The 57,671-nt window shown below is 44.4% G+C and carries 47 protein-coding genes, 4 tRNA genes and 1 other annotated feature (1 of these 52 only partly in view); of the genes, 22 read left to right on the forward strand and 29 right to left on the reverse strand.

Translation table 11 applies throughout. The features are described 5' to 3' along the window. The 10 genes from IJ23_RS05485 to nrfB form a co-directional block, all read right to left on the reverse strand. Window positions 1-740, reverse strand: partial view of a di-heme oxidoreductase family protein gene (locus tag IJ23_RS05485; protein ID WP_033905648.1) — the 5' portion only. Its footprint begins 643 nt before the window's first position; 740 of the gene's 1,383 nt are visible here — the first part of the coding sequence; the start codon lies at window positions 738-740; its stop codon lies off the left edge, out of view. Window positions 741-832: 92 nt separating this feature from the next. Next, window positions 833-2,095 carry an imelysin family protein gene (locus IJ23_RS05490; RefSeq protein WP_033905649.1) on the reverse strand — a complete coding sequence of 421 codons (1,263 nt, stop codon included), beginning with the start codon at window positions 2,093-2,095 and terminating at the stop codon, window positions 833-835. A 175-nt stretch (window positions 2,096-2,270) separates the two neighbouring features. Further along, entirely contained in the window at window positions 2,271-2,867 is a 597-nt protein-coding gene (locus IJ23_RS05495; protein WP_025767283.1) for a GTP cyclohydrolase II, read from the reverse strand. A gap of 271 nt (window positions 2,868-3,138) precedes the next feature. After that, the gene (locus tag IJ23_RS25395) at window positions 3,139-3,315 is read right to left on the reverse strand and encodes a hypothetical protein (protein WP_033905773.1); all 177 of its coding nucleotides are present in this window, start codon (window positions 3,313-3,315) and stop codon (window positions 3,139-3,141) included. Window positions 3,316-3,460: 145 nt separating this feature from the next. After that, on the reverse strand, window positions 3,461-3,871 hold the full coding sequence (gene nrfF / locus IJ23_RS05505) for a heme lyase NrfEFG subunit NrfF (RefSeq protein ID WP_033905650.1): 411 nt from the start codon (window positions 3,869-3,871) through the stop codon (window positions 3,461-3,463). Beyond that, a complete protein-coding gene (locus IJ23_RS05510) occupies window positions 3,858-4,391 on the reverse strand; it encodes a DsbE family thiol:disulfide interchange protein (RefSeq protein ID WP_033905651.1) in 534 nt (177 codons plus the stop codon). The genes nrfF and IJ23_RS05510 overlap by 14 nt, the downstream gene beginning before the upstream one ends. After that, complete coding sequence (locus tag IJ23_RS05515; protein ID WP_033905652.1) at window positions 4,369-6,276, reverse strand: heme lyase CcmF/NrfE family subunit; 1,908 nt, start codon at window positions 6,274-6,276, stop codon at window positions 4,369-4,371. Before IJ23_RS05515 ends, IJ23_RS05510 begins: the two co-directional genes overlap by 23 nt. Before the next feature lie 9 nt (window positions 6,277-6,285). Next, the gene (gene nrfD, locus IJ23_RS05520; RefSeq protein WP_033905653.1) at window positions 6,286-7,257 is read right to left on the reverse strand and encodes a cytochrome c nitrite reductase subunit NrfD; all 972 of its coding nucleotides are present in this window, start codon (window positions 7,255-7,257) and stop codon (window positions 6,286-6,288) included. After that, the gene (gene nrfC, locus IJ23_RS05525; RefSeq protein WP_033905654.1) at window positions 7,254-7,940 is read right to left on the reverse strand and encodes a cytochrome c nitrite reductase Fe-S protein; all 687 of its coding nucleotides are present in this window, start codon (window positions 7,938-7,940) and stop codon (window positions 7,254-7,256) included. The genes nrfD and nrfC overlap by 4 nt, the downstream gene beginning before the upstream one ends. 1 nt (window position 7,941) lies before the next feature. Further along, complete coding sequence (gene nrfB, locus IJ23_RS05530; RefSeq protein WP_033905656.1) at window positions 7,942-8,544, reverse strand: cytochrome c nitrite reductase pentaheme subunit; 603 nt, start codon at window positions 8,542-8,544, stop codon at window positions 7,942-7,944. Window positions 8,545-8,994: 450 nt separating this feature from the next. On the opposite strand from nrfB, the gene nrfA reads away from it, so the two are divergent. Then, entirely contained in the window at window positions 8,995-10,422 is a 1,428-nt protein-coding gene (nrfA, locus tag IJ23_RS05535; protein ID WP_081886398.1) for an ammonia-forming nitrite reductase cytochrome c552 subunit, read from the forward strand. Window positions 10,423-10,551: 129 nt separating this feature from the next. Here the strand turns inward: nrfA and IJ23_RS05540 are convergent, their stop codons facing one another. The 3 genes from IJ23_RS05540 to gyrA form a co-directional block, all read right to left on the reverse strand. Further along, window positions 10,552-11,106, reverse strand: coding sequence for a hypothetical protein (locus IJ23_RS05540; protein ID WP_033905659.1), 555 nt, complete (start codon window positions 11,104-11,106; stop codon window positions 10,552-10,554). A 42-nt stretch (window positions 11,107-11,148) separates the two neighbouring features. Continuing rightward, complete coding sequence (locus tag IJ23_RS05545) at window positions 11,149-11,772, reverse strand: TPR domain-containing protein (RefSeq protein WP_025767276.1); 624 nt, start codon at window positions 11,770-11,772, stop codon at window positions 11,149-11,151. Window positions 11,773-11,897: 125 nt separating this feature from the next. After that, window positions 11,898-14,609, reverse strand: a complete 2,712-nt coding sequence (gyrA, locus tag IJ23_RS05550; RefSeq protein WP_017636128.1) for a DNA topoisomerase (ATP-hydrolyzing) subunit A — start codon at window positions 14,607-14,609, stop codon at window positions 11,898-11,900. Between the two features lie 475 nt (window positions 14,610-15,084). Here gyrA and ubiG point away from each other — a divergent pair, with 475 nt between their 5' ends. The 4 genes from ubiG to yfaE all read left to right on the forward strand — a co-directional run bounded on the left by ubiG (window position 15,085) and on the right by yfaE (window position 20,074). Beyond that, entirely contained in the window at window positions 15,085-15,792 is a 708-nt protein-coding gene (ubiG, locus tag IJ23_RS05555) for a bifunctional 2-polyprenyl-6-hydroxyphenol methylase/3-demethylubiquinol 3-O-methyltransferase UbiG (RefSeq protein WP_017636129.1), read from the forward strand. A gap of 501 nt (window positions 15,793-16,293) precedes the next feature. Beyond that, a complete protein-coding gene (nrdA, locus tag IJ23_RS05560; RefSeq protein WP_005376819.1) occupies window positions 16,294-18,576 on the forward strand; it encodes a class 1a ribonucleoside-diphosphate reductase subunit alpha in 2,283 nt (760 codons plus the stop codon). 83 nt (window positions 18,577-18,659) lie between these two features. Beyond that, complete coding sequence (nrdB, locus tag IJ23_RS05565; protein ID WP_005376818.1) at window positions 18,660-19,793, forward strand: class Ia ribonucleoside-diphosphate reductase subunit beta; 1,134 nt, start codon at window positions 18,660-18,662, stop codon at window positions 19,791-19,793. Beyond that, window positions 19,793-20,074, forward strand: a complete 282-nt coding sequence (gene yfaE, locus IJ23_RS05570) for a class I ribonucleotide reductase maintenance protein YfaE (protein ID WP_005376817.1) — start codon at window positions 19,793-19,795, stop codon at window positions 20,072-20,074. The genes nrdB and yfaE overlap by 1 nt, the downstream gene beginning before the upstream one ends. A gap of 96 nt (window positions 20,075-20,170) precedes the next feature. Here the strand turns inward: yfaE and IJ23_RS05575 are convergent, their stop codons facing one another. Continuing rightward, the gene (locus tag IJ23_RS05575; protein ID WP_033905660.1) at window positions 20,171-21,403 is read right to left on the reverse strand and encodes a CinA family nicotinamide mononucleotide deamidase-related protein; all 1,233 of its coding nucleotides are present in this window, start codon (window positions 21,401-21,403) and stop codon (window positions 20,171-20,173) included. A gap of 191 nt (window positions 21,404-21,594) precedes the next feature. Here IJ23_RS05575 and IJ23_RS05580 point away from each other — a divergent pair, with 191 nt between their 5' ends. Together IJ23_RS05580 and IJ23_RS05585 are read left to right on the forward strand one after the other, a co-directional pair. After that, complete coding sequence (locus IJ23_RS05580) at window positions 21,595-22,497, forward strand: DUF3943 domain-containing protein (RefSeq protein ID WP_033905662.1); 903 nt, start codon at window positions 21,595-21,597, stop codon at window positions 22,495-22,497. A 221-nt stretch (window positions 22,498-22,718) separates the two neighbouring features. Beyond that, window positions 22,719-23,231 carry a glycine cleavage system protein R gene (locus IJ23_RS05585; RefSeq protein ID WP_005376814.1) on the forward strand — a complete coding sequence of 171 codons (513 nt, stop codon included), beginning with the start codon at window positions 22,719-22,721 and terminating at the stop codon, window positions 23,229-23,231. A 77-nt stretch (window positions 23,232-23,308) separates the two neighbouring features. Here IJ23_RS05585 and nspC read toward each other — a convergent pair whose 3' ends face one another. From nspC to uvrY, 10 genes are all read right to left on the reverse strand, one after another. Then, on the reverse strand, window positions 23,309-24,442 hold the full coding sequence (nspC, locus tag IJ23_RS05590; protein ID WP_005386789.1) for a carboxynorspermidine decarboxylase: 1,134 nt from the start codon (window positions 24,440-24,442) through the stop codon (window positions 23,309-23,311). Between the two features lie 103 nt (window positions 24,443-24,545). Beyond that, entirely contained in the window at window positions 24,546-25,790 is a 1,245-nt protein-coding gene (locus IJ23_RS05595) for a carboxynorspermidine synthase (RefSeq protein ID WP_033905664.1), read from the reverse strand. Between the two features lie 18 nt (window positions 25,791-25,808). Continuing rightward, a complete protein-coding gene (locus tag IJ23_RS05600; protein WP_033905666.1) occupies window positions 25,809-28,685 on the reverse strand; it encodes a pyridoxal phosphate-dependent class III aminotransferase in 2,877 nt (958 codons plus the stop codon). Window positions 28,686-29,584: 899 nt separating this feature from the next. Then, window positions 29,585-29,660, reverse strand: a tRNA-Gly gene (locus tag IJ23_RS05605). A gap of 13 nt (window positions 29,661-29,673) precedes the next feature. Beyond that, window positions 29,674-29,760, reverse strand: a tRNA-Leu gene (locus IJ23_RS05610). 78 nt (window positions 29,761-29,838) lie between these two features. Then, window positions 29,839-29,914 (reverse strand) — tRNA-Gly (locus IJ23_RS05615). A gap of 37 nt (window positions 29,915-29,951) precedes the next feature. Beyond that, a tRNA-Cys gene (locus IJ23_RS05620) sits at window positions 29,952-30,025 on the reverse strand. A gap of 461 nt (window positions 30,026-30,486) precedes the next feature. Next, the gene (gene pgsA, locus IJ23_RS05625; protein ID WP_005394805.1) at window positions 30,487-31,044 is read right to left on the reverse strand and encodes a CDP-diacylglycerol--glycerol-3-phosphate 3-phosphatidyltransferase; all 558 of its coding nucleotides are present in this window, start codon (window positions 31,042-31,044) and stop codon (window positions 30,487-30,489) included. A 46-nt stretch (window positions 31,045-31,090) separates the two neighbouring features. Beyond that, window positions 31,091-32,923, reverse strand: a complete 1,833-nt coding sequence (gene uvrC, locus IJ23_RS05630; protein WP_017820475.1) for an excinuclease ABC subunit UvrC — start codon at window positions 32,921-32,923, stop codon at window positions 31,091-31,093. 1 nt (window position 32,924) lies between these two features. Further along, complete coding sequence (gene uvrY, locus IJ23_RS05635; protein WP_005386783.1) at window positions 32,925-33,569, reverse strand: UvrY/SirA/GacA family response regulator transcription factor; 645 nt, start codon at window positions 33,567-33,569, stop codon at window positions 32,925-32,927. A 427-nt stretch (window positions 33,570-33,996) separates the two neighbouring features. Here uvrY and IJ23_RS05640 point away from each other — a divergent pair, with 427 nt between their 5' ends. Then, window positions 33,997-36,360 (forward strand): DNA polymerase II, encoded by a 2,364-nt coding sequence (locus tag IJ23_RS05640; RefSeq protein ID WP_033905667.1) that lies wholly within the window; start codon window positions 33,997-33,999, stop codon window positions 36,358-36,360. Here the strand turns inward: IJ23_RS05640 and IJ23_RS05645 are convergent. Further along, window positions 36,357-37,124, reverse strand: coding sequence for a nucleotidyltransferase (locus tag IJ23_RS05645; RefSeq protein ID WP_033905668.1), 768 nt, complete (start codon window positions 37,122-37,124; stop codon window positions 36,357-36,359). The genes IJ23_RS05640 and IJ23_RS05645 overlap by 4 nt on opposite strands. A gap of 194 nt (window positions 37,125-37,318) precedes the next feature. On the opposite strand from IJ23_RS05645, the gene efpL reads away from it, so the two are divergent. Beyond that, window positions 37,319-37,885 (forward strand): elongation factor P-like protein EfpL, encoded by a 567-nt coding sequence (gene efpL / locus IJ23_RS05650; RefSeq protein WP_005376801.1) that lies wholly within the window; start codon window positions 37,319-37,321, stop codon window positions 37,883-37,885. Between the two features lie 2 nt (window positions 37,886-37,887). Then, on the forward strand, window positions 37,888-38,208 hold the full coding sequence (locus tag IJ23_RS05655; protein ID WP_005376800.1) for an HI1450 family dsDNA-mimic protein: 321 nt from the start codon (window positions 37,888-37,890) through the stop codon (window positions 38,206-38,208). Window positions 38,209-38,395: 187 nt separating this feature from the next. Here IJ23_RS05655 and rluB read toward each other — a convergent pair whose 3' ends face one another. Then, window positions 38,396-39,334, reverse strand: a complete 939-nt coding sequence (rluB, locus tag IJ23_RS05660; protein WP_005376798.1) for a 23S rRNA pseudouridine(2605) synthase RluB — start codon at window positions 39,332-39,334, stop codon at window positions 38,396-38,398. A gap of 565 nt (window positions 39,335-39,899) precedes the next feature. On the opposite strand from rluB, the gene IJ23_RS05665 reads away from it, so the two are divergent. Next, window positions 39,900-40,610, forward strand: a complete 711-nt coding sequence (locus IJ23_RS05665) for a calcium-binding protein (protein WP_005376796.1) — start codon at window positions 39,900-39,902, stop codon at window positions 40,608-40,610. A 91-nt stretch (window positions 40,611-40,701) separates the two neighbouring features. On the opposite strand, the gene IJ23_RS05670 is transcribed toward IJ23_RS05665, so the two are convergent. Together IJ23_RS05670 and rnm are read right to left on the reverse strand one after the other, a co-directional pair. Further along, window positions 40,702-41,322 carry an L-threonylcarbamoyladenylate synthase gene (locus IJ23_RS05670; RefSeq protein WP_005376791.1) on the reverse strand — a complete coding sequence of 207 codons (621 nt, stop codon included), beginning with the start codon at window positions 41,320-41,322 and terminating at the stop codon, window positions 40,702-40,704. 59 nt (window positions 41,323-41,381) lie between these two features. After that, window positions 41,382-42,239, reverse strand: a complete 858-nt coding sequence (gene rnm, locus IJ23_RS05675) for an RNase RNM (protein ID WP_005386777.1) — start codon at window positions 42,237-42,239, stop codon at window positions 41,382-41,384. Window positions 42,240-42,334: 95 nt separating this feature from the next. Between rnm and IJ23_RS05680 the strand changes: the two genes are divergently transcribed. From IJ23_RS05680 to IJ23_RS05715, 8 genes are all read left to right on the forward strand, one after another. Continuing rightward, window positions 42,335-42,460, forward strand: a complete 126-nt coding sequence (locus IJ23_RS05680; RefSeq protein ID WP_005376787.1) for a trp operon leader peptide — start codon at window positions 42,335-42,337, stop codon at window positions 42,458-42,460. Continuing rightward, window positions 42,407-42,510: a sequence feature (Trp leader region), on the forward strand. Its footprint overlaps the gene before it by 54 nt. Before the next feature lie 126 nt (window positions 42,511-42,636). After that, window positions 42,637-44,202, forward strand: a complete 1,566-nt coding sequence (locus tag IJ23_RS05685) for an anthranilate synthase component 1 (protein ID WP_033905669.1) — start codon at window positions 42,637-42,639, stop codon at window positions 44,200-44,202. A 16-nt stretch (window positions 44,203-44,218) separates the two neighbouring features. After that, window positions 44,219-44,827, forward strand: a complete 609-nt coding sequence (locus tag IJ23_RS05690; RefSeq protein WP_033905670.1) for an aminodeoxychorismate/anthranilate synthase component II — start codon at window positions 44,219-44,221, stop codon at window positions 44,825-44,827. A gap of 37 nt (window positions 44,828-44,864) precedes the next feature. After that, window positions 44,865-45,875: an anthranilate phosphoribosyltransferase gene (gene trpD / locus IJ23_RS05695; protein WP_033905671.1), complete on the forward strand. Its 1,011-nt coding sequence runs from the start codon at window positions 44,865-44,867 to the stop codon at window positions 45,873-45,875. A gap of 13 nt (window positions 45,876-45,888) precedes the next feature. Continuing rightward, window positions 45,889-47,328 (forward strand): bifunctional indole-3-glycerol-phosphate synthase TrpC/phosphoribosylanthranilate isomerase TrpF, encoded by a 1,440-nt coding sequence (trpCF, locus tag IJ23_RS05700; RefSeq protein ID WP_033905672.1) that lies wholly within the window; start codon window positions 45,889-45,891, stop codon window positions 47,326-47,328. A gap of 64 nt (window positions 47,329-47,392) precedes the next feature. After that, a complete protein-coding gene (gene trpB / locus IJ23_RS05705) occupies window positions 47,393-48,583 on the forward strand; it encodes a tryptophan synthase subunit beta (RefSeq protein ID WP_033905673.1) in 1,191 nt (396 codons plus the stop codon). Beyond that, window positions 48,583-49,389: a tryptophan synthase subunit alpha gene (gene trpA, locus IJ23_RS05710; protein WP_033905674.1), complete on the forward strand. Its 807-nt coding sequence runs from the start codon at window positions 48,583-48,585 to the stop codon at window positions 49,387-49,389. The genes trpB and trpA overlap by 1 nt, the downstream gene beginning before the upstream one ends. 196 nt (window positions 49,390-49,585) lie before the next feature. Continuing rightward, window positions 49,586-50,281: a Crp/Fnr family transcriptional regulator gene (locus IJ23_RS05715; RefSeq protein WP_033905676.1), complete on the forward strand. Its 696-nt coding sequence runs from the start codon at window positions 49,586-49,588 to the stop codon at window positions 50,279-50,281. A 126-nt stretch (window positions 50,282-50,407) separates the two neighbouring features. On the opposite strand, the gene IJ23_RS05720 is transcribed toward IJ23_RS05715, so the two are convergent. Next, the gene (locus IJ23_RS05720) at window positions 50,408-51,949 is read right to left on the reverse strand and encodes a long-chain-fatty-acid--CoA ligase (RefSeq protein WP_033905678.1); all 1,542 of its coding nucleotides are present in this window, start codon (window positions 51,947-51,949) and stop codon (window positions 50,408-50,410) included. 543 nt (window positions 51,950-52,492) lie between these two features. On the opposite strand from IJ23_RS05720, the gene IJ23_RS05730 reads away from it, so the two are divergent. From IJ23_RS05730 to luxN, 3 genes are all read left to right on the forward strand, one after another. After that, window positions 52,493-53,752 (forward strand): dicarboxylate/amino acid:cation symporter, encoded by a 1,260-nt coding sequence (locus IJ23_RS05730; RefSeq protein WP_033905682.1) that lies wholly within the window; start codon window positions 52,493-52,495, stop codon window positions 53,750-53,752. A 156-nt stretch (window positions 53,753-53,908) separates the two neighbouring features. Continuing rightward, window positions 53,909-55,093, forward strand: a complete 1,185-nt coding sequence (locus IJ23_RS05735; protein ID WP_033905683.1) for an acyl-homoserine-lactone synthase — start codon at window positions 53,909-53,911, stop codon at window positions 55,091-55,093. Further along, a complete protein-coding gene (gene luxN, locus IJ23_RS05740; RefSeq protein WP_033905685.1) occupies window positions 55,086-57,626 on the forward strand; it encodes a quorum-sensing autoinducer 1 sensor kinase/phosphatase LuxN in 2,541 nt (846 codons plus the stop codon). The genes IJ23_RS05735 and luxN overlap by 8 nt, the downstream gene beginning before the upstream one ends. Window positions 57,627-57,671: the final 45 nt, after the last annotated feature.

The following is a 57,671-nucleotide window of genomic DNA, read 5'->3' on the forward strand; positions in this document are numbered from 1 at the left end:
GAGAAATTGTCCCTCTCAATATCCCACACTTTATTTACTTTGCCTGAGATACCGTCTTTGTCGGCATCTTGTTCATCAGCCCAAGCAAGTAGCGTTTCGTCGGGAATACTCTCTAACAAACCAAGGCCGATCATTGGCGGTGCCACGCGTGCTGAGAACTCGGTATCAGGGTGCATATCGCCGTAACCCAGATCGGTAATGTTCAAATGAGGTTTTCTTAGCGTCACCGTCGTACCGTCTTTAAATTTCACTGGGACATCGGTGTAAGTGATTTCGATTTTGCCTTCTGGCGTTTGATCTTGCAGAGCGAAATCTTGAAGCTGACCACCATAAGTCGGCTCAGGTATGCCACCGTCTTTGATGTAGGCTTTCTTTTGTTCTGGCGTCATCGCAGGAATGCTTAAGCGCACTAACATAGACACGGCATGTAAATCATCTTTCTCTGGCGGATGACCACGACCGTCTTTGATGTGACAGTTCTGACAACCATTGGTGTTAAAAAGCGGACCTAGGCCATCACGAGCGTCTGTTGACGCTGGCGCTTGTACCCAAGGGTTGCGGAAAAAGCTGTTACCCACACTAAAATCTAGGCGTTTGCTCATCGGCAGGTTGGCAGCAGGAAGAGAATAGGCATTCGCGCCATCTTTTTTAACACTGGTTTTGCCACCAGACTTAACATCGTAAGCCATGGCAGAAGAAGAAAGGATCGCGGCTAGCGCAGAAATTAGGTATGGCTTCATATCATTGCTCTACATAGACAACAAGGGTGATAACAACGAGCTCAAACGGCAAAAGGGCTCAAAAAGAGCCCTTATTTATTATGGTTTTCTTATTAAAACTCGTGGTCAGCAGTATCAGGGCTTAGGCTGTCGATGCCGACAATGTTTGCCGCTCGCTCAATCGCACCAGTTTGCGCTACCAACGACATGATGGTGTCGTTTACCAGCGCGTTGCCTTGTGCGTTACCCGCCGCAATAAGTTGGTCAAAATGCTGGTTATTCTTCTCTGCAGAAGTCACTAGCTCACCAACTTGGCTAAGTGTTGTATCAAACTGCTTTTGAATGTCGGTCGCGGCTTTCTTATCTTTTTGAGCAACAAGATCAGCAATACTTGGACCAGATAGCTCTTTGCCGTTTACACCTTTGTATGTACCTGTGTAAACGTTGTAGATGCCTTGCTCGTTGTAGTAGTGAGAATTATGCGTGTTGTCTGAGAAACAATCGTGCTCGTCTTCAGTTGAGTTCGCTTCTAGTGCCACTTTCATACGCTCACCCGCTAGCTCACCTAGAGAAAGAGAACCCATGCCGAATAGCATCTTACGTAGACCATTGTCCGCTGAGTCGTTCAGTAGCTCTTCACGGTAGTTACCTTTTACTTCAGCAGACCACTGCTTTTCCATCCACTCAAGGTCTTGAACCAGTAGATCAGCGGCTGCTTTTAGGTACTCTCCACGACGCTCACAATGGCCATTCGTACACTCAGAACCGACAACGAAATCAGTGTAAGCACGTTGACCTGCACCCGCGTTAGTGCCGTTTAGGTCTTGACCCCAAAGCAAGAATTCAATCGCGTGGTAACCTGATGCAACGTTTGCCTCAGAACCGCCTACTTCGTTTAGATCCGCTAGCAATTCTGGAGTGATTTTTGAAACGTCCAGTTTAGAAGCACCGATCTGTAGGCTAGTGTTCGCGATGATGTTGGCAGCCGCGCCCTCGTTACCCAATTCGTATTGGTAATCAGCTGCTACGTAGTCAATCAGACCTTCATCAAGTGGCCATGCGTTCAGCTGACCTTCCCAATCGTCAACAATCGCGTTACCAAAACGGAAAACTTCAGACTGTTGGTAAGGCACGCGAGAATCTAGCCAAGCTTGTTTTACTTCTTCAAGCTTTTTCGCTGATGGTGATTTTAGAAATTCGTCGATTTTTACATCAAGCGCTTTCGCTGTTGTTACTGAATCAACAAACACAGCATGGGCAACGTCCGCGTAATGTTCGACTACTTGTTGTTTAGTTACTGTGGCAGCAACGGTAGAACCACTGGCAATGAGGAGTGATGCAGCAATAGATTGGACTAAAACTTTTTTTGCATTCATCTGAAGGATCCTTGTTGAGCTTTTCAATTATCGTATTGGTAGTGCTAATTATTCTTATTTGCACTTTAGTCTCGAGATAATACAAATTTACAATTTATTTGCAACTCCAGATACAAAAAAACCTCATAAAAATGAGGTTTTTTCACAGACTTTATTATCAGTTTTATCTTTAGGATTAAACCTTTAGGTCATGTTTTCCGTGAGAGACTTTTGCCTTCAGATAATTTTCGTTGCCATCTTTGATATGTGCAGAGGTATTGACAACCTCGCCAATTTCAATTCCGTACTCAGATAACTCACGAATTTTCTTAGGATTGTTCGTCACGAGGCGGATCTTATTCACGCCTAAAGCTTCTAGCATTTGTGCTGCTTCTGTGAAATCACGCAGGTCATCATCAAAGCCCAAATGGTTGTTAGCTTCGTACGTGTTCATGCCCTGGCTTTGTAAGCGGTATGCATCGATCTTATTGTACAAACCAATACCACGACCTTCCTGACGGAGATACAAGATGATACCACCGGACTCGCCCATGCGATTGATCGTCTCTTCTAGTTGCTCACCACAGTCACAGCGTGAAGAGTGGAACACATCGCCTGTCAAACACTCAGAGTGCATACGAACTAAAGGCATGTCCTGAGTTTGGTCCGCTTGTTTAAAGATAATAGCAACATGCTCTTTGTCTGTCTTCAGACCATGGAAAGACAGAATTTCGGCATCAATGTTACTTTTTGCCCCGACTTTAAAATCTACTCTGGCACGTACTTCCGCCATATCTATACTCACTCGATTTATTGCTTGATGCGCTTGATGCGTTTTCGTTATTGCATTCATGGGATTTACTCGTTGCTCTTCAACTATGGGGACTGATACCGCATTTTGCAATATAGAGATCACAATTGAGGGCAGTTATCCACTCAAGATAGCAAAAGAGAAACACTCTCCAACTGAACAATTGTTATATTATAACAATTTAAAAAAACTACAATAAAAAACCCCAGACAAATTTTGTCTGGGGTTTCAAGAAGGTCGTTTGGTCTATCTTTTAATGGGTCTGACTGCGCTTCCAAACGGCGAGTTCAATCCAAACTGCTGCGAGTTCTTGGATTTCCTCGTCGGTCAACACGGCGAGCGTTGAAGTAACTTGAGGCAGGTTCGGTGATTGCAATGCACGAATCTGCGAATAGAAGTCTTTTTTAAGTTGTAATATAACTGAATCCACTGCGTGCACCTATTCGTTCTTTTATTACTTATCCAGCTCAAAATTTTTATTTTCTTTATACTGGAAACTTCATAAATTCGGAAAAATGATAACATTCTGCTTGTTAAGTGCACAATTTATTTTTAATAGTGGAATAACGGTCACATTAATTACGCTTCACCATTCGGATCGAATATAAGACAAAAAAGATCAAAAATAGCACAGGAAAGATCCACAACAGCGCCGTGGAATAATTTAATGGTGGTTGATACAGAACAATATTCCCATAACGAGCAACTAGATAGTCCTTTATTTCTTGATCTGAGCTGCCTTCATTGGCCATCGTATACACTTTCAACCTCAGGTCTTTAGCCGCTTGTGCATTAGACTCGACAAGGTTTTGGTTTTGACACTGCGGGCAGCGTAATGTCTTGGCTAACGAGGTTGCGCGCTGTTGCACTTCAACAGAATGAAACTCAAACAGATCAACATTCTGCTCTAAATCCGCACTTCTCGTGAAAGGGGAAAATAGTGTAAATAGGATTAATGTGAGGAGAAGATTATTAAATCGAAACATTCAAATATCCTGAAAATATATCGTTCCATTTATCTGCCGTTAACTCTCCACGATATTTGATCAATATACGACTATTTTGATCAATCAAGTAAGTTTCTGGTGTTCCTATAACGCCTAGCTCCACAGCGAGCTTTCCATTAGGGTCACTTATTACTTCAATATATGGGTTTCGTTTAGAGCTCAAATATTCACGAGCGGCTTGTTTTTGATCTCTATAATTCAGCCCAATAATAGGCACACCGAGTTCTGCTAACTGCAATAATTCTTCATGCTCTCGTTTGCATACTCCGCACCAAGATGCCCAAACATTCAATAATTTATATCCGTCGCCTTTGAACAACTGCTCAGAAACCATGTCATCAGAGATCAGAGAAGTAGAGCGAAAATTAGGTGTCTCTAAATTTCGTTGTGGGGACAATTCAACATGCGGTCGCTCAGACAAAGCCACCGCAGTTACTACTGCAAACACGGCAACAGCCACAACGAGACCTGCGAGTTTAAGCGTATTTCTCGATCGCATTGATAGCCTCTCTCCTTTTCTTTAGGCCTGTTAATAGCGCACCAAACACAGCTAGTAGCCCGCCAGACCATATCCACCAAATACCTGCGCGGTACTGAACTTTAATCGCATAAGCATGAGTATCGACTTTATCACCCAATGTCACGTAATAATCGCCATGCCATAGTGAACGAATCGCAGGCTCGGTCATATTCATCACTCGCACAGGGTAATGACGCTTTTGCGGGTTGAAATTGAGCATGCGGCCATCTTCCAAGTGTAAGGTGATCTGTCCTTGTTCCGCAGTGTAGTTTGGCCCCACCAGCCATTCGATACCATGATAATCGATAGTGATCCCCGCCCTTTGCTGAGAACTGCCGGATTCGACACGTAAATTGTGTTCATATGAGTAGTGACTGTTGAATACAGCTCCACTCACCGCCAGCGCAAAACCGATATGTGCCATCACGATTGGCATGAGTTTGCGCTTATTGGAACAACGAAACAGCATAACGAGATGCGCCGCAATCACCCAAGTAGCCAACGTTATGGTTAGCAATACTTCGAAATGCAGTGCGTGCACTAAGAAGATAAACCCGATCCCAGAGACAAGAGATAACGCAATACTGATCGCAATATCAGCGCTTACACTCGGCACTGTGCCTTTTGTCCATTTCAGCAGCGGCATGAAAGCTAAGGCAATCAGAGCCAGTATGCTTAATGGAAAGGTCAAACTATTAAAGTAAGGTGCGCCAACCGAAATGTTCCCTAAGCCGAGCAGTTGATAAACCATCGGATAAAAAGTGCCAAGAAAAACGATGGCAGTCGCAATAACCAGCAGACCTTTGGCGATATAAGCAGTGTAAGCTCGGCTCGCTAGAGATTGAAGTTTGAAGCGAGGGAGTTGTTCTCCTCGCAAAATCAGTACGCCAAAAGTGATGATGACAAGCAAGCTCAATACACCAAGCAGCACCAAACCTTTAGTTGGGTCCACCGCAAAAGCGTGCACTGAAGTCAGCACGCCAGAGCGCACCACGAATGTCCCTAAAATGCTTAGGCAGAACGTGGTAAACGCCAGTGCATAGGAGCTCCAAATTGCGCCTCTGATACGTGTTGCGACAACACCGCTGTGCAACAAAGCAGTACCCGTAAGCCAAGGCAGTAAAGAAGCGTTCTCCACAGGGTCCCAAAACCACCAGCCGCCCCACCCTAGCTCATTGTACGCCCACCATGATCCCACCAAGATACCTAATGTAAGCGTTCCCCATGCAAAAAACGCTGCGCTACGAGCGACCACATACCAATCGCTCATCGGTTGTTTACCCAATAGCGCCGCTAATGCAAAAGCTAATATTGCTGCGTAACCGACATAACCGAGATAAAGCAATGGTGGATGAATGATAAGCCCAACATCTTGCAGCATTGGATTTAGATCTCGCCCTTCCGACGCCAATACTTGGGCATATTCGAACGGGTTAGAGGTCATTAACGTGAACCAAGCAAATGTTGCAATAAGAACGTTCATGATTCCTAAACAGTCACAAGTATATTGGGCGTTGAGCGGTGACTTAAATGCAATAAACGACGCCCATAAACTCAGGGTGACGACCCAAAACAACATGGAGCCTTGGTGCCCGCCCCAAGCGGCAGCAATCTTGAATGCTACGGGAAGTTGACTGTTGGAATGCGTAACAACATATTCCAACGCGAAGTTGTCTTGCACGAAGCAGACGATCAGAAGTGCTAAACAAATGAAGGAAGCTAAGCTAATGATGTGGGACATCGCGACTTGATGCGGCAATGTCGCCTTCTTACTCATAGCACGACGTAGCCAATGCAGCAACGATGCACAAGTCGATGTTACAGCCACCAATATCAGTAAGAAGAACCCTAGCTCAGCTTCCATTTATCCCCCTTACACTACGGTCATTTGACCGGCATAGAGAATGAAAGTACGCAGCATAAGTACGCCAACCAAGCTCAACATCGTGACCACAAAAACGTAACTGCCTTTGTGGCGCACTTCAGAAGGCGTCAACCAATTGAGAGTCAAAGGCGTAATCATGCCGATGAACACTACCCCAACCCAGAACCATTGAGCCCAGAATCCACTCGAAATTGCATTCCAAGCCGCGACTTCGTTCTGACCACCGCTGAAGATCAATCCAGTAAAGAAGGTCACTAAGACAAACAACTCAAACAACACTACTGGGCGTTCAAATCCGTGCACCCAAGATACACTTGGGCTGCTGGTCGACTCTTTAAACACCAAGATGCCGAACATCAAGCATGCCGCTGCGCCCGAGGACAAACTAGAGAACAGGAACAAGATTGGCAGTACTGGATTGTTTAGCATTGGATAAGTCTTCAACGCAGACAATAGAAAGCCAGTGTACGCTGCAAGTACGATGGCTAAGAAGCCCAAGAACAATTCAATGGCGTTGTTGGCTTTCCCCGCCTTAATCAAAATGCCATCGGCAAAATCCAGCAGTTTGCTTGGTAACTTCCCTTCACAGAAGCTGATGATTTGATGGCGGAAGATAACGCCAATCCAAACAAACAACACGATCATGTACACTTGGAACAAGATCACGCCCATCGACATCACAGACGTTGGGTTGTAGTAGATCATGATCTTCCAAAACTCTAAAGGCTTGGTTAAATGGAAAATCAAAATTACCAACCCAGCAATGATGCCAAATGGTGCGAGCCAAGCCATCGCTTTCATGATGCCGTTTTTTGCGGGATCACCTTCAATCACTTTGCGTTTTAAATAGATTGAAATCATCACCGTACCCGCTGACATCCCAGCAAGGAATAAGTAAATCGCGATGATCCAATCCCAGACTAACGAGTCAAAGTGGAATGCACTTTCGAAGCCGTTCATGATGACACCTCCCCTTTGCTATGCGGAATTTTGTACAGTTTAGGTTGCGTACCTAAATGCGATTTATCGCGATAGACAACATGGCTTTCGATAGCTTTGCTCACCTCGCTAGTTGGGTCATTCAAATCACCAAAGATGAGTGCTTTTGTTGGGCAAGATTCCACGCAAGCTGGCTGCTTACCTTGCGCTAGGTTGGTATCACGGCAGAAGTTACATTTATCCGCAGAGTGATCGGCTGGATTAAAGAAGCGCACTTGGTAAGGGCAAGCAGCAAGGCAATAACCACATCCGACACATTTCTCTTTGTGTACATCCACGATGCCTGTCGCTTCATCTTTGTATGCAGCGCCTGTTGGACAAACGTACACACATGGTGGGTTATCACAGTGCTGACAGGATTCGCGAGTAAACTGGTATTCCACATCTGGAAATTCGCCAATCGGTTCACTGCGATGAATTTTAAGTCGCGTTACGCCTTCAGGGACTTTATTTACTTCGCGACAAGCATCGGTACAAGCGGTACAGCCAATACAGGCATTTTCATCGTGAACCATACCCATGCGTTTCGCTTGTTCACTGTTGCTGGCATAAAGAGAGGAGCTAACAACGGAAGTGCCTGCAACGCCTGTAGTTAAAATCAACGCGCCGCTGCCGGCTAAAAAGTTTCTTCTCGAACATTTCATGCTATCTATCCTCTTCTTTGGCAAGTTCAGGTTCGACGGCAAATTCAGAGTGACAATCCACACACTGCTTGATCAGTTGTTTTCTGTCGTACGACAACGCTTTGGTTTTCGCTGCGTGTACATCGTGGCAATTTGAACAAGTGAGGTTTTTGGCGTGCACATCGTGCGTCCAGTGGCTTTCTCTCAGCTGTGTCGGTGCGTGGCAATCCACACATTGGCTGTTAGCTTTAAGAATCATGCTTGGATCAAGTAACACTTTGTCGTGTACCTCTTTCGATTGCGCGGCAGAAAACTTAATCACATCAGGCGCGCCTTCACGATGGTCGGGACCAATGTTGCTATGGCAATTGGTGCAATTAAGTTGCTTCCCTTGGCTGAGTAGAGCTTGCGGGTCATGCGAAAGGTTCAGAGTCTCTTTTGCATCCTTATGACATTGCAGACACTTGTAGTCACGGTCACGGATCAACTCGACTTGATGACGCTCAGCTTGAGCACCTTCAATCGGCTCTGAAGAAGTCGCATGGGCGGCGATGGAGAAACCATAGATGGCAAAGACGAAGAGAAGTTTCAGCATTGTCTCTATGGTCAATTTTATACTGCCCATATTGTTCTTTCCTTAGCTCGATAATAATTGATAACTATTCTCAATTATTTATTTGAGCGACAATTAATTTCCTCTGAAGATATTTTTTAGATCTTCAAATGACATCAATTCTTATTTCGGAAAGCCACAACGCTAAACCTATATTTATAATACCTCTATTATTCATAAGGGGTAGAAACGCCTGCTCAAAAAGCGAACTGAATCACCCTATTTTTAAAAAGGTTAAAAACCCAAAGCATTGCAGAACAATGACTTAACAACTACCACTTTAGAGGTATATAAATTCAAACATGACTGAGATCACTGGTGTAAATTGATCTAAAACAAGACAAGATTCACTCACTATTTCATCTATCCAATTAAGCAATATTATTAATCGTAGATCTCCAGTTCTTATTTGGAATAGCTCCTCACAACGCTGCTAATAAAAACGAATATGGAGATAACACTGTGAGCATAAAACACTGGATGAGCGCACCTATTGCGGTTGCGACCTTATTCGCCAGCCAATTATTTTTGGTTGACGCTCCGTTAGCGGCAGAAGAGAAGGATTTTATCGATCCTCGTAACGATGTCTTTGAACAGAACCACCCTGATCAATACCATTCTTGGAAAGCAACATCCGAAAGTGAGCACATTGAAGATGCTCTAAGTGAAGACCCAAACATGGTTATCCTGTGGGCAGGTTATGGCTTCGCGAAAGACTACAACAAAGCGCGCGGTCACTTTTACGCACTTGATGATGTTCGCCAAACCTTACGTACCGGCGCACCAACCGACGAGAAGTCCGGGCCTATGCCGATGGCGTGCTGGAGCTGTAAAAGCCCAGACGTTGCTCGCGTGATTGATGAACGTGGTGAAGACGGTTATTTCGAAGGTAAATGGGCACGCTTAGGCTCAGAAATCGTCAACCCTATCGGTTGTTCCGATTGCCACAACACAGGCTCTGAAGCCTTCAAGAAAGGCGAACCTGCGCTAGCACTGACTCGCCCATACGTCGAGCGTGCTTTTGATACTATTGGTAAAAACTTTGATGAACAGTCTCGCCTAGATAAGCAAGCATCGGTCTGCGCTCAATGTCACGTTGAATACTACTTCACCGGCCCAACTAAAGCGGTTAAATTCCCATGGGATATGGGCACCACCGTTAATGACATGGAGAAATACTACGACGCGTTGAATTTCAAAGATTGGACGCATGCCGTATCTAAAGCGCCGATGCTAAAAGCGCAACATCCAGGTTTCGAAACTTGGAGAGCGGGTATTCATGGTAAAAACAAAGTGGTGTGTGTGGACTGCCACATGCCTAAAGTGACCAAAGAAGACGGTACAGTCTACACAGACCACAAAGTGGGTAACCCGTTTGATCGTTTTGAAGACACCTGTGCGCAATGCCATACCCAAACTAAAGAGCAGCTACAAGGCATCGTCTCGACTCGCAAAGCGCAAGTACTGAACATGAAGCTAACCGCCGAGAAGCAAATCGTAGCGGCACACTTTGAAGCAGGCGCAGCGTGGAAAGCAGGTGCAACAGAAGCAGAGATGGAACCTATCCTACAAGATATTCGCCATGCACAATGGCGTTGGGACTACGCGATTGCTTCTCACGGTGTCCACATGCATGCTCCTGAGATAGCACTTGAAGTACTAGGTAGTGCAGTTGATCGCGCTGCTGACGCCCGTACCAAATTGGTTCGTTTACTGGCAACCAAAGGCATTACTGACTCTGTTCAAATTCCAGATATCTCGACCAAAGCGAAAGCACAACAAGCACTGGGCATGGATATGGAGAAAATGAACGCAGACAAGAAACACTTCCTAGAAACAGTAGCGCCAGACTGGGATAAAGCAGCGGCTGAACGCGAAGCCACGTATTAGTCTAACTGGCGGAGGTTAATTTATAGATACAACAAGGGGCGCACTGAACGCCCCTTTTTTTGTTTATTTGTTTCTTTGTTATCTTTATTTCTTCATCCCCGATTCTATCGAGAGACAAAATCGAATGTACTAGCGACGAGGAAGCCTAGGTCTAGGTTGAATATTTGGACGTGCTTTAGGCATCTGCACATTTGGACGAGCAACTGGGCGCTGGATCTTCGTTTCCGGTAATGCTTTTCTTTGTTGAACCTTTTCTTTCACCGCCTTGCCTTGTAAAGTCGCTGGTTCAATATGCTCCGGACGATTCTCCCATTGGGTTCGAATCTCTTGCTTTTGCTCGTCAGGCAGTGATTGCCAATGATCGTCAAGTTGGCGTTTCATGTTATCGATATTGGCGGACATATCGTCGTCTTTCCAATCTTCGACTTTGTCTTTGATGGATTGCTGTTGGTCTTCATCTAAACCATTCCACCACTCTTCCAGTTTCTCTTTGTATTCATCGTCGTTATCGCAACAGCCCGGATAGTAATAAATCCAGTAGTCGTCATGATCGTACCACCACGGATCGTAATAACCCGATGAATAATAAACCATAGAGGAAGAGCCAGAATGATCGGAAGAGCTACAACCCGCCAGCACAGAGCCGCACAGCAAAACCAATATGCTTAGTGCTTTATTTTTCATTCGTTGCCCACCTTTCTCTCTATTGCTTGTTAAATTGTACGCTTACAATAGCTCTTTTGCTTTGTTAATAGAGTTAATGATTTGCACCCTATCTAAATTTGGATCATTAGAATCTAATAATATTACCCAGGCATCAATCGCTTCCTGAAATCGGAATGACAGAAAATGATCATTTGCGATCAAAGACAAAGCGGCTTCATTGTGCGGTTCTATCTGCAAAGCTTGCTCCAAAAGCAAGCTAACTTCTTGCGTCATTGATTGCTGGTGAATGTAGTACAAGGTAGTCGCCTTTGCAGCAAGTTGCGTGGCACTGACTGGCTCAGTCAGTTGGATCGCGTAATCAAAACAAATCAACGCACCGTCAAATTCACCCTCTAGCAGGTAGCCCTGCCCGAGTTGGAACCACAATTCAGCGTTGTTCGGATCTTCACGCAACTGGTCTTGAATCTCTTTCATGATGTCACGAGCAGTCATCATTCGTGACATTTCCGCGTGTATTGGTTTAGGCGGTGTTTGATGAAGCAATAAGAAACTGGCACTCGTCACGACAAGTACTAACAGGCAAAAGCCAAACCATTGAGCAGGTTTAGCTTTTGATGCACTCAGTGATAAGAGTACGATAAACAACCCCATCAGAGTGATGGCAGCGAAAAACCAAACAGACATAACACGTCCTGTAAACAAAGATAACGTCAGTGTACGCATTTCTTAGTTTAAATGCGTTGATACAGATACAAAAAAAGCCGAGCAACTAAGGGCTCGGCTTTTCATATCAGGATAACGATGTAAGATTACTCTTCGTTACCTTCCTCTGCATCATCAGCAGCTGGAGCGTCTTGCTGCGTATTTTCATCTGTTGACTCTAACGCTTCTGCATCTTCATCAGCAGGCAGCTCTTCATCATCAACTTCTTCAATACGTTGCAAACCAACAACTGATTCATCTTCCGCAGTACGGATAAGCGTTACACCTTGTGTGTTACGACCAACTTGGCTAACTTCACCCACACGAGTGCGTACTAACGTGCCAGCGTCGGTGATCATCATCATTTCATCACCTTCAACAACCTGGATAGCACCAACTACCGGGCCATTTCGCTCAGAAACTTTGATAGAAACTACACCTTGAGTGCCACGACCTTTTGTCGGGTACTCGCTAAGTGCTGTACGTTTACCATAACCGTTTTCTGTAACCGTTAGGATATCGCCTTCGTGCGAAGGAACAATAAGTGATACAACTTGGTCATTTTCAGCCAGTTTCATACCACGAACACCAGAGGCGGTACGACCCATAGGACGAACACCTTTAAACTTGATCTCTGGCTGACCATTCTCATCAAGAACTGGTTTACCATTTTCATCAAGTACTGGAATCTCTTCTGCTTCTTTAAAGCGAACCACTTTACCCGCTTTAGAGAACAGCATGATTTCGTTTTCGCCGTTAGTGATATCCACACCGATTAACGAATCGTCTTCACGTAGGTTCACAGCGATTAGGCCGTTTGAACGTACGTTTGCAAACTGGTTCAACGGCGTTTTCTTAACCGTACCGTCACCTGTTGCCATGAAGATGAATTTGTCTTCAGAGAATTCATCAACACGTAGAATCGCGGTAATGCGCTCACCTTCTTCTAATGGAAGGATGTTCACAATTGGCTTACCACGCGCAGTACGGCTCGCTAGAGGCAATTGGTAAACTTTCAGGCGGTATGTCTTACCACGAGTAGAGAAACACAAGATGTTATCGTGGGTATTCGCCACTAGAAGACGCTCGATATGGTCTTCATCTTTCATCTTAGTCGCACTCTTACCTTTACCACCACGGCGCTGTGACTCGTAGTCGCTCAGTACTTGGTACTTAACGTAACCACCGTGAGATAGAGTAACCACAACGTCTTCACGTGCGATCAGCTCTTCCATGTCAATATCATGGCTCGCAGCTGTGATTTCTGTACGACGAGCGTCACCAAAGCCGTCACGAACCGCTTCAAGTTCTTCACGGATCACTTCCATCAAACGCTCAGTGCTCGCAAGGATATGCATGAGTTCAGCGATTTCTTCTAGAAGTGTTTTGTATTCGCCAAGAATCTTCTCGTGTTCTAGACCTGTTAGTTTATGTAAACGTAGATCTAGGATAGCTTGTGCTTGTTGCTCAGTCAGGAAGTACTGACCATCACGAATACCATATTCAGGCTCTAGCCATTCAGGGCGCGCAGCATCTGTACCAGCACGCTCTAGCATTGCTGAAACGTTGCCTAAATCCCAACCACGAGCGATAAGACCCGCTTTTGCTTCAGCCGGTGTAGGTGCCTTACGGATAAGCTCAATGATTTCATCAATGTTAGCAAGCGCTAGAGCTAAACCTTCAAGGATATGAGCACGTTCACGCGCTTTACGCAGTTCGAAGATAGTACGACGTGTCACAACTTCACGACGGTGATCAACGAAGCACTTCAACATATCTTTTAGGTTGAATAGCTGTGGCTGGCCATTGTTTAGAGCCACCATATTGATACCGAAAGTGGTTTGCAGCTGAGTCTGAGCGTAAAGATTGTTTAGAACTACTTCGCCCACAGCATCGCGCTTACACTCAATAACAATGCGCATACCGTCTTTATCTGACTCGTCGCGCAGTGCACTGATACCTTCTACTTTCTTATCTTTAACTAGCTCAGCGATCTTTTCGATCAAGCGAGCTTTGTTCACCTGGTAAGGAATTTCAGTGACGATAATGGTCTCTTTACCATTCTTCTCCACTTCGATGTCCGCTTTCGAACGCATGTAGATTTTGCCACGACCTGTTTTGTACGCGTCTACAATGCCTTTACGACCGCTGATAAGCGCCGCCGTTGGGAAATCAGGACCAGGAATGTAATCCATTAGTTCATCAATAGTGATTTCTTCATTATTGATGTATGCAAGACAGCCATCAATCACTTCGCCAAGGTTATGAGGCGGGATGTTGGTTGCCATACCTACTGCGATACCAGAAGCACCGTTAACCAATAGGTTTGGAATTTTAGTTGGAAGAACCGCTGGGATCTGCTCAGTACCGTCGTAGTTTGGTACGTAGTCTACGGTTTCTTTGTCTAGGTCAGCCAATAGTTCATGGGCAATTTTTGCCATTCGAACTTCGGTGTAACGCATTGCCGCAGCAGAGTCGCCATCGATCGAGCCAAAGTTACCTTGACCATCGACCAGCATGTAACGAAGCGAGAACGGCTGAGCCATACGTACGATTGTGTCGTACACAGCACTATCACCGTGTGGGTGATATTTACCGATTACGTCGCCGACAACACGGGCTGATTTTTTATATGGTTTGTTCCAATCGTTGCCTAGTACGTTCATCGCGAATAAAACGCGGCGGTGTACTGGTTTTAGGCCATCACGCACATCTGGAAGAGCACGACCCACGATGACTGACATCGCATAGTCTAGGTATGAACCTCTAAGCTCATCTTCAATGTTTACGGGCGTGATCTCTTTAGCTAAATCGCTCATAGAGCCATTATCCCTCTATTATCTGATCGTAATTACGATACGTGTAAGGTGCAAAAATATAACACACAATTCATCACTTCGGCATCACTTTCCCTCTCCTTTTATCAGGTTGTGAGCTTGGTTATGAATCAAATGTCGAGAATTTGCACACTCATCCCATATCTTTCTGATTAGTGGTTATATTTCGGTCAATATTGAGCAAAATCGGACCCTTTACGCGGAAAAGCGAGGTAAATTCCTTTAACCACACAACGCGAAAATGCAGGTTTTAGAGTTATTGTCACTGGCACCAGTTCAAGGATGAAGCAAAAACAATAGTTAGCGCTTTACAAATTACAGGCACCTGTCTCGATTGCCGCGCCAGTGAACTCTGTCATTGTCCCTTAACTAAGCACATCGAGGTTGTTTGGGTGTAAAACGTTGGAGTATACTGGCGCCCTCTAAAGGACTCAGATTGAATGCAATAAAACCAATTATGACTAAAGCACAAAACGTCGACCCAAGTGAAATTAAGAAATTCGAGGACATGGCTTCTCGATGGTGGGATTTAGAAGGCGAGTTTAAGCCGCTTCATCAAATTAACCCACTTCGTTTGAACTATGTACTTGAAAAAGCAAATGGCTTGTTTGGCAAGCGAACACTTGATGTCGGCTGTGGTGGTGGCATTCTTGCTGAAAGCATGGCAAAAGAAGGCGCTATTGTGACGGGGCTTGATATGGGTAAAGAACCATTAGAAGTCGCGCGACTACATGCATTAGAAACAGGCACTCAACTGACCTACATTCAGAGCACAATAGAAGACCACGCTATAGAAAACGCAGGAACTTACGATGTCGTGACTTGTATGGAGATGCTTGAACACGTTCCAGATCCTCTCTCCGTTATCCGCTCTTGTGCTGCGCTAGTCAAACCCGGTGGTCACGTGTTTTTCTCAACTTTGAACCGAAACATTAAGTCGTACTTATTTGCTATTGTCGGTGCTGAGAAGCTTCTTAAGATTGTTCCTGAAGGCACTCATGAGCACGATAAGTTTATCAAGCCAGCCGAAATGATGAAGATGATAGACCAAACTGACCTGACGGAAATGGGCATTACTGGGCTTCATTACAACCCTCTAAATGACAGCTACAAACTCGGTCGTAATGTAGATGTAAACTACATCGTTCATACTAAAAAATACTGAACGCTGTTGCGTTAAAAAATGTGTTTTGTGATTGACATTTTTTAAAGAAAATGAATCGGAAGCGGTAGCACAAAGTTGCCGCTTTTTTTGTCTTTTTATGGCTAAAATTCGTGCTCTAGATTCCATTTTGACCAAGCCATTTTTCGTAGATAAAAACGGCCAAAGATCAAGGAAAATATTTTTGCATGCGGTTATTTCTAAACCGATCTCGAAACCGTACTTTTAACCATTCAAGTCTGCCCTTTTCTCATCGGTTAGTGTTCACTTACTGATTTTTTTCATTTTGTCAGTTATCCACAAGTCATCCCCGTTCTGTACCTTGATAAATCAGTGTAATAGCACTATCTTGTAACCCGCAAACAAATGAACCCCTATATGTTGTGTTTAAGCGACAATATATAGATAGACTTTGATCACAAAGCCGCCGCAAGCTTTACTCATATTGCACATAAACAAACAAAAATACGGCTTTTATCAGTTTTCTTAGGGAAATAAAGCAGAATGAACCAACAACTTACCGTCACCAAGCGTGATGGCCGTAAAGAAAGTATCGATCTGGATAAAATCCACCGCGTTATCACTTGGGCTGCAGAAGGTCTAGATAATGTTTCGGTTTCTCAAGTAGAACTTCGCGCTCACATCCAGTTTTACGACGGCATCACAACGACAGATATTCACGAGACAATCATCAAGTCTGCGGCAGACCTGATCTCTGAAGAGACTCCGGATTACCAATACCTAGCTGCTCGCCTAGCGGTATTCCATCTGCGTAAAAAAGCGTATGGCCAATACGAGCCACCAACGCTTTATGATCACGTGTCTCGCCTCGTCGATATGGGTAAGTACGATCAACATATTCTAGAAGACTACACAAAAGCAGAACTCGACGAACTTGATGCGTACCTCGACCATAAACGCGACCTAAATTTCTCATACGCGGCAGTTAAGCAGCTAGAGGGTAAGTACTTCGTACAGAACCGTGTTACGGGCCAAATTTACGAAAGTGCTCAGTTCTTATACATCCTTGTAGCAGCGTGCTTATTTGCGAAATATCCAAAAGCGACACGTCTTGATTACATCAAACGTTTCTACGATGCGACATCGACATTTAAGATTTCTCTACCTACGCCAATTATGTCTGGCGTGCGTACCCCTACTCGCCAGTTCAGCTCATGTGTTCTGATCGAGTGTGGAGACAGTCTTGATTCTATTAACGCAACAGCAAGCTCAATTGTTCGTTATGTATCTCAGCGCGCTGGTATTGGTATCAACGCAGGTCGTATCCGTGCATTAGGCTCAGAGATTCGCGGTGGTGAAGCATTCCACACTGGTTGTATTCCGTTCTACAAGTACTTCCAAACCGCAGTAAAATGTTGTTCACAAGGTGGTGTACGTGGTGGCGCAGCTACTGTGTTCTACCCAATGTGGCACGGTGAAGCACGCTCACTAATGGTACTTAAGAACAACCGTGGTGTTGAAGAAAACCGTGTTCGTCACATGGACTACGGTGTTCAGTTAAACAAACTGATGTACCAACGTTTAGTTGAAGGCGGCAATATTACGCTATTCTCACCATCTGATGTACCTGGTCTGTACGACGCATTCTTCGAAAACCAAGAAGAGTTTGAGCGTCTATACGTGAAGTACGAGAACGATCCTTCAATCAAGAAAGAAACGGTTAAAGCGATTGAAATGTTCACTCTGCTAATGCAAGAGCGTGCATCAACGGGTCGTATCTACATCCAGAACGTGGACCACTGTAATACTCACAGCCCATTTGATTCTGAAGTTGCTCCAGTTCGTCAGTCGAACCTATGTTTAGAAATCGCACTACCAACGAAACCATTAACTAACGTTGAAGATGACTCAGGCGAGATCGCACTGTGTACGCTTTCTGCATTCAACTTAGGTGCTATCAAGTCTCTAGATGATTTCGAAGAGCTATCCGATCTTGTTGTTCGTGCGTTAGATGCACTGCTTGATTACCAAGATTACCCTCTACCAGCGGCATACAAATCGACTATGAACCGTCGTACGCTAGGTGTTGGTGTGATTAACTTTGCTTACTACTTAGCGAAGAATGGCGTGAAATACTCTGACGGTAGCGCGAACGGCCTAACTCACCGTACGTTCGAAGCAATGCAGTACTACCTATTGAAAGCATCTGTAGCACTGGCGAAAGAACAAGGTAAGTGTCCTTCATTCGACGAGACGAACTACGCGAAAGGCTTACTGCCGATTGATACGTATAAGAAAGATATCGACCTAATTTGTGACGAAGCACTGCACTACGACTGGGACAGCCTACGTAAAGAAATTATGGAGCACGGCCTACGTAACTCAACACTGACTGCGCTAATGCCTTCTGAGACTTCTTCTCAGATTTCAAACGCAACTAACGGTATTGAGCCACCACGTGGTTACGTTTCAGTAAAAGCTTCGAAAGACGGTATCCTGAAGCAAGTTGTACCAGAGTTCACAGAACTTAAAGACAGCTATGAACTGCTTTGGAATATCGGTTCGAACGACGGTTATCTACACCTTGTGGGTATTATGCAGAAGTTTGTTGACCAAGCTATCTCTGCTAATACTAACTACGACCCGTCACGTTACGAGACTGGCAAGGTTCCAATGAAGAAACTACTTCAAGACCTGCTAACAGCGTATAAGTTTGGTGTGAAAACGCTTTACTACCACAACACTCGTGATGGCGCGAAAGATGAACAGAAAGACGCTGTTCAACCACAAGATGACGATTGTGCTGGCGGCGGTTGTAAGATTTAATCTTCCCGTACCTAGCGAACCCGTAAAGACAGACTATCGATAACCTCCCCCTTACGGGGAGGTTTAAAAGGAATTGAGGCATTATGGCTTACAGTACTTTTAACCAAAAAAAGAATGACCAATTGAAGGAACCAATGTTCCTAGGTCAATCAGTAAACGTTGCACGTTACGACCAACAAAAGTTTGAGATTTTCGAAAAACTTATCGAGAAACAACTTTCTTTCTTCTGGCGTCCAGAAGAAGTAGACGTATCTAGCGACCGTATCGATTACAACAAACTTCCAGATCACGAGAAGCACATCTTCATCTCTAACTTGAAGTACCAAACGCTTCTTGACTCTATCCAAGGCCGCAGCCCTAACGTGGCACTGCTGCCGCTTGTGTCTCTGCCAGAACTAGAGACTTGGATTGAGACTTGGTCTTTCTCTGAAACGATTCACTCTCGTTCTTACACACACATTATTCGTAACATCGTGAACGACCCTGCTGTGGTGTTTGATGATATTGTTGAGAACGAGCACATTCTGAAGCGTGCAAAAGACATCGCGCACTACTACGACGATTTGATTCAAGCGACGAATGATTACCATCGCTACGGTGAAGGTGAGCATGTCCTTAACGGTGAAACGGTTAAGGTTAGTCTGTACGATCTTAAGAAGAAGCTGTACATCTGTCTGATGTCTGTTAACGCATTAGAAGCTATTCGTTTTTACGTAAGTTTCGCATGTTCTTTCGCTTTCGCAGAACGCGAACTAATGGAAGGTAACGCGAAAATCATCAAGCTGATCGCTCGTGACGAAGCACTTCACTTAAACGGCACGCAGCACATGATCAACCTGCTACGTAACGGTCAAGATGACTTCACTTTCATGCAAATCGCAGAAGAGGCAAAACAGGACTGTTTTGACCTATTCAAAGAAGCGGCTGAGCAAGAAAAAGAGTGGGCAGAGTATCTATTCAAAGATGGCTCTATGATCGGTCTAAACAAAGACATCCTAAGCCAATACGTTGAATACATCACAAATATTCGTATGCAAGCGGTAGGTCTACCAGCAGCGTATCCAGAAGCAACAACCAACCCAATTCCATGGATTAACGCTTGGTTGTCTTCAGATAACGTTCAAGTTGCGCCTCAAGAAGCAGAAATCTCTTCTTACCTTGTGGGTCAAATTGACAATGAAGTTCGCGCAGATGACTTCGAAGGATTCGAGCTGTAATGGCAACACTCAAAATCAACAAACTGATCAGCATTGAATCCAACCCTTCCAATACGATTTTGGAAACAATGGAGCAAGCTGGCCTATTACCAGAATACAACTGCCGTGATGGGCACTGCGGCGCCTGTCGCTGCAAATTGGAGTCTGGTGAAGTGGAGTATGTTGGTTTTGCCATGGCTTACACACAAAGTGATGAAATATTACCTTGTATCTGTAAAGCAAAATCAGATTTGTCACTTAGCGGCGTTAACTACGCGATGAAAGAAAAGCAGCGCGCATAACGTTGACTCGACGGTATAAAATGCAAAAGCCAAGGTAATCACCTTGGCTTTTTTGTCTCTGTTTTTTGTCTCTCAGACTACTGTAGAGAGCTTTGGTTATAAAGCACTGCTCGGGAGGTGCATCTCTTTAACTTTCTCTAAAAATGCATAATGCGCAAACATCGGTTTACGTTCTAGGTAGCGACGCAACAAGTCTAGTGCTGCCGTGCTGATCACTTTAACTTGATCATTGCGCTGATACTTTTTCGAGAGTTTATATAATGCTCCCCACTCGCCTGACGGTGTCGATAAAGCGACGGAAAAAACGCCCTCTTCAATATGGCCAGTGACGAGTGATAAATCCGTCCCACACTTCTCTCGCGTAGCACCAGCCAGAGCAAACGTTTCTGCTAATGGATCTCCGCTGTTGCCCATCGCCTGAGTCAGGCTCGGTAGTACCCAACCATGCCCTAGTTGCTTTTCAGCGTTTTCATCACTGTTTAGCCAGTACGTTAAGTATCCCCTGCTACTTTTTTCGGAGGTCGACACTGTTAGTCCTTTATCGACCAACAACTGGCCGACATTTTCAACCATAGGTAAATCAATACTAACGGTATTACTCTCAAGGTGTTTATTAATTATCTGTACGAGTTTCAAACGCTGTTCAAGCTGATCTGAAGGACCAAAAAGTTTCACTTCAATAAAAGGCAAGTAAGAGCGATACCCTAGCTCATAGCCTTGAGGAAGTTTTAGCTGATCTAGCTTATCTGAAATACCGGATTCAGACAGACCAAACGTGTAGATTCGGCTACAACATGAACCTTGCACATCGGGAAACACTCTTCTCAGATCGGGAAGAATTTGCGTCTCTGCCATGAGCTTAAATTCACTTGGTACACCCGGTGTAAAATAAAAAATGGCATCATTAATCAGCATTTTGAAACCGCAAGCAGTGCCTATCGGGTTGTCCAATATCTCTGCCGTTTCTGGCAGCATTGCTTGCTTTAAATTACTGTCCGGCATAGGGATGCCACGTCGAGCATACAAACTTTCTAGATGCTGCAACCACTCTTTGAATAGCACCAGTTTACAATCGGCGGCTCTCGCGGCGGCGGCAGCACTCATGTCATCCGTTGTAGGGCCTAAACCACCATTAACAATAACCACATCGTTGTTAAAGCTGAGCATTAAAAACTCTTCAACCAAACTCGATAGGCTATCACCAACCGTTGAGCGCTTTGTTAAGCCAAATCCATGTTGATAAAACAGGCTAGACAACCATGCCGCATTAGTATCAACAATATCACCGTGGAGGACTTCCTCACCAGTACTAAGCATTGCTATTTTCACAACTGACTCCTGAACGTAAGCACAATCCTATTTTCGTTATAGCGCTTATTTTTCTTTTTATTTGGACAAATCTCGCCGAGGTTTGTTGGGACTAAATAAGGGTCAAGTGTTTAAATGATTGATGTTTTGAGGGATAATTACGAGCCCGAACATACACCATTAACTCGGAGACCTTTGTGTCAAAATCATCCATGTTCAAGACGACTCTAACAGGCCTTTGCTTGGCTTCGTCAGCGCTTGCGCAAGCAAGTCACTATGACCTAAGCCGTCATACAGAGTTTTCTTACACACCTGATTGCTTGTCAGGTTACTGCGAAACGACGACTCTGTACACCTTCGAGGCTCAAAATCGCGGTGTTATGTATGAACAGAATAATGATGATTCGCTAAACCTTGACGCAGGGCTTCAGCCTAAACATCTCATCATCCCTCAAGATAAAGACTGGGATTATCTGATGGGTCAAACCTACACCATTCTAGGTCTCAGTATCGCGACCGTAGGCATGATGACTTTTCTTCCAGAAAGTATCACCAAATGGGACGAAGAAGACCGAGACATGAGTAAGTTGGGGCAAAAGTGGAAAGATAATGTCTCTGACGGCCCCGTTTGGGATCGCGATGAACATGTCCTCAACTACATCATGCACCCATATTTTGGCGGCGTTTACTACACGGCAGCACGTCACGCTGGCTATAATGAATTTCAGTCGTTTTTGTACTCCGCAACTATGTCGACGTTCTTTTGGGAGTATGGCGTGGAGGCGTTCGCAGAAGTACCATCTTGGCAGGATATTTTTATCACACCATTCTTTGGTGCTGTTGTTGGTGAAATGATGTTAACGGCTGAGCAAGACATTATTGCCAACGGCGGCGAAGTTATGGGCTCTGAAACCGCAGGTGATGTTTCGCTCTTCTTCTTAAACCCTGTTGGACATATTCATTATTGGGTAACTGATGCATGGGGCGGTAGTGCAGAACTACAATTCAATTCATCACCTTGGTTTGGAAACCAAGATGTTGCAAAATTCGCCATGGACGCAGGCGCAAACTATGACAGTCAATTTTATGGTGTCGAGTTAAAAGTAACGTTCTAATCCTAAGTTGATACTCGGTAAAAAGCAGCCTTACGATGGCTGCTTTTTTGTGCTCTGAACATTGTTTTAATTATTTGCATCACGAATTAGTATTAAAAATTGACTTTCATCAAACATTACCTGCCCTTAGCACCTACACTAAATAAAAGGATTTATTCCAATAACTTAAGTAGCACGTTTATTCGTACTGCGTCCAAACCTTGATTCCAGGAGGGGACATTATGAACACCGTATTTATTGTTAATTTTGTCGGACAAGCGTCACCCGCCACGATTAAAGAGCTCGCTGCAATCACACACGAAAACGGCGGGAAATGGCTGATCAGCAAAGTAAACTTTATCGAAGACCAAGTTGCAGGTGTCATCAAAGTAGAGCTTCCAAGAGAAAATGCCGACATCGTTAAACAGGCGTTCTCTTCTTGTCAGACTCTTGTTGTTAGGTTCGTCGACTCTGAACCTCATTCATATCGTGAAGACACTATCTTCCAACTTCGTTTAGATGCCAACGATAGAGCGGGTATTGTGAATGAAATTACTCACGTTCTCGATAATCAAGGTATCTCAATTTTAGATATGGATTGTCAGCGTGTATTCATTGCTGGAGGCGGAGGAGTAAGCTCTAGCTTATTCAGCGCTAAAATGGCGATAAAACTACCTAGCGAGCTAGAAATTGAAGACATAGCCAATGAGTTAGAATCTCTGAGTGAAGACACTCGTGTAATTGTAGAAAGCTAACTGCATACCTTTAACGCTTCCCCAATAAAAAGAGCAGCAATTCAGCTGCTCTTTGTCGTTCTAATACTCAATACGTTTTATTTCACTGACCACTGAGACAGTGAACGTTTGAAATCAGAGTAGTCAAATTCATTCAGTTTTTGAATGTCACCATTCGAGCGTTCACAGTAGACCGACGGCATACGTAGGCCGTTAAACCAGTTTAGTTTCACCATGGTGTAACCGGCACTATCTAGAATATGCAGACGCTGTCCTATCTCTAGAGGCTGTTCGAAGTTCGCCACGCAGAACTGGTCACCAGCCAAACAAGAGCACGAGCCGATCACATACTCATGTTCACCATTTTCAGATGCTTCAAGGATTGACGCTGGCTCATTGTAGATCAACGTATCTAAGCGGTGAGCTTCTGTGGCTGAATCGACAATCGCCGTCTTCTTTACGTTCTCTACAATATCAACCACTGTTACAACGAGATCAGTGGTCTTAGTAATTATCGCTTCACCCGGCTCTAAATACATTTGTACGCCGTGTTTCTCTGAGAACGCTTTAAGTGCTAACCCCAACTTCTCGATATCGTACCCCGGCCATGTGAAGAACACGCCGCCCCCCATGCTTACCCAGTCCAGCTTATCTAGGTACTCGCCAAACTGAGCTGAAATAGCATCGAGTAAACCGATAAACGCATCCACGTCTTTGTTCTCACAGTTCATGTGGAACATTACGCCATCAATACCATCAAAAATTTCCGGTTTGATGTGATCAGCCTGAACACCAAGACGAGAGAATTGACGCGCTGGGTTTGCTAAGTCTTGCCCTGCATAGCTCACACCTGGGTTCAGGCGCAAGCCAATCGATGCTTTACCTTCGACAATATGACGATAAGCCGCTAGCTGTGACTGAGAGTTAAAGATCATCTTGTCACAGATGTCCGCCACATCGCGAACGTCATCTTCGCTGTAACCCACGCTGTATGCGTGTGTCTCACCACCAAACGTTTCGTAGCCAAGCTTCACTTCAAACGGGCCAGAACTTGTTGTTCCGTCTAGGTAAGGCTTGATGATGTCGAATACACCCCATGTTGAGAAGCACTTCAGTGCTAATACAAGCTTCACACCAGAGATGTCTTTTAGCTGTTTTGCTTTCTCTAGATTCTCAATCAGCTTGTCTTCATTGATCATGAAGTATGGCGTTTTTAGTTCGTTTTGTTGCATTTTGATACCTTGCGTCCCTTTGCCTTAGCAAAGGCACTATAAAATCGAACAAAGCCGACGCAAGTGCATCGGCTTAAACGTACAAATAAGAGTCGCTAAATTCTTACTTCAATTTATGGATAACAGGTTGCCCTGGCTCCAGTTCTTGAACATGCCAATCTAGACCAATAGATGGCATGGTTTCTAGGAATGGGTCTGGATCTAGTTGTTCCATGTTGAACACGCCTTTGTCTGCCCACTTGCCACGGAAGAACTGCAAAGCCGCAGTGATCGCTGGTACGCCAGTGGTGTATGAGATAGCTTGGTGTTCAACATCTTCGTATGCGACTTCGTGATCAGCGTTGTTGTAAATAAATACACTGCGCTCTTTACCATCTTTCTTACCTTGAACCCAAGTACCGATACACGTTAGGCCAGTGTAGCCTGGCGCGAGTGATGTTGGATCTGGTAGTAGTGCTTTTAGCACGTGCAAAGGTTGAACAACCGTACCGTCGTGAAGCGTTAGTGGATCTGGGCTGAGTAGACCGATGTCGCGCATCACATTGAAGTAGTTTAGGTAACGGTCACCAAAGCCCATCCAGAATTCGATGCGTTTCGCCGGGATGAACTCTTGCATAGATCGAACTTCGTCGTGCGCCATTGAGTACACTTTGTGTGAACCACAATTCGGGAATTCAAACTCAAGCATACGTGAGTGACAAGGTACTTGTTTCCACTCGCCGTTTTCCCAGTAGAACGAATCGCCTTGAATCTCAAGCATGTTCGTTTCTGGATCAAAGTTAGTTGCGAACTTCTTGCCGTGGTCGCCTGCGTTTACATCCATTACGTCGATAGTATCGATTTCATCGAACAGATGTTTCACTGCGTATGCGGCAAACACCGATACTACGCCCGGATCGAAACCAGCACCAAGAATACCTGTAATGCCCGCTTCTTCAAACTTCTCACGGTAACCCCACTGCCAATCGTAAGCTTGAGGTACTTGTTGGCCTTCAGAGCACAAGTCAACCGCAACAGATGTATCAAGGTATGACACTTTAGCTTGGTAACATGCTTCCATAATAGACATGTTCACCCAAGGAGGACCTGCGTTGATCACTAAGTCAGGTTGTACTTCTTTAATTAAAGCAACTAAAGAATCTACGTCGTCCGCGTTTACCGCTCGCGCTTCTAATTTCTTAGTTGAATCTTTCAGATTGTTTTTCTTCTGAATCGATTCGATGATTTTCTCACACTTACCTAAGGTACGTGATGCGATTGTGATATCACCCAGAACGTCGTTGTTTTGTGCTGCTTTATGTGCAACTACCCAGCCAACGCCGCCTGCACCAATCTGTAGAATTGCCATAGTTTTCCGTTACCTTTGTTAAACTAGCTCTGCCGCTAGCGTATTGATTTTTGAGAGCAAAGATTCAAAGTCCGCCGTCGTCAGACACGGGTTCAAAATCGTAAATTTCAATGCAGTTTTATCGTCGACAATGGTTTCACCCAATACCGCAATACCGCGTGTTAACGCTTCTAAGCGCAACGTTTTGTTCAGTTCATCAAGATCCGCTGATTCATTTGTCGCGCGGAACAGAACCGTAGATAGTGATGGTTCAGCCAACAACTCAAAGTGTTTGTTATCTCGAATCATGTCCGCCACTTCAAGCGTCTGTTCAAGCAAATGATCATACATATCGCCTAGGGCTTTTGGCCCTACGCTTTGCATCGTCATAAACACTTTGAGCGCATCAAAACGCTTAGTTGTCGCAATAGACTTATCCACCAAGTTCGGTAGTTCGTCGTGTTCGCGGTTCAAATAGTCTGCATGGTGAAGCAGGAATTTAAAGTTAGACTTGTCATTTACCAATAGCGCACCACAACTGATGGTTTGGTAAAACAGCTTATGGAAGTCTACGCTGATGGAATGTGCACGCTCACAACCTTTCAGACGCGCTTTTTGGCTACTTAGAATCAGAGCTCCACCGTATGCACCGTCGACGTGCATCCACATGTCATGTTTCGCTACGATATCGGCGATAAAGTCTAAGTCATCAATAGCACCGTGGTCCGTTGTACCCGCTGTACCAACAATGGCAAATGGGATCAAACCTTCTGCTTTGGCCTGATTGAGAACTTCGTCTAACTTAGTGACATCCATCGTTCCATCGGCATTAGCATCGACGGTCATGACCGCTTTTTCACCCAATCCCATCCAAGACGCTGATTTTTGAACCGTGAAGTGGGATTTTTTCGAACATACAATACGTAGCTTGTCTGCGTATTCAGGAAGGCCAAGCTTTTGAATTGAGTGTGCACTGAGTTTGTCAGCAATCCAATCTCGCGCAAGCATCAAACCCATTTGGTTACTTTGCGTGCCGCCGCTCGTGAAGATACCGTCCGCTTTTTCACCTAACTCATATTTATCGCATAGCCAGTTCACAACTTTCTGTTCAACATAAGTCGCTGATGAAGCTTGATCCCATGAGTCCATCGACTGGTTCAAAGCCGCAATCATTGCCTCTGCCGCAATCGCTGGCATCAACGGTGGAGTATGCAGGTGAGCAATACAATCTGGATGTTGAGTAAAAATTGCGTTTTTCGCGACCAGATCAGCAGCATCGTCGATAACGGATTTAAGAGGCGCATTTCCATTATCAAGATCAACGTCGTGAATCGCTGCTTCCAATGCTTTTGGATCCACACCTGAATACGGTGCAGTCACTTGTTCAAACACTGACTTCATTGCCGTAGTAGTGTGATTCATCACCGAAGCAAATTCATTGCTGCCCATCTCTCCAGTGTGGATGAAATGCTTCTTCCATTCATCTTGTGGCTGAGTTTCGATGTGACTACCGCCAGCGGCTAAAATCGCGTCTTCAAATACACGTAAAGCAAAGTCGATTTGCTCAAACGAGATGATAAGAGGAGGAAGGAAACGAATTACTGCGCCTTCGCGTCCACCTTTCTCAACGATCAAGCCACGCTCGAGTGCTGCGCGTTGAATAGAAAGTGTGAGTTCACTATCCGCTTGAGGTTCACCAAATTTATTGAGCTCACCGTCTGGATTTTTAATCTCCACGCCTAGCATCAAACCTTTGCCACGAACCTCTGCGATACAGTTTACACGCTTTTGAATACTCTCAAGGCCGTAACGCAGGTACTGACCCGCAATATTGGCATGCTCAACAAGGTTATCACGCTGGATAATTTCTAATGCTTTCGCACCAGAGACCATAGCTAGCTGGTTACCACGAAATGTACCTGTGTGCTCGCCCGGCTTCCATGTATCATGTTGCTTGTTGATAACCAATAGCGACATTGGTAAGCCACCACCAATTGCTTTTGATAAACACAGAATATCTGGAACAATGCCCGACTCTTCGAACGCGAAATTGTAGCCAGTTTTACCAATACCACACTGGATCTCATCGAAGATCAGTAAGATACCGTGTTCATCACAAATACGACGTAACTCTCGTAGCCAGAATGCTGGCGCAGGAACAACACCACCCTCACCTTGCACTGGCTCCACGATAATCGCGGCAGGCTTCATAATGCCTGACTCATCATCGTTTAAAAGACGATCGATATAGCGAATACTTGCTTTTGCACCTTCATCACCGCCAAGCCCAAAAGGACAACGCAGGTTGTATGGGAAAGGCATAAAGTGCACATCCGACATCAAACCAGTTCGACGAGCTTTGGTGCCTAAGTTACCCATCATCCCCATCGTACCATTAGTCATACCATGGTATGCGCCACGGAAGGCAAACATAGTGTTGCGACCGGTAGTCTGTTTCGCGAGCTTGATAGCAGCTTCAACCGCATCAGCTCCAGACGGGCCACAAAATTGGATAACGCTGTTCTCGCTTAACTCTTGAGGAAGAAAAGACTTAACAGATTGAATAAACGTCGTTTTTGCTGATGTTGCAATATCTAGCGTCTGATATGGCAGTCCTGAATCTAATTGCTCTTTCAGAGCTTGGTTTATTTCAGGATGGTTATACCCCAAAGCTAGAGTGCCTGCCCCCGCAAGGCAGTCTAGAAAGATCTGTCCACGCGTATCTTCAACCAAGCACCCAAAGGCTTGTTTAATTGCGATCGGCAAACGACGTGGATAAGAACGTACTTCAGATTCATGCTCAGCCTGATCAATCAATACTTGATCTGGCGTTAAGTCATACGTTCCCTCAACGATAGGAACCTGAGACGAAAAAATGTTTGCGATATTGCTATCGACTTCAAAGGCAGTGCTCATACTACATAATCCCTTGAATTATAATAATTCTGTATCCTGTATTAATAATCATTAGAATGAAATTACAGGAGGTGTGAATACCCCTCCGCATTTGTCAGTGCATAAATGACAAATACAGATCATCCGCCACGATACTCGCGACTTTATATGTAAAAGGGATTAATCAAGGTTCTGTAATGCACCCGTTTTGTAAAACAGGACATTTCGGCAGTATGAAGCTGATTAGTGTGTGTTTATTCAAAGGTTTCAATGTTGGGTTTCCCATTAATATGCCGCGTTTACAGCATTAGTATCCCGTCTATCGACAAAAGGCTTTGCCGATACCTACCCTACGCAGTGTCACAATCAGCTTGAATGGTCACTACGCGTATCCCCCAGAGATCAAACGTTGTTAATTACGCTCCGAGATTGCGCGCGAATTTATCACAAAATAAAATCTTCTGGCAACGATTTTTCATATTAGTAACAGTGATGTAAATCACAACAAAACATACCCCATTGCAACTCACATGTTCATATTCATGAGCTATGCTTTTCTGCTTCTCTCAAATAGCTGTTATTTAAACAAATATTCTTGAGATATCATCACCTCATCTAAACAGAGGTTTAAGGTTGTGCTGCTTAATCGTAAAACATTCCTTTCTATATCCGGAACATTTAAAAAGATAGCATTCTCGTCACAGCTTTGCCTGGAGTAAGAGTGGTTATTCACCACAAGTGATGGTTTAAACATAGACTAGTAGGAATAGCTAAGATGTTTTGCAATGGCAGAATTAACAATCACTTGAGTCAATGAGACAAAGGGTTCGCTACTTAACGAAGTCTGTGACAGAAAAGAAGTTTGAGATTTTCAAAAAAATACGAAAAAGGCCTAACATTTTCATGTTAGGCCTTAAATCTGGAGCGACACACGAGGTTCGAACTCGTGACCTCAACCTTGGCAAGGTTGCGCTCTACCAACTGAGCTAGTGTCGCATTTAATATGAGATGGTGCCCCGGGCCGGACTTGAACCGGCACAACGCGAACGTCGAGGGATTTTAAATCCCTTGTGTCTACCAATTCCACCACCAGGGCACACAAATATTCTTTGTGATGCCTTTACAGAAAAGTAAAACACCATCTGATACCGCTAAATGCCATATCAATAAAATTTGGAGCGACACACGAGGTTCGAACTCGTGACCTCAACCTTGGCAAGGTTGCGCTCTACCAACTGAGCTAGTGTCGCATTTATTCTCGAAAGCCATTCACTCTCAAAAGAATAATGGAGGCGCCTCCCGGAGTCGAACCGAGGTCCACGGATTTGCAATCCGCTGCATAGCCACTCTGCCAAGGCGCCTCATTTGTGAATAAAGCTAAGCTTTTTCACCACCCTTTGAGCCGTGCTCTCCTGGGTACGGGATGCATTCTACGGATTCGAGCGATCGAGTCAACACTATTTTTATTTTTTTAAATCGTTTGACTAGAATTTGTGCGAAAGACGATGGATTGCTTAGTTTTAATACTAAAAATCGCTTAAATACACTTGTTTATCATAAAACTTTGGCTACGCCTTACACTGCTGGCCGTGCGTTGCGTGCATTGAAGTATTAATAATCAGAAGACTCGCCTCTCTAAGACTCTCCAAGGACAAAAACAAGACTTAGATCACAAATGGAACTCTATCGAAGCAAAAGCCCCAGATACAAATTGTAAGCATGGCCGTTAGCAAGCATTGAAAAGCGAGAGAAGCAAAAAATGCTGTAGATTGTCTTAGATACAAAAAAGCAGGCTATTAAGCCTGCTTTCTAACATCAGAATTTAATGGTGCTCTTCATTCAACAGATCGTCTTTCGCAGCAGCCAAATATTGAATCATTGACCAATATGTCAAGAAAGTTGCCACATACAAGGCCGCAAAGCCTAGCCAAACCATCCATTCATCGTAACGCCATATCAACACCCATAAGGCGAACATTTGCGAAACAGTTTTTACTTTGCCAACCCAAGATACCGCAACACTCGCTCGCTTACCGATTTCAGCCATCCATTCTCGCAATGCTGAGATAATGATTTCTCGCGCAATCATCGTTACCGCAGGAATGGTCACCCAAATTGAATGATAATGTTCCGTGATTAGAATCAATGCCGTTGCCACTAGCACTTTATCAGCGACAGGATCAATAAACGCGCCAAAACGAGAAGTTTGGCCAAGTTTACGGGCCAACATGCCGTCAAGCCAGTCAGTAAAACCCGCTACCCAAAACACCATTGCTGCTGCAAACGGTGCCCATGAATAAGGTAGATAAAAGACAACCACAAAAACAGGGATTAGGAACAGTCTAAGAAGAGACAGAATGTTCGGGATATTCAAACGCATTTTATTATTCTCTTACACATTGCGGCTTAATGTTGCGCGATTTTCCTTATTGTTTCAATGCTTGGAAAATAATTTCTGCTAAAGAGTGACTTATTCCCGGTACTTTGGCGATTTCTTCGACACTTGCACGTTTAAGTTCTTGTAACCCACCCATGTACTTGAGTAACGCCTGACGTCGTTTAGGGCCGATTCCCTCAATCCCTTCGAGTGCACTCGTACGTCTGGTTTTACCTCGCTTAGCACGGTGCCCCGCTATAGCATGGTTATGGCTTTCATCACGAATATGTTGGATAAGATGCAGCGCAGGAGCATCACTTGGTAAATGAAACTCGTCCCCATCGACTGTAATCAGCGTTTCTAAACCTGGTTTGCGAGTAACGCCTTTTGCAATACCAATCATGATAGGACGCTTTGGCCAATCCCCCCAGTACTGCGAAATGATGTCATGCGCACGATTTAACTGACCTTTACCGCCATCGATAAAGATGATGTCGGGAATTTTCTCTACGTCCAATTGCTTCGAATAACGGCGCTCCAACGCTTGTCCCATTGCTGCGTAATCATCACCACCGGTAATCCCAGTAATGTTGTAGCGACGATACTCTTGCTTAACGGGGCCTTCATTGTTGAACACCACACATGACGCAATCGTGCTTTCCCCCATCGTATGGGAGATATCAAAACATTCCATTCGAGCTATAGACTCCAAATTCAATGTTTCGCGAAGCGCATGAAAACGCTGATTAATCGTCATTTTGTGATTGATTTTGGTGGTAATCGCCGTTAGTGCATTAGTGTTCGAAAGCTTGAGATACCTTGCTCGAGAGCCAGTTGGCGACGTATGAAAATGAACCTTACGGCCTGCCACTTCACTTAACGCTTTCTGTATTGGCGCAATATCTTCTGCCAACTCTTGATTCAAAATAATACGAGAAGGAATTGTACGTGCTTCGTTATGGCTCAAATAGTATTGAGTCAGAAAACTATCGAACACTTCCTGCTGGCTTGTATTTTGTGGGATTTTCGGAAAATGGCTACGGCTACCAAGCACTTTGCCTTGGCGTATCATCAGGATATGGATACACGCGATACCATTCTCCTGAGCAAACCCGAGTACATCCATATCATCCATGCTGTCTTCTGAGACGTACTGCTGCTCTTGAACACGCCTAATCGCTTGGATTTGATCGCGAAATTTAGCGGCATCTTCAAAGCGCAATTGCTGACTGGCAACTTCCATTTTCTCAATCAACTGTTTGAGTACTTGCTGATCTTTGCCTTGCAAAAACATGCGCACAAAGCCAACCAACTCTGCATATTCTTCATCAGAAATGATGGTATTAACGCATGGTCCTGCACAACGACCAATTTGGTACATCAAACATGGGCGCGTTCGGTTGGAATAGACAGTGTCTTCACACTGGCGCACAGGAAATATCTTTTGCAGCAAATGCAATGTTTCTCTTACTGCACCAGAATCTGGGTAGGGGCCAAAATATTCACCTTTGCGCTTCTTGGCGCCACGGTGGATAGAAAGCCGTGGGTGCTTATGACCGCTAATAAAGATATAAGGGTAAGACTTATCATCTCGCAGCAACACATTGTATTTCGGTAAATACTGCTTGATGTAGTTATGCTCTAGGATCAGCGCTTCTGTCTCAGTGTGAGTCACCGTGACGTCTATTTTGGCGATATTACTGACAAGCGCGCGAGTTTTCTCACTGTCTACTTTTTTCCGAAAGTAGCTTGAAAGGCGCTTTTTAAGGTCTTTGGCTTTACCTACGTAGATTACAACAGCTTCGGCGTTGTACATTCTGTAAACGCCGGGCTGATGAGTTACTGTCTTGAGAAAGGAAGCCGAATCGAAAGGAGGATTCACGCTAAAGGGTCTCGGTGTCCAGCATTCCGTGGCGAATCGCTAAGTGAGTTAACTCAACGTCACCATTAATGTCCAATTTACTAAAGAGTCGGTAGCGATAGCTATTGACTGTCTTTGGACTTAAATTAAGTTGCTCAGAAATATCCGTTACCTTTTGGCCTTTGGTGATCATAAGCATGATCTGCAATTCACGTTCGGATAAGTCTTTAAAAGGGTTCTCAGAGGCTGGAGAAAATTGACTCAATGCCATCTGCTGCGCAATCTCTGGCGAGATGTAACGCTGTCCACTATTAACTACACGAATCGCATTCACCATTTCGTCAGGGCCAGCACCTTTGGTTAAATAACCAGACGCACCTGCCTGCATCACCTTGGTTGGAAACGGGTTTTCTGTATGAACGGTAAGTACGATGATTTTCACATCAGGATTCACGCGAAGAATTTTTTTAGTGGCTTCCAAGCCACCAATTCCTGGCATGTTCATGTCCATTAAAACGACGTCAGCATGATTACTGCGACACCATTTTACTGCATCTTCACCGCTGTCAGCTTCTCCTGCTACGTTCATTCCACGGACGTCTTCAATAATACGTCGTATCCCTGTGCGAACCAGCTCGTGATCATCTACAAGGAAAACATTTATCAAACTTGTATCTCCACACTTTGTATTGGTTCTGCACCCACATAACCATTATTTGTTAAATGTGGATATCAGTATGACTGCCTATATACTAACGTAATCGACAAAAAATTGCTTTCTATGAATATGTGCTGAAACGCAAACTTTAGCAAGAACTTATTCATAAACCACTCTATTATTTTAGAGCGTGATGAGCAGAACCGAAATCTAAGAAAAGACAATTAACAACATTAAGTACAATAAATCAAGTAACTAGGTTTCATATTGCCCAGAGAAACACGCAATAACTTAAAATGACACTGTCCCTCTTGCACCAAAGACTAACTTGTAATCACTAATTCCAGCAAAAATTTGAGACGCTTTCTTTACTGGTTATTTTCACAGTTCTTAGTGTTAAACTAACGTTCTTCAAGTTTTCTAAGGTTTCTCACATTTGAATATTCAACAAGGCTTCCTGCTAACTCGACAGGCACGAGACATCAAAGGTCAAACTAAAATCGAGCTGTGGCTTTCGACAGAAGCAGGTCCTACTCAGTTACTTATTAATGGTGAGAAGCCAGTATTTTTCATCGCTCAGAAACACTCAGAGCAAGCAAAGACACTCGCACGAGAAAAAAACATATTCGTCGACATCCGCCTTTTGGATCTCAAAACGTTTGAACATACGCCTCTTGCTGCCTGCTATACCAATGTAACCAGAGACGCTCTCGCACTCAAAGACACATTCGCTCAAAAAGATATCACTACGTATGAAAGTGATATTCGCCTCGCCGATCGCTACCTAATGGAGCGTTTTATCAAAGGCAGTATCGAGTTTACAGGCAATGTGACTCGCACCAATGGCTACCAACGCGTCCAGAGCGCAAAATGCCGTGCGGGGCAATATGAGCCGAAGTTAAACGTTGTCTCGTTAGATCTAGAATGCTCTGAGAAAGGCATTCTTTACTCAATCGGATTAGACAGCGTCATGGATTCCCGCGTTATCATGATCGGAGAACCAGAACCTTCGGAGACACCGATACAATGGGTTAAGGATGAAAAAGCGCTTCTAGAAGCACTCATCGATTGGTTTAAACAATTCGACCCCGATGTCATTGTCGGTTGGAACGTCATTGATTTTGACTTTCGTCTGCTACACAAACGAGCAGAATGGCACAACATGAAGCTAATGCTTGGTAGAGCAGACCAAGCCAGCTTTTTCAGAAGTTCATCTCAAAGCCAACAAGGGTTTATTTCCATTCCAGGGCGAGTTGTAATGGACGGTATCGATACGTTAAAAACGGCGACTTATCACTTTCGGTCTTGGTCATTAGAGTCTGTATCTCAAGAACTCTTAGGGGAAGGGAAAGAAATCCACAACGTTCATGACCGCATGGATGAGATCAATCGTATGTACCGCTCCGACAAACCATCGCTGGCTAAATATAACTTACAAGACTGCGTGTTGGTGAATAAGATTTTCAATCACACTCACCTGCTTGACTTTGCAATAGAGCGCTCTCGTCTCACTGGTGTCGAACTAGATCGTGTCGGCGGTTCGGTTGCAGCATTCACAAACCTATACATGCCTCAGATACACCGAGCAGGCTACGTTGCCCCAAACCTACACCCTGAAAATTGGATTGCGAGCCCCGGCGGTTACGTGATGGACTCCATCCCTAACCTATATGATTCTGTTTTAGTATTGGATTTTAAGAGTCTATATCCATCGATTATTCGCTCGTTCTTGATTGATCCTATGGGGTTAGTTGAGGGGTTATTGCTCGATATTGGAAAAGAAGAAAATCAGGCTGTACCTGGCTTTCGCGGTGGGCAGTTCCATCGTACGAAACACTTTTTACCAGAAATGATTGAAAAGCTTTGGGCAGCACGTGATGTTGCAAAGAAGAACAATGAAAAAGCTTTTTCTCAGGCAATCAAAATCATCATGAACTCCTTTTATGGCGTACTGGGCTCATCGGGATGTCGTTTCTTTGATACTCGGTTAGCTTCTAGTATTACCATGCGCGGACATGAAATCATGAAGCAAACTAAGGTGCTGATTGAGGAGCAAGGATATCAAGTGATTTACGGCGATACGGATTCCACATTCGTGTCGTTGAATCGACCATACAGTCAAGTAGAAGCTGACGCTGTTGGAAATCAAATAGTTGATTACATCAACTCTTGGTGGCAAGAACACCTGCGTTCTGAGTACAACCTAACATCTATGTTGGAAATCGAGTATGAAACCCATTATCGCAGATTCCTTATGCCAACGATTCGTGGCGCAGAAACTGGCTCGAAAAAGCGCTATGCGGGTTTAATCGGTGAAGGAGAGCAAGAACGGATTGTATTTAAAGGGTTAGAAAGTGCACGTACTGACTGGACCTCGTTAGCACAGAAATTTCAAAATACACTCTATAGCATGATTTTCCATGGTGAAGATCCAAGCGACTATGTCCGAGAGATGGTTGAGAAAACTAACAACGGTGAATTTGATGAACAGTTGGTGTATCAAAAGCGACTGCGCAGAAAACTGCATGAGTATCAGAAAAACGTCCCGCCACAAGTGCGTGCAGCTCGTTTAGCGGATGAGATAAATGCCAAGCTTGGCCGCCCATTACAGTATCAAAACAAAGGACGAATTGAATACATTATTACCGTGAACGGCCCTGAACCTTATGAGTACCTCAATAGCCCGATTGATTATCAACATTACATTGATAAACAACTCAAACCCGTTGCAGATGCGATTCTCCCTTTCATTGGGACGGACTTTGACAGGCTTTCAGCGCCACAAATGGGGTTGTTTTAGCCGATACGAAACTCTGTTTTCTGGTACTGTTTGACTAACCAATCACCAAACGCATCAATTAGCCCGATAACAGAACGCTTGGGAATCCCCCGGCCAGAAAGTAAAATTTCTAGCCGCTCGATCTCAAGCTGCTTTTCAGGATGATAAGTTAAGAATACCTTGCCACACTCTACGGGGTCATCAAACCAACGTTTATCTCGATACATCACCAAAGAGTATGACGCTCTTAGTAACTTTTTAGCAATCACGCGCTGGGCGGCCACCTGCTCTTCTATCGTCTTCGCTTGTACGATTTTTTTGCGATACACCGTAATCCAATCTTCCACATCCATATTCCAGTGCTTAGCAATTTCCCAACTTGGGACGTAATCACCGAAGCAGTCTGCTAGATCATCACCATAAACACAGACACAGCAATGCTTAAGCATAAAGCCCCAAGTAAAAATACTATCTAAATTAGCCACTTCGCTCACTAAGGCTGTACGGACCGATACACCATTAACTTGAGAGTAACTCTGCTGCGCACGCCACTTAATTGTGTTGAGCAAAGTCGCGCGATTGTGCTCAAAGGATGATTGAGTAACGACAACCAGGTCTAAGTTCGACTTCCCAACGATCGCTGTTTTACGAGCAACACTACCGTATACATAAACGCTGTGTAAGTTTTGCCCCAATCCACCTTTGAGACAAGCGGTGACTTCCCTAATTAAAGGCGCAAACTCTGGTTGAAATGGTTGTTTAGGATCGATAACAGGCAGAGACATGACTTAAAACGTGTTCTCAGATGGTTCAAGAAGTTGGGCTATATGTTCTCTTAGCCGACTCACCGAATCAAGTCCATTCAGGTGTTTAGTCATGGGAGTAACAACAAATTTCTGCAATGAATTTTAATGCTAGGCGGCTAACTTAGCGCTATAATCACCGAGTTTTGCTTAATAAGTATGAATAGGAATATACAATGCCAAAGGCAAGTGAAATCAAAAAAGGCTTCGCAATCGAGTCTAATGGTAAAACTCTTCTAGTTAAAGACATCGAAGTAACGACTCCTGGCGGTCGTGGCGGCGCTAAAATCTACAAAATGCGTTGTACAGATCTAAACACGGGCGCACGTGTAGATGAGCGTTACAAGTCTGATGACGTTGTTGAAACGGTAGAAATGAACAAACGTGCAGTTGTGTACTCATACGCTGACGGCGATGAGCACATCTTCATGGATAACGAAGACTACTCACAATACACATTCAAGCACAATGAAGTTGAAGACGACATGCTGTTCATCAACGAAGATACACAAGGTATCCACATTATCCTTGTTAACGGTGCTGCAGTGGGTATTGAACTACCATCTTCTGTTGAGCTAGTGATTGAAGAAACTGACCCTTCAATCAAAGGTGCTTCTGCATCTGCTCGTACTAAACCAGCACGCTTCGCTTCAGGTCTTGTCATCCAGGTTCCTGAGTACATTGCAACTGGTGACCGAGTTATCATTAACACAGCTGAACGTAAATACATGAGCCGAGCATAAGCATGTCTGATTTGATTTCTTACGACGACGTCATCGACGCAGCGTACGACATTTTCCTTGAGATGGCTCCAGATAACCTAGAGCCTGCTGACGTGATTCTGTTTACTGCGCAATTTGAAGATCGTGGTGCCGCAGAACTTGTTGAAACCGGTGATGACTGGGTTGAACATGTTGGCTTCGAGATCGACAAAGAAGTATATGCAGAGGTTCGTATCGGCCTAGTAAATGAGGAAAATGACGTTCTTGATGACGTATTTGCTCGTATGCTAATCAGCCGAGACCCTGAACATAAGTTCTGCCATATGCTTTGGAAACGCGATTAACGTTTCTTCATCATGAACAAAGATACCAGCCTAGTGCTGGTATTTTTTTATCTGTTGTTTTCGTCTAGCTGAGATATTTGTTTATACAAAGCACCCTGCTCTATATCGGCTTTAGATCCTTTTGTTATGTAACAGATAAGAAAAAGGCTTGCCGAATTGGCAAGCCTTTCTGATGTTTTGCTATCGATTAACGATGCTTGTTGCGTGCGCCTTGGTCACCAGCAGTCTTCTTCGGCTTACGACGAGAAGGGTTGTTGCTGCGACCTTTTGGCGTGTTAACACGCTCTTCATGGCGCTTAACTGCGCGACGAATTTTTTGGCTGCGTGCACGCTCACGTTTGCGTGACGTGTTGTCTTTGTTCAGATCAAGCATGGTTTCTTTCTCTGGACGAAGCTCTACAAGCTCCCGCAAGTAGTTTACTTCTTTCAGGTCAAGCTCCATCCAACCGCCACGAGGCAGTTTCTTGTCTAAGAAGATGTCGCCGTAACGAACACGTTTCAGACGGCTAACGGTACACTCTTGCGATTCCCATAGTCGACGAACTTCGCGGTTACGACCTTCGTTGATAACAACGTAAAACGTGTGGTTCATGCCTTCACCACCCGCGTAAACAACATCTTCAAAGCGAGCTAAACCGTCTTCCAGTTCAACACCTTTTACTAGATTACGAACTTTCTGTTCAGTTACTTCACCGAACACACGTACTAGGTATTCACGTTCAACTTGGCGGCTTGGGTGCATTAAGCGGTTCGCCAGTTCACCATCCGTTGTGAAAAGTAGAAGACCAGAAGTGTTCGCATCCAGACGACCAACTGAAATCCAACGAGAGCCACGAATTTTTGGCAGACGATCAAAAACAGTACGACGACCTTCTGGATCGTGACGAGTACACAGTTCACCCTCAGGTTTGTAGTACGCAAGTACACGACAAATCACTTCTTCTTGAATCTTTGCAGAGACAATGTGACCATCGATACGAACTACGCTGCTCTCGTCTTCAAGTCTTTCACCAAGCTTAGCGACTACACCGTTCACGCTAACGCGACCAGATTTAATTAACGATTCAATCTCACGACGAGAACCGTGACCAGCACGTGCTAATACTTTTTGTAACTTTTCGCTCATTTATCTACCTATGTGTCGTCTTCACAGACGTCTAGACCAGGATTGGTCTGCATTTTGCTATTTACCCATTTCAGTGGGATTTTTCGGTCGGACATTATACGTAACTTTCTTAGTTAATGTAAGCTAAATCGGCGCCATTCTCCACACCAAAATTCACTTCAAAAATGACCGAAATATTTGTCCTATTCTGCAACTTTTTTACTACTTAATGCAGGCATTGATCAACGAGAATCCCACTAATATCGGTCTTCCTGAACCACTTTAACCACGCTGTACCTGATAAAATTGTCAGGGTTACAACAATAACCACTTGGGGTGTGTTTACTGTTCGTATTGCTAGAAAGCAACGAAGAATAAGCCGTCCCGGTTTGCTGCTAAGTAATACCAATCACCGCAGACAATGAGCGCTCATAGCAAAACAAGGTCGTGGGTAACAAGACAAAAATTGTCTTTAAGTCATTAGTTCACATCAAAAATAACACTAATGCTATCGTGTACTCTGACTCTCTAGGTTCGCTCTGCACTCTCGGCGATTGGCATAAATCAGACAAAAAGGAATAGAACAATGTCTATGCTAAATCTCGACCTAAATTGGATTTTTGGGACATCTCAAGATGACGATATGACAGGCACAAAAGGCTCTGAAACAACCGATATTTTCTTCGGCTTCTGTGGTGATGATAAGTTTGTAGGATACGGAGGTAATGATATTGTCTTCGGTGGCTGGGGAGATGATACCTTGCTTGGTGGCCGAGGTAACGACTTTGTTTCTGGCGGCTTTGGAAACGATTTCCTATCCGGAGGATTAGGAAACGACAAACTCTTTGGTGGCTGTGGCGACGACACAATTTTTGATTATTCAGGCAACAACTACTTGAGTGGTGGCTGGGGTAACGACACCCTCGTTGTTGGTGATGGTGAATCAGTACTGAGCGGTGGCTGTGGAGACGACACCTTCGTGCTTACAAACCGCCTGGCTATTGGTGTACCTGATCAGCCAGTATCTTCCAACGATATTGATGTCAAAGCCGACATTGTCGATTTTAATATTTTCCATGACAAACTTGTCTTTGATATGGGCCGAGACACTGATAACGATGGCATTCGAGATACGTTCTTGGATTCAGCGGATGATCTGACTTTATCTTACAATGAGTGTGGCTGGGCAGTATTCTCAAGTGATGAATACAATGTTGAAGTGACACTAAACGGTGTGAGCTCTGCATACATCAACTATGCAGAACAAAATGGTATCGACATTTTCGATTTTGCTTAACCTCAATCAGTTAAGTTCAATGAGATATTCGATATGACAACTAAAATAGGAGGCGCGATGCCTCCTATTTTGTTTGGCGGTGGTGCGTCTACTATTCGAATGGTGCAGGGTCACCTGATCCCAAACGAACTACAACAGGTTCACCTTCGCTAAAGTCAATTACAGTCGTAGGTTGCTCACCTAGGTAACCGCCATTAAGAATCACATCAACCGCATGTTCTAGTTTATCTCGAATATCCTCTGGATCAGATTCTGTTACGTCACTGCCAGGTAGAATCAACGACGTAGACATCATCGGCTCACCTAATGCTTCCAACAAGTCCAAGGCAATTTGATTGTCTGGAACACGGATACCGATGGTCTTACGTTTTGCATTCATCAAACGACGCGGCACCTCTTTTGTGCCTTTGAAGATGAAGGTGTAAGGACCTGGTGTGTTATTTTTCAGCAGTCGGAATGCAGAGTTATCCACTCGCGCATAGAGAGAAAGCTCCGACAAATCACGACACAGCAAAGTAAAGTTATGCTTATCATCCAGACGACGAATCTGACAGATTCGTTCCAGTGCCTGTTTGTTCTCCAACTGACAGCCAAGTGCATACCCTGAATCAGTAGGGTAAACCACAACGCCGCCGTTACGAATGATTGCTACTGCTTGATTAATCAAGCGAGCCTGTGGGTTTTCTGGGTGAACGTAAAAAAACTGGCTCATTGTAATTCCTCATTATCGAGCCTCTCGGCTCTATATTTTTATGGGTTCTCGACTTCGTATTACTGAGTATTATTCAACGAAGGATCTATTCCCCAATCTTTCCAAACTGGTTCGACGCCAGCAGGCAACCATAGGTTCCTTCCTAGCTCCATCCACGGTGATGGGTAGTGAAAATCACTGCCTTGAGAGGCTAATAGTTTGTATTGTATAGCATAATCAGCCAAGTTGCGCCTTTCTTGTTGCGCTTGCTGTGGCTGTGCAACTTCCATCGCATCACCACCTGCTTCGACAAACGCTGCTAGAAGACGCTTAATCCACTTCGCTGTCAACTTATATCTGCCAGGATGCGCTAATACCGCCATTCCACCAGCCGCATGGATAGCATCAACCGCATCCTTCATCGAACACCAATTCGGTGGTACATAACCTGGGTTATTACGCGTTAGGTATTTTTTAAACACCATTTGCATGGTTTTTGCGTAACCATTATCTACCAACCATTTCGCGAAATGCGCTCTTGTCACTGGGGCATCACCGGCGATTTGCCTTACCTCTTCAAGCACACCTACTCGAGTTGCTTTTTGTAGTCGCTCTGCAATTAACTCAGATCGTGTTATGCGATGCTGCTTCTGCTGCTCTATGAGGGCAGATAATTGTTCATTTTCCGGATCAATATTCAGGCCGACAATATGAATGTCTTTGTTTTGCCAGACGGTCGATATCTCAATGCCATTGATGATTTTTATCGGCAAATTATTATCTTGAACGTATTGCTTAGCTAACGCCAAACCGTCAACCGTATCGTGATCAGTGATCGCCAAAACCTCGATATCAAAACTCAGCGCCCTTTCCACTAAATCTTTAGGTTCTAACCGACCGTCCGATGCAGTGGTGTGACTATGTAAATCAATTCTCATATTTTTATCGTTTTAATGCCGTTTTGGGGTTGACTTTTTACTCTCGCACTAGTTAACTAGTACACAAATACAAAGTACGTAATTTAAGGTTCACCATGTTACAAGAATTTAACCAAAACCAAAAAGCGAAAGTTGCGGTTTGTCTTAATAAGGCAAACTCATCAGATCTTGCTTGGTGGCGCACTTGGACTAGTTCTTGGTGGGCAAACGTATACTTCTAGTTTATAGAACCAAACGTTGTAAAGCCCGCTACTTAAGCGGGCTTTTTTGTTTTGTTGCTCATTTCACATTCAACTGCCTAAACATTAATCGAATATAGCCAACTCTAGATTGGGAGAACGTTTGCTTTATGCGACTATGTACGGCAGGAAGATTTAAACAGCTACAAGGAGGTCTTGTGAACAAGGCCATTGAAATTAAGAAACTTGGACAGCTTGAAGTGCTAACGGCTTCCGTCCCTTATACTCAAGACCCGACTCGCTTGTTCCACACACTATGTGAGAACAAAACTGACAGCCTATTGCTGGAATCTGCTGAGATCGATTCAAAGCAAAATTTAAAATCCCTGCTGATCGTAGATTCAGCGGTTCGCATTGTTTGCTTCGGCCATACCGTTAGCATGCACGCCTTGACCAATAACGGTAAAAACCTACTGTCTCACCTAAACCAGAACATCCGTGGTGACGTTGAGAGCAAGTTCGATGGCGAAACGCTAACTTTGCAGTTTAACCAGCCATGCGACACGTTAGATGAAGACTCTCGCCTACGTGAAGCCTCTTCTTTCGATGCGCTGCGTTTGGTTCAGCATAGTTTTGATATTTCACAGCAAGACAAACACGCAATTTTCCTTGGTGGTCTGTTTGCCTACGACTTAGTCGCAAACTTTGAGCCGCTTGGTAATGCCGAAGCAACAAATCAGTGTCCAGATTACGTTTTCTACGTCGCGGAAACACTACTTGTTGTCGACCATCAAACGGAATCTTGCCAGCTTCAAGCGACGTTGTTTGTTGATGGTTCAGAGAAAACAGCGTTAGAGACTCGTATTGCAGAAATTAGCGCCCAATGTGCAGCGCCAAAACTGTTGCCGAGTGCAGAGCAAATAACAGATGTAACGGTAGAACCTAGCGTGTCTGATGCAGACTTCTGCCAAACCGTTCGCGACTTAAAAGAGTTCGTAGTGAAAGGCGATGTATTCCAAGTTGTACCGTCTCGTAGATTCACTCTACCTTGTCCTTCTCCACTGGCTGCTTATAAAGAACTGAAACAAAGTAACCCAAGCCCTTACATGTTCTACATGCAAGATGAGCTGTTCACTCTGTTTGGCGCATCACCAGAAAGCGCGCTTAAGTATGAAACCGATACCAACCAAATTGAAATCTACCCAATCGCAGGCACTCGTCGCCGCGGTAAGCGCCCTAACGGCGAGATTGATTTCGACCTAGACAGCCGCATCGAACTTGAACTGCGCACCGACATGAAAGAAAACGCAGAACACATGATGTTGGTTGACTTGGCACGTAACGACGTCGCTCGTATTGCTCAAGCTGGTACTCGCCACGTAGCAGACCTTCTAAAAGTCGACCGCTACAGCCACGTAATGCACTTGGTGTCTCGTGTGGTTGGTCAACTGCGTGAAGACCTAGACGCGCTGCACGCATATCAAGCATGTATGAACATGGGTACGCTCACCGGCGCACCTAAGATTCGTGCCATGCAGTTGATTCGCGATGTAGAAGGCGCACGACGCGGTAGCTACGGCGGCGCTGTTGGCTACCTCACTGGTGAAGGCACACTCGACACCTGTATCGTGATCCGCTCAGCGTACGTTGAGAACGGCATTGCTCAAGTTCAAGCTGGTGCGGGCGTGGTGTTCGACTCTGATCCACAAGCGGAAGCAGACGAAACGCGCGGCAAAGCACAAGCGGTAATCTCTGCTATCCAAGCAGCTCATAAGTCACAATAAGGAATAGGGTTCAGAGATGGCTAATATCATTTTTATCGACAACTTTGACTCGTTCACCTACAACCTTGTGGATCAATTCCGCTCGCTAGGTCACTCGGTCAAGATTTACCGAAACAACATCCCAGCAGAAACCATCGAACAAGCGGTAAACGAGCTTGAAAACCCAGTGGTTCTGCTATCGCCAGGCCCTGGTGCTCCTTCAGAAGCAGGCTCAATGCCTGAGCTTATCCAACGCATGAAAGGCAAAGTGCCGATGATCGGCATTTGTCTTGGTCACCAAGCGATTGTTGAAGCGTACGGTGGCACCGTTGCTGGCGCGGGCGAAATCATTCACGGTAAGGTCTCTATGATGGAGCACCAAAACCATGCGATTTACCAAAATCTACCATCACCACTTGCAATTGCACGTTACCACTCGCTAGTTGCGACCAAGGTTCCTGAGAGCCTAACCATCACAGCAGAAGTGGATGACTTGGTAATGTCTGTTGTACATAAAGAAGATAAAGTTTGCGGGTTCCAGTTCCACCCGGAATCTATTATGACGACCTACGGAGCAACACTGTTGGCCAATGCCATTGAGTGGGCACTTGAAGAACAAGCTTCAGCGACCCCACTCACTGCTTAAAAAGCACTTGGCACATAAGAAATTTAGGAGAGGAAATATGGAAGCAATCATCAACCCTATTATTACCAAACTGTACGAGCAAGAATCGCTTACTCAGGAAGAGAGCCAACAGCTATTCGACATCATTATCCGTGGTGAACTAGACCCAATTTTGATGGCATCAGCACTGACTGCACTAAAACTCAAAGGCGAAACGCCAGACGAAATTGCAGGCGCGGCGAAAGCACTGCTGGCAAACGCAAATCCATTCCCTCGCCCAGATTACGATTTCGCAGATATCGTAGGTACTGGTGGTGACGGTCACAACACCATCAACATTTCAACCACTGCGGCGTTTGTTGCTGCAGCATGTGGTCTAAAAGTAGCGAAACACGGTAACCGCAGCGTTTCAAGCAAATCTGGTTCTTCTGATCTTCTTGATTCATTTGGTATCAACCTAGCTATGAGCGCAGAAGATACGCGCAAAGCGGTAGACGATATTGGTGTCGCTTTCCTATTTGCACCTCAATACCACGGTGGTGTGCGCCATGCGATGCCAGTGCGTCAAACTATGAAAACACGCACCATCTTTAACATTCTTGGCCCACTGATTAACCCTGCTCGTCCTAACATCGAATTGATGGGCGTTTACAGTGAAGAACTGGTTCGTCCTATCGCAGAAACCATGCTACAAATGGGTATGAAGCGCGCCGCTGTAGTACACGGCAGTGGCTTGGACGAAGTAGCAATTCACGGTGAAACAACCGTTGCCGAAATCAAAGACGGTAAGATCACAGAATACAAATTAACGCCTGCAGACTTCGGTCTAGAAGCGCACCCACTAGAAGCAATCAAAGGTGGCGATCCTGAAGAAAACAAAGCGATCATTACCAATATCCTGACGGGTAAAGGTACAGACGCACAGTTGGGTGCAGTGGCAGTAAACGTTGCTCTGCTAATGCGTCTATTCGGCCACGAAGATTTAAAAGCCAACACGCAACAAGCGATTGAGGCAATGAATTCAGGCAAGGCGTACCAATTGGTACAACAACTTGCCGCACACGCTTAAGGAATTGAAGAAGATGACTGACTTCAACACTCAGCAAGCTGACAACCTGTCTGAACACGTTTCTAAGAAAGAAGCAGAAATGGCAGAAGTACTGGCGAAAATTGTCCGCGACAAATATCAGTGGGTAGCAGACCGTAAGGTGTCTCAACCGCTAAGCACATTTAAGTCTGATTTGCTGCCATCGGACCGCAGCTTCTACGATGCTCTGAGTGGCGAAAAGACGGCCTTCATCACCGAATGTAAGAAGGCATCTCCTTCTAAAGGTTTGATTCGTGATCACTTCGACTTGGATTACATTGCATCGGTTTACAACAACCATGCTGATGCGATTTCAGTCCTAACAGACGAGAAGTACTTCCAAGGTAACTTTGACTTTCTTCCTCAAGTGCGTGGTCAAGTCAAACAACCGGTTCTGTGCAAAGACTTCATGGTAGATACCTACCAAGTTTACCTAGCGCGTCATTACAGTGCTGATGCCGTGCTACTTATGCTTTCTGTCCTTAATGACGAAGAGTACAAAGCGCTAGAGGAAGCAGCGCACAGCCTGAACATGGGTATCTTGACCGAAGTCAGCAACGAAGAAGAGCTTCATCGTGCAGTTAAGCTAGGCGCACGCGTTATCGGCATTAATAACCGTAACCTTCGCGATCTAAGTACCGATTTGAATCGTACTAAAGAACTGGCACCGACCATTCGTGAACTGGCTCCTAACGCAACAGTAATCTCAGAATCTGGCATTTATACACATCAACAAGTTCGTGATTTAGCGGAATACGCAGACGGCTTCTTGATTGGTAGTTCACTGATGGCGGAAGACAACCTTGAACTTGCAGTACGTAAAGTGACGTTAGGCGAAAACAAAGTCTGTGGCTTAACGCACCCAGATGACGCAGCGAAAGCGTACCAAGCTGGTGCGGTATTTGGTGGTCTGATTTTTGTCGAGAATTCGAAGCGTGCGGTCGACCTTGAAGGTGCGCGCTTAACCATGAGCGGTGCTCCACTTAACTACGTAGGCGTGTTCCAAAATCACGATATCGATTTTGTTGCTTCTGTCGTGACCTCTTTGGGTTTAAAAGCGGTGCAACTGCACGGTCAAGAAGACCAAGCTTACGTTAATCAGCTAAAAGCAGAGCTACCAGCATGTGTTGAAATCTGGAAAGCTTACGGTGTGACAGATGCGAAGCCAGAACTGCTTTCGGACAACATTGACCGTCACCTATTAGATGCACAAGTTGGCACTCAAACAGGTGGAACCGGACAAGTGTTCGACTGGTCACTGATCGGCGACCCAAGTCAAATTATGCTAGCGGGCGGACTGTCGCCAGAAAATGCTCAACAAGCAGCGACACTAGGTTGCTTGGGATTAGATTTAAACTCTGGTGTAGAAAGCGCACCAGGCAAAAAAGATTCACAGAAGTTGCTTGCGGCCTTCACCGCCATTCGCAACTACTAAAGCTGGACATCAGCTAAAAAATTTAAAGCTATTCGTAGCGAAAAATACGAGAAGGAATATAACGATGGCAAAACTGAATGCCTACTTTGGCGAATACGGCGGTCAGTACGTTCCGCAAATTCTAGTTCCAGCGCTGGAGCAACTAGAGCAAGCGTTTATCGACGCGCAAGAAGATCCAGAATTCCGCAGCGAATTCATGACGCTTCTTCAAGAGTATGCGGGTCGTCCAACGGCTTTGACTCTAACTCGTAACCTAACCAAAGGTACGAAAACCAAACTGTACCTAAAACGTGAAGACCTACTTCACGGTGGCGCGCACAAGACCAACCAAGTGTTAGGTCAAGCTCTGCTTGCAAAACGCATGGGTAAAAACGAAATCATCGCAGAAACGGGGGCAGGCCAACACGGTGTAGCAACTGCACTAGCGTGTGCACTACTTGGCCTTAAGTGTCGCGTTTACATGGGTGCAAAAGACGTTGAGCGTCAAAGCCCGAACGTATTCCGTATGAAGCTAATGGGCGCAGAAGTTATTCCTGTCCACTCGGGTTCAGCAACGCTTAAAGACGCATGTAACGAAGCGCTACGCGACTGGTCTGCAACTTATGAAGATGCGCATTACCTACTAGGTACAGCGGCAGGTCCTCACCCATTCCCAACGATCGTTCGTGATTTCCAGAGAATGATTGGTGAAGAAACGAAGAATCAGATTTTGGCACGTGAAGGTCGTCTTCCTGACGCGGTTATCGCATGTGTGGGCGGTGGTTCAAACGCTATCGGCATGTTTGCTGACTTCATCGAAGAAGAAAGCGTTCGCCTAATTGGTGTTGAGCCAGCAGGTAAAGGTATCGATACTGACCAGCACGGTGCACCACTTAAGCATGGTAAAACAGGCATCTTCTTCGGTATGAAAGCGCCATTGATGCAAGATCCAAACGGCCAAGTTGAAGAGTCTTACTCAGTATCTGCTGGTCTTGATTTCCCTTCAGTTGGTCCACAACACGCCCACCTAAACGCAATCGGCCGTGCTGAATACGACAACGCAACAGATGATGAGGCGCTAGAAGCATTCCAAGAGATTGCGCGTCACGAAGGTATCATCCCTGCTCTAGAATCTTCTCACGCACTGGCTCATGCACTGCGTATGGCTCGTGAGAACCCAGAAAAAGAGCAATTGTTGGTTGTTAACCTATCTGGTCGTGGTGATAAAGATATCTTCACTGTGCATGCCATCCTAGAAGAAAAAGGAGCAATCTAATGAGCCGTTATGAAAAGATGTTTGAGCGCCTAAACGAAAAGAACCAAGGCGCGTTTGTACCGTTCGTAACGGTTTGCGATCCAAACGCAGAGCAGTCTTACAAAATCATGGAAACACTGGTTGAGTCTGGCGCAGATGCCCTTGAACTTGGTATTCCATTTTCAGATCCGCTAGCCGATGGCCCAACCATCCAAGGCGCTAACATTCGCGCGTTAGATTCAGGTGCAACACCAGATATCTGCTTCGAGCAAATCGGTAAGATCCGAGCTAAGTACCCAGAGTTGCCTATTGGCCTTCTGATGTACGCGAACCTTGTTTACTCTCGTGGTATCGAGAACTTCTATGAGCGTTGTGCAAAAGCAGGCATCGATTCTGTTTTGATTGCAGACGTACCAACTAATGAAAGTGCTGAATTTGTTGCTGCTGCAGAAAAGTTTGGTATTCACCCAATCTTCATCGCACCACCAACGGCAAGTGATGAAACACTGAAGCAAGTATCAGAGTTGGGTGGCGGATACACTTACCTACTCTCTCGTGCAGGTGTTACTGGCGCAGAAACCAAAGCAAACATGCCTGTAGGTCATATGCTCGATAGACTGAACCAATTTGATGCACCACCAGCGCTACTTGGTTTTGGCATCTCTGAGCCTGCACAGGTGAAACAAGCACTAGAATCTGGTGCGGCTGGTGCAATTTCTGGTTCAGCCGTGGTAAAAATCATTGAAGCGAACGTTGAGCAGCCACAAATTATGCTCGACAAGCTAGGTGAATTCGTTTCTGTAATGAAAGCTGCCACTCAAAAATAATTTCAGTTTGATATGACACAACAACGCCCGCTTAACATTATGTTTAGTGGGCGTTTTCTTACTATCGCGTTTATACCACGTCATTTTTTGTTCAACGCCCGCACTTTCCAAATCTATCTCAAGCAGAGCACTCAAAGAGTGTTAAGCTTGGGTAACTTAACTAACTCAATAAAGCAATGTGCAGTAAGGTTGCTACATGGAAGAAGTCAAAACACTGCTAGCCAAATGTCCTGTACTATCAGGGCTGCCAGATAAAGGGCTTAGTGAAGCAGCGCAAATGACTAAGGTTCGCTGCTTCGACGAAAAAGCACTGATTTGCAATAAAGGTGCGCTTCAATCTTCTCTTATGGTCATAGCTCAAGGTGCAGTGAGAGTGAACTCAATTAGTTCAAAAGGCAAAGAAGTCACACTGATGATTTTCGAAGCTGGTGGCTGGTTTGGAGACAATGTTTTTTCTCCCGGCATGCCTCGTATTTTTGGTGCGACCGCGCATTCGGACGTGACTGTAATGGAGCTTCCTGGAGATAAATTTCGCCAATTACTCGCCAAATACCCTCAAAGTTACCCCACTATACTCGACTTACTTAGCCGCCGCTTGTGGTCTGCTATTTCTGTTATCGAAGATGACGCGATTAGAGGAATTGAAGAACGAGTCGCCAAAAGGTTGCTGCTACTTGCTGAATACCAACTTAATCAAGCGATCGCTACTCGACCATGCGTTGTCAGGGTAACAAGAGAACATATCGCTAACATGATGGGGCTAACTCGTCAGAGCGTACACAAGATACTAAAACGATTAGAAAGTATTGGGATGCTAGAGCTAAACTATGGCTCAGTAACCATTACCAATCCGAAACGCTTAGAAGAATACTTTAAAGAACTCGAGCAATAGATCCATTCAACAAACGGTAAGTATTGTCTAACGATAGCTAAAAACCTTATGCATCTAATTGGTCAAGAGCACAACACCATTTGCACTTAGGCAAGTGGCGCTGTGACACAAAAACCATTGAATTGACTAAGCTATATTCAATTCAGATTTCAACTCACGTTTCAAAATCTTTCCTGTCGCACTCATCGGGAGGTGTTCACGAATTTCGACATAACGAGGATATTTAAACGAGGCTAATTGCTCTTTACCCCACTTTTGTAATGAATCGGCGTCAATGTATTCTTTTGGTTTAAGTACAACGTAGGCTTTTATCTCTTCGCCATACTCTTCATTTGGAATCCCTATCACCGCGACCATTGAAACGGCAGGATGAGTCATGAAAACTTCTTCAATTTCTCTGGGATAAACATTAAATCCACCTCGAATGATCAGATCTTTCATTCTATCGACAATAAATAAATTACCTGAACTGTCAAAGCGGCCCACATCACCAGTATGGAACCAACCATTTTGTAGCGCAGATTCAGTAACTTCTGGGCGGTCAAGATATCCCTTCATAACATTATGACCACGCACAACAATCTCACCTTCTTCGCCTATCGGTAGTGCATTGCCTTCAATGTCGATAACTCTTACTTCGACGCCTTGAACCGGTTGACCTACCGAGCCTGGTATTCGCTCCTGATCTAAATGATTAAAACATGCAATAGGACTTGTCTCCGACAACCCGTATCCTTCTAAGATCGGCACATTAAATGTTTCTTCAAAGGTTCGAAAGATTTCGGTTGGCAATGACGCACCACCGCTTACTGCAACACGCAATGACGAGGTATCAAATTGATGCTGCACATGAAGCAGACCGATGTACATCGTTGGCACACCAGCAAATATCGTCACCCTATGTTTTTCCACCAGCTCAAGAACATGTTTAGGCTCAAACCTAGGCACTAACACCAATGTTGCCCCGCCCAAAACACTAGCATTTAAGTGGACGGTTTGACCAAATGTATGAAATAAAGGCAAAGTTACTAAGTGAATATCATCGGCCTGGCTGCCCATAATGTTTTGTGCCACCAGAGCGTTCATTATGATGTTCTGCTGAGTCAGTTCAGCGCCTTTTGGTAAGCCTGTCGTCCCTGATGTATACAAAATCACACATGTATCATCCGCATTACGCGGTATATAATCCGGCAACGGTTGGACATCGGCTATAAACGCATTGAGAGTTATTACACCATTCCAATAGCTTTCATCTTGAGATTGAGTCAATACGACTATGCCTTCGCATGTATCGACTTGTTCAAAGGCTTTGACACCCTCTTTTGCCATTGGCAGTTCTTTCGTCCCTTCAAAGCAGAAATAAAACTTCGCTTTTGAATCTTCTAAGTGATACTTAATTTCTCGCGCTTTCAAAAGCACATTTAATGGGACTGCAACCGCGCCAGCTTTTTGTATTGCATAATAAACAAACGCGAAAAAAGGAATGTTTGGGCATGAAATCGCAACGCGGTCACCTGGCTTTACGCCTTTATTGATTAAAGACGCTGCGATCTTGCCAGCGATCGCATCAAATTGCGCATAATTTATCTTTTCAGCGCCACATATCAACGCCGTTTTATCTGGTTTACTCGCAGCATTTCTTTGTAACGCAGCAGCAAGATTCATCATAGTCTCTTCACCTCTTACTTGTCTTTCTCGTCTAATCAGCTCAGGAGCATTAACTAAGCAAGTTATCCCTAACACTGGATCGTCAGCATTTGATTCTCACCAGTCATTATCATTTAACATTATGTTTACAACGCAATTAGAGCCAAGAATGTAAAGCAATTAACATTTCAGAACGCAAATTAATAAAAGTGTGAGCTTGAAAGAGATGAATTGTTATAAATATCACCCCAAGTCACTAAAAACTCTGACTGCAATAGCAAATACAAAAGCGGTTAAAATTAACAAAAAGAAAACAAATAAAGAAAAATAAACTTGAACAATCCTAAGCGCGACCCTTATAAGAAAAATCAATAGCAAACGTTTGCTATTGAACAAAACTTTATCGTTCGTCAATAAAATATCGATTAATCCATCAATAATACCTTGCTGCATATTGCCAATTGTAAACGATAAGTGTAAAAAGCAAGGCGAGATAATTATCCGTAAATCCATTTATGGTTAGTGGGTAATTTTAGGATTTTACATTTTATTAGCACAGAGGTTATGGAAGTGTTAAAAGAAAAGAGTTTGCTAAACAACATTGGCGTACAAGTCGTAATCGCCATGATCGTGGGCACAGCCGTTGGTGCCATGATGGGTCATGATGCGACAGTGTTCGCTCCTTTAGGTGCTATCTTTATCAACTTAATCAAAATGTTGGTTATTCCTTTGGTCGCTGTAGCCTTGATTTCTGGTGCCGCTGGTCTTGGGAACAGCCAGTCAGCAGGTAAAGTTGGCATCGTCACTCTAGGTTATTTTGGTTTAACATCCGCCCTAGCCGTTGCGCTTGCACTATTTATGGGTGAAGTATTCCAACCAGGCATGGGTATCGACGTCTCTGGCGTTGAAGGCATGTTCTCAGCAGAATACGCTTCAAAAGGTGAACTACCTACTTTCTGGGCAACCATCACGGGTATGATCCCAACCAACGTCTTCCAATCACTAAATGAAGCAAACATCCTACAGATCCTCGTTTTCTGTATGTTCTTTGGTATTGCGATTTCTAAGCAAACAAAAGAACGTCGTGAACCAATCATCAATGGTGTTAACTGCATCGTTGACGCAATGGTTTGGATGATCAACAAAGTAATGATCATTGCACCTATCGGTGTATTTGGTCTGATGGCAGAAGCCGTCGGTACGTTCGGTTTTGGTGCGCTAATGGTGGTGTTTAAACTGTTCGTTGTTTACGTTGCCGCCATCCTAATCTTCGGTTTCGTTGTTTACCCAGCAATGGTGCATGTTTTCACGAAGACATCTGCGAAGAAATTCCTGTCTTCAATGAAGAAACCGCAAGCAGTTGCGCTTTCAACAGCGTCTTCTATGGCAACACTGCCTGTTACAATGGACACCTGTGAAAAAGAGCTGGGCGTAAAAAATTCAACTGCATCATTTGTTCTGCCTCTAGGCGCAACGATCAACATGTCAGGTAATGCGATTTACTATGGCTTGGTTGCTATCTTCTTTGCTCAACTGTTCAATATCGATCTAGGCATGGGCGCTTACATTGCAATTATCGTAACGTCTACATTGGGTGCGGTTGGTCAAGCGGGTGTTCCTGGCCCTTCTTTCCTAGTGGTTGCCGTGCTTCTTGCCGCTGGCATTCCAATTGAAGGTCTACCGCTGCTATTCGCTCTTGACCGTATTTTCGATATGATTCGTACAGCACTGAACATCACAGGTGATGCTGCATGTGCAGTTATCGTTGATGCGCTAATTGAAGAAGAAACGGCAGAAGCTGAGCTAAAAAAGCAAGAAGCCTAACCCTTTCTTGAATAGACCAAAAACCGCTCATAATGAGCGGTTTTTTTGTCTTTTCTTGCATTACGTAACTATACAAATAGAAACCGATGGCATAAATTTTTCAAAATGATATAAACCATTACAAAATATAACAAAACGTTAGAGCTAGGTTATATCATGAGTCTTGAGCAATCTTTGGACTATCTCACCAAAACAAATTTGCCGATCGAATCAAAGCAGCAGGCCTTGGTTGACTCAGTTATTCTTACCCTAACGAAACAAAAACGAGATGCTCTTTTTCAACAGGTTGCTCTGTATCGAATAAAACTGCTTAAATCTCTCTTTCCTAAACACGCATCAAAAAGTCTTTCTGCACTATTTGAGTTAATGGATTATCGAGATTTAGTGCAACAGTATCCGACAGGTTTCTCCAAAGAGATTCGTTTACTTGAACAACTTGCCGCAGATTGTTACCCGCATTGGATGGTTTTCTGGTGTCAATGCGAGATCGAAGCAATCAAGCAAAAATATCCTTCAAACGAAGCTGCGATTCCTACTCCGCTTCCGTTTGACGACCACAGCTATACTAGCGTGTTAATTGAAGATATCGCAGATTGCGATCTTGAGGTAATGCTGCCAAATCATGCTGCGTTAATGCCGATTTCCGAAGCGATCACACTGAGTAATCTTGAGCTTTTCGTCCAAGCTGAACAGTGGTTTGAAATCTTGCCTCTTTTATCACTCTCGCAAAAAGGGCAGCACTTTGCGCTCTTGCTCAAATCGTCATCTTCACCAATCATGGTCTCCTCCGCTATAGTGCAAGGCTGGCATCAACGAAATAACTGGCTCAGTTACTCACCACAGTTTAGTAACGAACAATGGCAGTTTTGCTTTCCTAATCATGGGTACAGTGTTCTCTATCAACTGGGTATTTTGGAGTGTCGTGCTCTAACTCCTGAGCACACTCTTGTTGGGTTTGATGCTCAGTTTCAATCTCATGTAAAGAACACTGAAGCGGTTTGCGAAGTACTGCGTCTTACGGTGGGAGGCAACATTCAACAAAAGCTGTATTTTTTGTATCTGGCGCAAAAAACTATGATGAGCGAGCTCTATAAAGCAGGCTATAAGCTCGGCTTTACCATTATTGAGCAAGTATTTATGTTAAATTTCTATCAATCTATTGATTTAAGTGCCTACTTTCACTCAGGATACCGCGACATTAACGGTGACGGTACCAAGACATACCGCGGTTTCTGGAATTTAGGTATGATGGTTGAAGCATTTCAAGACATACAATTTCGCGACTACAAACATTGCGTACGAACAAAAAGAATGGATAAAAAGGTGAATGAGCATGCTTGATGTTCATTTGCACGGTCTCTTTTACCCAAAAGCAATGGCATTGTACGCGACTGTACTAATAGTATTCGCTTGGCTACTGTATTACTGCTATCGCCTAAAACAGAAGAGTGAATCAATCTTAGGCTCGCATCACGCGCCTTACATCGCTTATTCCAGCTGTATCATTGTTTGGATAAGCAGCAACGCCTATTTCCATACCGATTTATTGCCAGAATTAGGCTCTGTTGGTGGCATTTTTATGGCTAAGTTAGCGAACTTAGCGTCTTTTTTCGCCTTTGCGTTTGCATTCTATTTTTCTTGCCAGTTAACCGCAGATGTTAAAAAAACAGCGGTCAAAGTCTGGCAAAAAGTCGTCTTTGTCGCACTAGCAACGTATTCACTGTACATCAACTTAGTGCCGAATCTTACTGTCGAAAATGTCACCATTAGTGGTCCAAGCCAGTTCGTCATTGAATTTGGCCCACATACCTCATATTTTTTCATTAGTTTGCTAGCTTTCGTGGTACTAACGCTGCTTAACTTGATTGCCATGCGCGCGAACAGCAGCAAGCTCACGCTAGCAAAAAGCAACTATATGATCGCTGGCATTTTGGTATTCATGTTATCTACGGCAGTGATACACCTTGGAATGACGTATTTCCTTGGCGACTTCTCCCTAACTTGGTTACCACCAGCACTTTCAATCAGCGAAATGTTGTTTGTGGGCTATGCCCTACTTACCTCTCGCTTCTACAGCGCTAAATATCTCACGTACTTAACGGTAAGCGCGCTCTTAGTCTGCGCCATTTTTGTTCTGCCGCTAGGGGCGATATTTATTCCGATCTCTGAAGATAACCAATGGCTTGTTGCGGTACCTTTATGTGCGCTTATCGGTATCACTTGGCACTTGCTTTTTAAGCGAGTCAGTCGTTACGCTTCGTATTTTATTTATGGGAAACGACACACTCCCGTTCAGCAAATCCTTGGGTTAGAGGAAGAGTTTAAACGCTCAATAGATGATGCTATGCGTCAGTTGGCATCGTTACTTAACATACCAAACAACAAGCTACAGCTAGTCACTAGCAATTACACAGAAACGTTTTACGAAGAGTACCTGCCGTCAAGCAAGTCAGTTCTCGTGCTTGATGAGCTGTCTGAAGAAATTGATTATGCCTCCTCTTCTAAAGGGTCGATGAGAAAGCTCTACGAGCGCATGCGCTCAAGCAATACTGCGCTCGTTATGCCTCTCTTCGGTCGTGGAAAATCTGTTACTCACTTGCTGATTTCTTCACATAAAATAGATAATAAGCTGTTTTCTAATGAAGAAATCTCAGCTCTGCAAACGTTATTAGTTCGCATCCAGAGCACCATTGAAGCCGATAGAAAGGTACGCCAAAGCCGTGCGCTGGCTAACTCCATTGCACATGAAATGCGTAACCCTCTCGCTCAAGTACAATTACAATTTGAAGCTTTAAAACAGCATATAGAGTCAAACGCTTCACTGGATACGCTAAAAAGAGAAATTGATAAAGGTGAAGCCGCTATACAACGCGGTCGACAACTTATCGATATTATTTTACGAGAAGTTAGCGACAGCTCACCAGAGCATGAGCCTTTAGCTCTCACTTCCATACATAAAGCCATCGACCAAGCAGTAAGCCGTTATGGTTTTGAAAACGATCAAATAATAGAGAGAATTAACCTGCCACAGGCACACGATTTTGTCGCGAAGTTAAATGAGACCCTGTTTAACTTTGTCATTTTCAATTTGATTCGTAACGCTATCTACTATTTTGATTCTTATCCCGACAGTCAAATTGAGATTCGTACCCAGACGGGGGCTTACGAAAACATTCTGATCTTCCGAGATAGTGGGCCAGGTATAGATAGCAGTATCTTACACAAGATATTTGATGACTTTTTCTCGTATCAAAAAAGCGGAGGCAGTGGCTTAGGTTTGGGCTATTGCCAACGTGTTATACGCTCCTTCGGAGGACGAATAGAGTGCCAGTCTGAATTGAGCGAGTTCACAGAATTCTACTTGTATTTCCCAGTCGTACCAAACGCACCAAAACCAGAGACATTGAGAGCACCGGACTTTGATAGCTGGAAAGCAACTCCATCACATTCTGAAAATCATTCAGCTCAACACGTACAAGTATGTAAAGATGCACCAACAGTGCTCATTGTTGATGACAAAGAGGTGCAACGCACCTTGGTACAGATGTATTTAAAAAGATTGGGAGTCAACAGCTTACAAGCAAATAATGGAGCCTCTGCGGTAGAGCTATTCCACTCTCACAAGATTGATCTCGTTCTTATGGATGTCCAAATGCCGGTAATGAATGGATTTGACGCAAGCCAACGGATTAAGCAAATCACATCTTCCGTTCCAATCATTGCCTTATCTGGTGAGTCTGGAGCTAGAGAGTTGGAGCTAATTTCGAAACTCATGGATGACAGACTCGAAAAGCCCACCACGTTAAATGCTCTTCAAGTCGTCATCCAAAGATGGTTACAGAACGAGAATTTTGCACCTTCCAACACTTTTTAATCTGCAAATATAGAATTGGCACTAGATGTGCATTATTGGAGTAAA

The organism is Vibrio sp. OY15 (assembly GCF_000742455.1).
Classification (GTDB): domain Bacteria; phylum Pseudomonadota; class Gammaproteobacteria; order Enterobacterales; family Vibrionaceae; genus Vibrio; species Vibrio alginolyticus.

What these genes read in the sequence shown, in the direction of transcription:
- IJ23_RS05515 (WP_033905652.1), bottom strand. Translation starts at nt 6,276, where the DNA reads ATGGAAGCTGAGCTAGGGTTCTTCTTACTGATATTGGTGGCTGTAACA.
- efpL (WP_005376801.1), top strand. Translation starts at nt 37,319, where the DNA reads ATGCCAAAGGCAAGTGAAATCAAAAAAGGCTTCGCAATCGAGTCTAAT.
- IJ23_RS05495 (WP_025767283.1), bottom strand. Translation starts at nt 2,867, where the DNA reads ATGGCGGAAGTACGTGCCAGAGTAGATTTTAAAGTCGGGGCAAAAAGT.
- yfaE (WP_005376817.1), top strand. Translation starts at nt 19,793, where the DNA reads ATGGCAACACTCAAAATCAACAAACTGATCAGCATTGAATCCAACCCT.
- IJ23_RS05680 (WP_005376787.1), top strand. Translation starts at nt 42,335, where the DNA reads ATGTTACAAGAATTTAACCAAAACCAAAAAGCGAAAGTTGCGGTTTGT.
- IJ23_RS05545 (WP_025767276.1), bottom strand. Translation starts at nt 11,772, where the DNA reads ATGTCTGTTTGGTTTTTCGCTGCCATCACTCTGATGGGGTTGTTTATC.
- nrfF (WP_033905650.1), bottom strand. Translation starts at nt 3,871, where the DNA reads ATGTTTCGATTTAATAATCTTCTCCTCACATTAATCCTATTTACACTA.
- trpB (WP_033905673.1), top strand. Translation starts at nt 47,393, where the DNA reads ATGGCAAAACTGAATGCCTACTTTGGCGAATACGGCGGTCAGTACGTT.
- gyrA (WP_017636128.1), bottom strand. Translation starts at nt 14,609, where the DNA reads ATGAGCGATTTAGCTAAAGAGATCACGCCCGTAAACATTGAAGATGAG.
- IJ23_RS05645 (WP_033905668.1), bottom strand. Translation starts at nt 37,124, where the DNA reads ATGTCTCTGCCTGTTATCGATCCTAAACAACCATTTCAACCAGAGTTT.
- trpD (WP_033905671.1), top strand. Translation starts at nt 44,865, where the DNA reads ATGGAAGCAATCATCAACCCTATTATTACCAAACTGTACGAGCAAGAA.
- IJ23_RS05600 (WP_033905666.1), bottom strand. Translation starts at nt 28,685, where the DNA reads ATGAGCACTGCCTTTGAAGTCGATAGCAATATCGCAAACATTTTTTCG.
- trpCF (WP_033905672.1), top strand. Translation starts at nt 45,889, where the DNA reads ATGACTGACTTCAACACTCAGCAAGCTGACAACCTGTCTGAACACGTT.
- IJ23_RS05540 (WP_033905659.1), bottom strand. Translation starts at nt 11,106, where the DNA reads ATGAAAAATAAAGCACTAAGCATATTGGTTTTGCTGTGCGGCTCTGTG.
- IJ23_RS05735 (WP_033905683.1), top strand. Translation starts at nt 53,909, where the DNA reads ATGAGTCTTGAGCAATCTTTGGACTATCTCACCAAAACAAATTTGCCG.
- IJ23_RS05655 (WP_005376800.1), top strand. Translation starts at nt 37,888, where the DNA reads ATGTCTGATTTGATTTCTTACGACGACGTCATCGACGCAGCGTACGAC.
- IJ23_RS05490 (WP_033905649.1), bottom strand. Translation starts at nt 2,095, where the DNA reads ATGAATGCAAAAAAAGTTTTAGTCCAATCTATTGCTGCATCACTCCTC.
- rluB (WP_005376798.1), bottom strand. Translation starts at nt 39,334, where the DNA reads ATGAGCGAAAAGTTACAAAAAGTATTAGCACGTGCTGGTCACGGTTCT.
- IJ23_RS05730 (WP_033905682.1), top strand. Translation starts at nt 52,493, where the DNA reads ATGGAAGTGTTAAAAGAAAAGAGTTTGCTAAACAACATTGGCGTACAA.
- IJ23_RS05720 (WP_033905678.1), bottom strand. Translation starts at nt 51,949, where the DNA reads ATGATGAATCTTGCTGCTGCGTTACAAAGAAATGCTGCGAGTAAACCA.
- IJ23_RS05585 (WP_005376814.1), top strand. Translation starts at nt 22,719, where the DNA reads ATGAACACCGTATTTATTGTTAATTTTGTCGGACAAGCGTCACCCGCC.
- pgsA (WP_005394805.1), bottom strand. Translation starts at nt 31,044, where the DNA reads ATGCGTTTGAATATCCCGAACATTCTGTCTCTTCTTAGACTGTTCCTA.
- nrfB (WP_033905656.1), bottom strand. Translation starts at nt 8,544, where the DNA reads ATGGGCAGTATAAAATTGACCATAGAGACAATGCTGAAACTTCTCTTC.
- nspC (WP_005386789.1), bottom strand. Translation starts at nt 24,442, where the DNA reads ATGCAACAAAACGAACTAAAAACGCCATACTTCATGATCAATGAAGAC.
- nrdB (WP_005376818.1), top strand. Translation starts at nt 18,660, where the DNA reads ATGGCTTACAGTACTTTTAACCAAAAAAAGAATGACCAATTGAAGGAA.
- nrdA (WP_005376819.1), top strand. Translation starts at nt 16,294, where the DNA reads ATGAACCAACAACTTACCGTCACCAAGCGTGATGGCCGTAAAGAAAGT.
- luxN (WP_033905685.1), top strand. Translation starts at nt 55,086, where the DNA reads ATGCTTGATGTTCATTTGCACGGTCTCTTTTACCCAAAAGCAATGGCA.
- rnm (WP_005386777.1), bottom strand. Translation starts at nt 42,239, where the DNA reads ATGAGAATTGATTTACATAGTCACACCACTGCATCGGACGGTCGGTTA.
- IJ23_RS05580 (WP_033905662.1), top strand. Translation starts at nt 21,595, where the DNA reads ATGTTCAAGACGACTCTAACAGGCCTTTGCTTGGCTTCGTCAGCGCTT.
- nrfD (WP_033905653.1), bottom strand. Translation starts at nt 7,257, where the DNA reads ATGAACGGCTTCGAAAGTGCATTCCACTTTGACTCGTTAGTCTGGGAT.
- nrfC (WP_033905654.1), bottom strand. Translation starts at nt 7,940, where the DNA reads ATGAAATGTTCGAGAAGAAACTTTTTAGCCGGCAGCGGCGCGTTGATT.
- IJ23_RS05690 (WP_033905670.1), top strand. Translation starts at nt 44,219, where the DNA reads ATGGCTAATATCATTTTTATCGACAACTTTGACTCGTTCACCTACAAC.
- IJ23_RS05715 (WP_033905676.1), top strand. Translation starts at nt 49,586, where the DNA reads ATGGAAGAAGTCAAAACACTGCTAGCCAAATGTCCTGTACTATCAGGG.
- trpA (WP_033905674.1), top strand. Translation starts at nt 48,583, where the DNA reads ATGAGCCGTTATGAAAAGATGTTTGAGCGCCTAAACGAAAAGAACCAA.
- IJ23_RS05670 (WP_005376791.1), bottom strand. Translation starts at nt 41,322, where the DNA reads ATGAGCCAGTTTTTTTACGTTCACCCAGAAAACCCACAGGCTCGCTTG.
- IJ23_RS05665 (WP_005376796.1), top strand. Translation starts at nt 39,900, where the DNA reads ATGTCTATGCTAAATCTCGACCTAAATTGGATTTTTGGGACATCTCAA.
- IJ23_RS05595 (WP_033905664.1), bottom strand. Translation starts at nt 25,790, where the DNA reads ATGGCAATTCTACAGATTGGTGCAGGCGGCGTTGGCTGGGTAGTTGCA.
- ubiG (WP_017636129.1), top strand. Translation starts at nt 15,085, where the DNA reads ATGACTAAAGCACAAAACGTCGACCCAAGTGAAATTAAGAAATTCGAG.
- IJ23_RS05510 (WP_033905651.1), bottom strand. Translation starts at nt 4,391, where the DNA reads ATGCGATCGAGAAATACGCTTAAACTCGCAGGTCTCGTTGTGGCTGTT.